This is a genomic window from Streptococcus sp. Marseille-P6264 (assembly GCF_902460355.1).
In the GTDB taxonomy this organism is placed as follows: Bacteria; Bacillota; Bacilli; order Lactobacillales; family Streptococcaceae; genus Streptococcus.
The window spans coordinates 113,196-154,859 of sequence record NZ_CABPTO010000007.1; the positions used below are offsets into that span (position 1 = coordinate 113,196).

The following is a 41,664-nucleotide window of genomic DNA, read 5'->3' on the forward strand; positions in this document are numbered from 1 at the left end:
AATTGTGTGTCATTTCTTTTTCCTTCATTTTTTCACCAAAAAAGGCCAAGTCTCTAGAAGTGCAGGACAAAAAAGCCTGCAACATCCATGAGCTTTGACCATCATAGGTATTGCTTATCTTATTGTAGCAAATTGAGCGAAATTGTCAATCTAAATGTACTGCAAGACTTGACCATTCTTATAAGCTCTGTCAATCAATCCTCCACCTAAACACTCTTCTCCATCATAAAAGACGACAGCTTGACCTGGAGTAACAGCCCTTTGTGGTTGATCGAAGTTGACAACTGCCTTGTCCCCCTTCACAGTAACTGTCACTTTGGAATCTGGCTGACGATAACGGAACTTAGCTGTACATTCCATAGTAAATTCCTCTGGCATTTCTTTTGTGAAATGAACCTGACTAGCGTCAAGGCTAGTTGACATCAAATTATCATGATAAAATCCTTGACCGACATAAAGAATATTTTGGCTAAGGTCTTTTCCGACTACAAACCAAGGCTCGTTGTCACCGCCCTGCTGACCACCAATTCCAAGACCACCCCGCTGTCCAATGGTATAATACATGAGTCCAGCATGCTGGCCCATATCTCGGCCATCCATTGTCATCATGCGACCAGGCTGGGCTGGTAAGTATTGACTCAGAAATTCTTTAAAATTCTTCTCACCAATGAAGCAAATGCCTGTTGAGTCTTTCTTCTTAGCAGTCGCAAGGCCTGCTTCTTCTGCTAGTCTGCGAACTTCAGGTTTTTCCAAATGTCCCAAGGGGAACATGGTTTTTTGCAGTTGTTCTTGCGAAAGTTGGCTGAGGAAATAGGTCTGGTCTTTGCCATTGTCCACACCACGAAGCATATGAACAATGCCATCCTCATCACGCGCCACACGGGCATAGTGCCCAGTCGCCACATAGTCTGCCCCCAAGGTCATGGCATAGTCCAAAAAGGCCTTGAACTTGATTTCCTTGTTACACATGACATCTGGATTTGGAGTCCTACCAGCTCTGTATTCTGCCAAGAAGTATTCAAAAACGCGATCCCAATACTCTTTTTCAAAGTTGACAGAGTAGTAAGGAATGCCAATCTGATCTGCAACAGCAGCTACATCCTTGTAGTCTTCCGTAGCTGTGCAGACACCAAATTCATCTGTATCGTCCCAGTTTTTCATGAAGATGCCAATTACATCATAACCTTGCTCTTTCAAGAGTAAAGCAGTTACTGATGAATCGACCCCTCCGCTCATACCAACGACGACACGAGTCTTAGAGTTATCACTCATTGTGTTCTCCCATCTTTTCGTTATTTCACGATTGAAGGTCGTGCTGTGCTTTCAACGATTGAAGGTCGCTTGAGCAAGGTCTATTATAGCATGATTTAGCAAGGAGAACAACGAATAACCTTTGCCCAATCTGATGAGTATTTCAAGTTGTCAAGTAAGTTTACAGCATTGTAAATATCTTGATACAAAAACATCATATTCCAACCAAGAATTTACTAATAATTATAAAAAAGGAACTAGAATGCAAATTCCAGTCCCCATAAACATATTTCTAAATAAAGTTTTAATACCAGCCATTTGCTAACCAGAAATTTTTAGCAGCCGACCATGAGCCATAGCGACCTGCTACATAAGCATCCGCTGTTTTCTCTTGATTTTCTGGTGACAAATCTCCATTTAGATAGGTGATAGTCAACTGATAGCGACCATAGTATTGCCCATTTTGCGCTGTATAACTGCCGCTGGATTCTTTTTGAGCAATCCACTCTTTGGATTCTGCATCCTCAGCACTCAAGCCAGAACTTGGGTTTACAGTAGATTGCTCAGCCTTATCTGATTTTTCAACAGTCACCTGCTCAGACACATCATCGTCCAGCTCTAAAACCTGTCCAACACTAATCAGATTGATATTGCTGATCTTGTTTTTTTGCGCAATCTTGTCAACATTCGTCTGATGAGAAGAAGCAATCGCTGACAAGGTGTCACCTGACTTGACAGTATAACTTTCTGCATTGGCTACAATAGGAAGCAAAACAGCAGCTCCTGACATCAAACTGAGCAAGCCTACTTTCATCATTCTATTTTTAAAATACAAATTCATGTTTAGAATTCTCCTTTTCTGTGATATATCTATCCTAAAGTAAAAGTATTACAGAATCTTATTACTTTGATGAATTATATTACAGACTATTGAAGAACTTGTAAAAACAGACATATATTCTAAAGTTTTTGATGATGTAAAGGCTATGCTGAACTATCTCTATGTTTTTTGCTCCATTTAAATCGAACTCTATCATAGAAGAAAAATAAAACTATTCCTAAAATGAAAGCTGCAGTTCCTTCCTTTAATCCCCTTGGAACAAATGATAGGGTAACTCTGCCTGCTCCTCTGTTCACATCAAGTTTCATAAAACCATTTTGCGCACGTTTTAACGGAACCTTCTTGCCATCTACACTAGCTGTCCAGCCCTTATCGTAAGGAATGGTGAAAAAGAGAGAACTATCTCTATCTGCATGATAATCAACTGTTACCGTATTGGATTTTGTCGTCACAGAAACCTCTTGTTCTTTCAATTTACTTATGAGTTGCTGATATTTATTCACATCCACAGAGAAAAACTCTGGTTGGTTAAAAGAGACAGTTCGATTCTCTGGGAAAGAAAATTGGATAGAAACCGTCTGTGCTTCCTTAAAGTAACCAATATTCAAAAATGGGAAAACATTATGAGTCGGATAACGATTCGTGATTCCATTTACAGTGATATTGACATCCGTTTGATTATCGTTTGAAAAATCAAGATCTGAAAGGTTGACATAGACTTGACTACCTGCAGCTACCTCAATTGTATAGGTGATGCTAGCATAACTTAATTGACTGTCATTTTTGATGCTTGCAGTTACTTTTCCTTCAGTTTCTTCCTCACTATCAACTATAGAAATCCGCTCATAATATTTATGATTCAAACCCGATAATTGATTTAAAAAGGCTGTTTGATTGTCAAGTGTTAAATTTGTAAACTTGACATCTTTGTAAACATCATTGGTTAAGAAAGCCAAGCCCAAAGCATAATTATTTTCATACAGTGTCATTGACCGCTCAGTCTTCTCTGCAGAAAAACCAAATTTCTGTGGGTCTGTTTCAGACAAGTTATACTTTACAGCAAAGATGCTATCCATCAAAATAGTATTATTTTGATAGCGGAGATTGAGATTAGTTCCTGCCGATTTAAATCCTAATTTATCTAAAGTCGAGCTTGCTTGCGTATTTCTGACTGATGAGAATTGAGAAATTCCATTATAATTAAATTTCATACTGTCATTCCCAGTCTGAGGATCAAGCCTCTCTGTTCGAAAGAAATCTTTGTTTTCTTTCTTACTATACTTGACAAGACTGTCAATTTCGTTCATCTTTTTCGAATAGGATGAACGACTTGCAAAGACCCATTCTTTTGCAATTCCATCAACCTGATAATAAGCGTTTAAAGTAAGCTCAAAAACCACAAAAAACAGTAAAGATAGTGTAAACATCCTTTGCCTAACGTGATAACGAATAAAAGCAAAACTGATTAAGAGATAGGCAAAGAAAAACTCTAAAGTAAAAATGTAATTTTCGGGACCAAGAAAATCATAGTGCTTTCTATAATGCAAAGTGGCTAGAAAACCAAAAGAAATGAGTAGAAAGCTAAGGAATACTTGTCGCCATTTTACTTCCTCCAAACGATTGAGCGTTTCTGCAGCCATCAAAATGATAAGAAGAGAAAAGAGCCAAGAATAGCGATGTAAAAACATATTTGGAGCATGCATTCCTTGCCAAAGCAAATCCAAATGCTGCAGTCGAAAGCTCACTATAAAAATGCCAATCAACAAAATGTAGGTCAGTTTCACGCGAAGCTTAATACTTTTTATCGTGAAAAATAAGATACTTAAAATAAGAGGAAATAGACCAACATAAATCATAGGAATGGATCCATACTTAGTCGTATCAAAACTTCCTACAAAATTTTTAGCAAAAATATCTAGATACCAACTTTTCTCAGTAAACAAGTCTTCAACCTTTGTCAAGGTCTCACCATGTGAACTCAGATCTAGATAAGTCGGCAAAATCATAGTTAAACTAGTAAGGCCTGCTAATATTGACACGATAGCAAAATCAGGGAGAGAGCGAATCCTAGCCTTAAAGTTCCAAGAAAGCTGAACGAGATACCAAAGGACTAAAAACAAGGACATCATGTAACCAAAATAATAATTTTGGATAAAGAGGATTGACAAGCTTGTAAAGTATAAAACTCTCCCTTGTCCATTCATCAACTTGTGTAAACCAAAGATGATAAGGGGGACTACTATAAATACATCTAACCAAGTTTTTATTTCAAGTTGACTAACTGAGAAACTCATCAGGGCAAAGGAAGTCGACAGAATCAAGATTAGTGTTTCTGAAATTTTTTTAAAGATCCCTTTAATGCTAATACAAGTTGTCAAGCCAATCAAGCCAAATTTAATAAGAGTAAACAAGTAAACCGCATCTGGCATTGATTTTAAATCGAAAAAGTAGACGAAGGGGGAAAGGAAACTTCCTAGATAATAGCTGGAGAGGGCATAAAAATTTTGCCCTAAGCCACTTGAAAATGTGTAAAAAAGACTATCTGTTCCATGAAGGATATTCCTCAAGGTCGTATCAAATACGACATACTGATGGAAGCCGTCTCCAAGTAACGGCGAAGTATCACTTCCCCAGTAAATACCTTGACTCAGATAAACGAAACACATAATGAGAAAAGGTAAGATGAAGGAAGCCAAATAAAGCCAATTTTTCTTAAAAAAATATCTGATTTTTTCCATGTTTCTTATAGAGAAAGAGGCCGAAACGTTGTTTCATGCCTCTGTAAACCTCTGTCAACTCATGTTGACAACTTATTAATCTTTCCAAAGTTCTTTGACTTTTGCCTGAACTTCTTGATTTTCCAAAAATTCATCATAAGTTTCGTCAATGCGGTCAATCACACCATTTTTTGAGAGAACGATGATATGGTTGGCCAAGGTTTGAATAAACTCATGGTCATGGCTGGCAAAAATGATCGATTCTTTAAAGTTCTTCAAACCATCATTAAGACTAGAAATAGATTCCAGATCCAAGTGATTAGTAGGATCGTCCAAGACCAAAACATTTGACTTGAGAAGCATCAGTTTAGACAGCATAACCCGAACTTTTTCTCCACCTGACAAGACGTTGACAGACTTGTTAACTTCATCGCCAGAGAAGAGCATCCGACCCAAGAAACCACGAAGGAAGGTGTTATCATCCTCTTCCTTGCTCGCAAATTGACGGAGCCAATCAAGAATAGATTCACCACCAGCAAAGTCGCGAGAATTATCTTTTGGTAAATAAGAACGACTGGTTGTAACACCCCACTTGATAGTTCCTTCATAGTCAATATCTCCCATCAAGGCACGAATCAAGGCAGTTGTTTGAATATCATTTTGTCCAATCAAAGCTGTCTTATCGCCAGGACGAAGGATAAAGCTGATATTGTCAAGAATGGTTTCGCCGTCAATCTTGACAGAAAGATTTTCTACTGTCAAGAGATCGTTCCCGATTTCCCGTTCCGCTTTAAAGCTGATAAATGGATATTTTCGACTTGACGGAACAATTTCTTCCAATTCAATCTTATCCAGCATCTTTTTACGAGAGGTTGCCTGTTTAGACTTAGAAGCATTGGCTGAGAAGCGAGCAACAAACTCTTGCAATTGCTTGATTTTTTCTTCCGCCTTAGCATTTCGGTCAGCGAGCAACTTAGCTGCCAATTCACTTGATTCTTTCCAGAAATCATAGTTTCCGACATAAAGTTTGATCTTACCAAAATCAAGGTCAGCCATGTGGGTACAAACTTTATTTAAGAAGTGACGGTCGTGGGATACGACAATAACTGTATTGTCAAAGTCAATCAAGAAATCTTCCAACCAAGTAATGGATTGAATATCCAAACCATTGGTCGGCTCGTCTAGAAGCAAGACATCAGGTTTACCAAAAAGAGCCTTGGCAAGAAGAACTTTGACCTTGTCGCCGTTTGTCAGTTCACTCATATTTTGGTAATGCAAGTCTTCTGGAATATTGAGATTTTGTAGCAATTGAGAAGCTTCACTTTCAGCTTCCCAGCCACCCAACTCAGCAAATTCACCTTCCAGCTCAGCCGCTCGAACCCCATCCTCGTCAGAAAAGTCAGGCTTCATATAGATGGCATCTTTTTCCTTCATGATATTGTAAAGGTGCTCATTCCCCATGATAACAACATCAATGGCCCGCTCATCCTCATAGTCAAAGTGATTTTGACGCAAAACAGAAAGTCGCTCATCTGGCCCCAAAGAAACATGGCCTGTCGTCGGCTCAATATCTCCAGCTAAAATTTTCAAGAAGGTGGACTTACCCGCACCATTCGCCCCAATCAGGCCATAAGTGTTTCCTTCTGTAAATTTAATATTTACTTCATCAAATAATTTTCGATCACTGAAACGCAGTGACACATCAGATACTGTAAGCAATGATTTTCTCCTATATATGTGATCTCCTCCATTTTACTAGAAAATTCTTCTTTTTTCAAATTATTATGGAATTAAAAAATATTTGAAGAGATAAAAATACTGTCAACCTTGTAAACATACTGTAAATATATTGTCAAGTTATTTCTTTTGAACTATGATTATTCTTTTTTCTTCTAGATTCTTCCGCATTTTCTTTGAAAATGATATAATGAGAGCAATACTAATTGAGGAGCAAGCAATGACAAAACCCATTATTTTAACCGGAGACCGTCCGACTGGAAAATTACATATTGGTCATTATGTCGGAAGTCTACGTAACCGTGTCCTTTTACAAAATCAAGACAAGTATGAGATGTTTGTTTTTCTGGCGGATCAACAAGCTCTGACAGATCATGCAAAAGATCCACAAACAATTGTAGAATCCATTGGCAATGTAGCCTTAGACTATCTGGCAGCTGGACTGGATCCAAAAAAAGCAACTATTTTCATCCAGAGTCAAATTCCAGAGTTGGCAGAACTGTCAATGTACTACATGAATTTGGTGTCTTTAGCTCGTTTAGAGCGCAATCCGACTGTCAAGACAGAAATTGCTCAGAAAGGTTTTGGAGAAAGTATCCCAACTGGATTTTTGGTTTATCCTATCTCTCAAGCCGCAGACATCACAGCCTTTAAGGCCAATTATGTACCTGTGGGAAATGACCAAAAACCAATGATTGAGCAGACACGAGAAATTGTTCGTTCCTTCAATCATGCTTATGACTGTGAAGTTTTGGTAGAGCCAGAAGGCATCTATCCAGAAAATGAAGCGGCTGGTCGCCTGCCAGGGCTTGATGGCAATGCTAAAATGTCCAAATCATTGAACAATGGGATTTATCTAGCGGATGATATGGACACACTCAAGAAAAAGGTCATGAGCATGTATACCGATCCTGACCACATCAAAGTTGAAGATCCAGGAAAAATCGAAGGTAATATGGTTTTCCATTATCTGGATGTTTTTGGTCGACCAGAAGATGCTGCTGAAATTGCGGCTATGAAAGAACACTACCAACGTGGTGGTCTGGGTGATGTCAAAACTAAACGCTATCTCTTAGAGATTTTAGAGCGGGAATTAGGACCAATCAGAGAGCGTCGACTTGAGTTTGCAAAAGACATGGGACAAGTCTATGACATGCTGAAAGAAGGCAGTGATCGTGCTCGACAAGTTGCTGGACAAACCCTGTCAGAAGTCAAAAATGCAATGGGAATTAATTACTTTAAATAACGAACGATAAGATCTAATTGCGACAAAAACCATCGTCTTTTACCTAAAAAAGAGATGGTTTTTAATTTTTACATAATAATCATTGACAAATGCCTATAGAATGGTATGATAATAACAATAAAAAGACGAGCCCTGCTCAATATATAAGAAAAGAGGAAACTGTGGATGTCTAACTGGGACACTAAATTTCTGAAAAAAGGTTTTACCTTTGATGACGTATTGCTTATTCCAGCTGAAAGTCATGTGTTGCCAAATGATGCTGATTTAAGTACAAAACTTGCTGAGAATTTAAAATTAAATATCCCAATTATTACTGCGGCTATGGACACAGTTACCGAAAGTCAAATGGCGATTGCTATTGCCCGGGCCGGCGGTTTAGGTGTCATCCACAAAAATATGTCTATTGCACAGCAGGCTGATGAGGTTCGTAAGGTAAAACGTTCTGAAAATGGTGTCATTATTGATCCATTCTTCCTGACTCCTAATCATACAATTGCTGAAGCGGATGAATTGATGGGACGCTACCGCATCAGTGGGGTGCCAGTGGTTGAAACGATGGAAAATCGTAAATTGGTTGGTATTTTGACTAATCGCGATTTGCGCTTTATTTCAGATTACAATCAACCAATTTCTAATCACATGACTAGTGAAAATCTTGTTACAGCCCCAGTCGGAACTGATCTAACAACAGCTGAAAGAATCTTGCAAGAACACCGAATTGAAAAACTACCTTTAGTAGATGAAAACGGTCGCCTCTCTGGTCTTATCACCATTAAAGATATTGAAAAAGTCATTGAATTTCCAAATGCAGCTAAAGATGAGTTTGGTCGTCTACTAGTTGCGGGGGCTGTTGGTGTAACTTCAGATACTTTTGAGCGTGCAGAAGCCCTCTTCGAAGCGGGAGCAGATGCCATTGTTATTGATACAGCACACGGTCATTCTGCTGGCGTTCTACGTAAAATTGCTGAAATTCGTACACACTTCCCAGACCGCACCTTGATTGCGGGTAATATCGCAACTGCTGAAGGAGCACGCGCTCTTTATGAAGCAGGTGTTGACGTGGTTAAGGTCGGAATCGGACCAGGTTCTATCTGTACAACTCGTGTCATTGCCGGTGTCGGTGTACCACAAGTCACAGCAATCTACGATGCAGCTGCAGTTGCGCGTGAGTATGGAAAAACCATTATTGCCGATGGAGGAATCAAGTATTCAGGTGATATCGTCAAGGCTCTTGCTGCAGGTGGAAATGCAGTTATGCTTGGATCCATGTTTGCTGGAACAGACGAAGCGCCAGGTGAAACTGAAATCTTCCAAGGACGTAAATTTAAAACTTACCGTGGAATGGGCTCTATCGCAGCTATGAAGAAAGGTTCCAGCGATCGCTACTTCCAAGGTTCTGTCAATGAAGCTAATAAGCTAGTTCCAGAAGGAATTGAAGGGCGTGTAGCTTATAAAGGAGCGGCTGCAGATATCGTCTTCCAAATGTTGGGCGGGATCCGTTCTGGTATGGGATATGTCGGTGCAGCTAACCTGCAAGAACTTCATGAAAATGCTCAATTTATTGAGATGAGTGGTGCTGGTTTGAAAGAAAGTCACCCTCACGATGTACAAATCACAAATGAAGCTCCAAACTACTCTGTCCAATAAAATTATAAATAAAAACAACCTTGTCAACTCCTTGACAAGGTTGTTTTTATTAGTTTACAAAGTTGTAAATTAAATTTACAACCGTTTTACTTATTTGTAAAACAAAGGTTCTCTTCTTTCTTAATTACGCCTTGACTTATCTGAAAAATATTAATATCGTCTGGTAGATTTTGCAAGTGATCAAGGCTAGTTGTTGTAATGAATGTCTGAATGTTTTGAGAGATAGTTTCTAGTAATTTAAGTTGACGCATGTTGTCAAGTTCACTCATTACATCGTCAAGTAATAATATTGGAGTATCTTTTGTAAGATTCTCGATGAGTTTAATTTCAGCTAACTTGAGAGATAGGACAAGGCTACGATGTTGGCCTTGGCTACCAAATCCAGCTTCCATATCATTGATAAAAAAGTTAATATCGTCTCGGTGAGGTCCGACACCTGTATTTTTTTTGAAAAGATCGCGTCTACGGCTTTCTGATAAGGCTGCTCGAAAAGAAGCTTCCAAGTCTTCAAGACACGAAAACGGAACAGAGGATAAATACTTGATTGTCAATTTCTCTTTCCCTTGAGAAATATCTCTATGACTTTCCTGAGCAAAACCTTCTAGCTTTTCAATAAAGTCTAAGCGATGTTGCATGACACGACAACCAAAATCAATCAGTTGCTCATCTAGAACAGAGAGAAAGGTTTCATCTACCTTGTCATTGGCCTTAAGATAGGCATTTCTTTGCTTGAGCACATGATTATAACTAGATAAGTCAGCAAGGTAGATGGGCTTGATTTGCCCAAGCTCAATATCAATAAATTTTCGGCGCAAAGCAGGGGCACCTTTAATGAGCTGTAAATCTTCTGGAGCAAACAAGACAACGTTGACAACCCCTATATAATCTGATAATTTCCCTTGTTTCAAATGATTTACCTTGGTGATTCTCCCCTTTGGTGTCAACTCGATGTCAAGTGGGATTTTACCCGTTGTTTTTTCAATGATCCCTGAAATTTGAAGATTTTTCTCTTGAAAATGAATCAAATCCTTATCGGTTCGGGTCCTATGACTGCGAGTAAGGGCTAAAAAATAGATGGCTTCTAGAATATTAGTTTTCCCCTGTGCATTTTGCCCCAGAAAGATATTAAGGCCAGGATCAAAATCAACCTCTGCAGACTGGTAATTACGAAAATGTTTAATTTTCAGCGTTTTTAACCACATGGCTTAGGTTCCTGGAAAGCGAACAGGAGCTTTTTTATTTTTCTGCTCGGGCTTTCTTTTCTTCTGTTCTTTTTTTGCTGGTTGAGATTTTTTCAAGTCCTTATTCATGGCTTTAACTAAGTCTGCCACTCTTTTTTTCTCTGCTTGCTCCTCTTGATGTTCAAGAATTTCCTCCCGACTTGCAGCAAGGAGGATGATCTCCAGTTTTTGGTCTGGGAGAGAGACGACATCTCCAATTCTAAGTTTTTTTCCTCGTCTATTTTCCAGTTCACCGTTAAAAAAGACCTGATTATCCGCTAAAAAGGACTTGATTGCTCCGCCACTTTGAATGATACCGACTTCTTTTAAGAGAGCCTGTAGAGTAATGTATTCGTCAAATAATTTGTATTCCATATTTCACCTCAATCCTTGTCATTATATCATAATTTAAGCAGAAACTGTTCCGTGGTAGTCTCATTCAAGGACAAGTTTTACTAGAAAAAGAGAAAACGCTTTAATCACTAAAATTGCCGATCCTTACAAAGCATTAAATAGCATTTCGTGTTATAATAGAAGTCTATATTATTCGGTATGAGGAGCGCAATGGAAATCATAAAAGGAGTACATCTTCACTTCATTCAATCAGAAAAATTTAAAACCAATAAAATTAAAGTGCGATTTTCAGCTCCTATGTCTGAAAAAACAATAGCCGGGCGGGTTCTTACGGCCAGTATGCTAGAGACTTCAAATGCTCTTTACCCAACATCGCAAGCCTTTCGAGAAAAATTAGCGAATTTATACGGGGCTAATTACTCGACAAGCCTTTCACGACGGGGATTAGTGCATTATCTAGATATCAATCTTTCTTTCGTGTGGGATCAATTCTTGAGCCGTAAGAATATGTTAGCAGATGAAATGCTAGATTTTTTGAAGGCTAGTCTCTTTTTTCCTCTGTCAAATGGAAAGGCTTTTGATGCTAAAACCTTTGAAATTGAAAAGAGAAATGTTTTAACAGACTTGAAAGCTGAAATTGAGAATCATTTCTACCATGCTCACAGAGAGTTAAATAATTTATTTTACGATTTACCAGAAATGCGGATTCCACGCGTGGCAACAATCGAGCTTGTTGAAAAAGAAACAGCTGAAACTAGTTTCGCTGCTTTTCAGCAAATGCTAAATCAAGATCAAATCGATTTTTTCTTCATCGGTGATTTCAATGAGATTGCTGTCCGTGAGAAAATCCAAGAATTCCATTTTTCTGAACGAGAGCAACCTTTACAGCTTAGCTACCAACAAAACTATTCAAATATAACAAAAGAAAAGCTGGAGCAGCGAGATGTGCATCAGTCCATTGTTGAACTGGCCTACCATTTTTCTAGTCAATATGGAGATAGAGACCATCTGCCCCTAATTGTTTTGAACGGCTTATTGGGAGGATTTGCTCACTCCAAGCTCTTTGTCAATGTTCGGGAAAAAGAGAGCCTAGCCTACACTATTTCTAGTAGTTTTGATATTTTTTCTGGTTTGATGCGAATCTATGCTGGAATTGACCGAGCAAATCGGACAAAGACCATCGCTTTAATCAACCGCCAAATTCTAGATTTGAAGCGGGGACATTTCACAGATGAAGAACTTGAGCAAACCAAGAATATGCTGAAAAATTCAATACTTCTGGCTCAGGATCGACAAAACACCTTGATTGAGCGTGCATACATGTCCTCTGTTCTAGGGAAAAAATTTCTATCACTAGAGGCTTGGCTGAAAGCATTAGAAAATGTCAGCAAAGCTGATCTTATAGAGGCAGCCCAGCAGTTGAAATTACAGGCGATTTACTTTATGGAAGGGAAATAATGCAGAATCCAGGTCTAGAAAGAATCAATTATATAGCCGTGGGAGAAAGCATCTATCGGGCGGTACTAGCAAATGGATTGCAGGTTTACCTACTCCCTAAAAATGATTTTAATGAAACCTACGGCATCATCTCAACACATTTTGGCTCTGTTGATACTAAGGTTGTTTCACGTGAAACAAAGAAAGTTTCTCATTATCCAGCAGGGATTGCGCATTTTTTGGAGCACAAATTATTCGAGCGTGAAAACGGCGAGGATTTGCTGCATGAATTTACCAAGTTTGGCGCAGAAAGTAATGCCTTTACAAGCTTTACACGGACCAGCTATCTGTTTTCTACGACAAACTGTGTAACAGAAAATCTGAAGATGTTGCAGGAACTCGTTTCCCAAGCTAATTTTTCAGAAGCATCTGTTCAGCGTGAGCAAGGAATTATTCAGCAAGAAATCGAAATGTACCAAGACGATCCAGATTATCGGCTCTTCTTTGGTGCTTTGAGCAATCTCTACCCTCAAACTCCACTAGCAGAAGATATCGCCGGAACGACAGAGTCAATTATGGATATTACTGTGGAAGATCTAACAGAAAACTTCGAGCTTTTCTACCGTCCATCCAACATGACTTTATTTGTCATTGGAAATTTCGACTTGGAGTCCACTTTTGGAGACATCATACAAACACAAGAGACCTTATCTCCTAAATTATTAACTGAAACAGTTGAAAAAGAGCCTCTCATCTTACAGCCAGTAATTCCAACTGCTACTAGTCGGATGGAAGTTGCCAGTCCTAAGTTAGCGATTGGTATTCGTGGCAAAGATGCGATACAGGATACGGAGCTTTATCGCTATAAAATTGCCCTGAAATTGCTTTTTGCCATGATGTTTGGTTGGACTTCCAAGCGTTTCCAGACCCTGTATGAAAATGGCAAGATTGACAATTCGCTCACTCTTGAAGTAGAGGTGGAAAAGGATTTCCACTTTGTCATCCTAACTATGGACACGCAGGAACCAGTGGGAATTTCTCATCAATTCCGCTCAGCCATTCGGAAGTTTGCCCAGGATCCAGATGTCACAGAAACACATCTAGACACGATTAAAAGTGAAATGTTTGGAGATCTTCTGCATGGTCTGAATTCTCTTGAGTACATGGCAACCCAGTATGAACCGCATTTAAAAGGTGAAAATCTTTTTGATTTGCCTAAGATTTTACAGGATATCACTTTAAATGACGTCTTAAAAGTCGGACGTCGCTTTATCGACCAGTGTGATATGACAGATTTTACTATTTTTCCAAAATAGTTCCAAGTTTATTTCAAAATTTTGTTAGAATAATGTCTAAGAGAAAAGGACTATCCCTATGAGAAAAAAAACGATAGGAGAGGTACTCAGACTTGCTCGAGTAAATCAAAAACTTACTTTAGAAGATGCAGCCAAAAAAACAGATATAAAAACTGACTACCTAAAGGCTCTTGAAAACAATCAATACGAAAAATTTCCGAATGCCTTTTACGTCCGTAGCCTGCTACGAAAATATGCTTGGGCTCTGGATTTAGACGAGACAATTCTTTTAGAGGCCTACGACACAGATAATACTGTCGTTTATGACGAAATTGAATTAGCTGAAAACGAAGAATTTCGAAGCAGAAAATATAAAAATCGTTCTTTCTCGCTTCCGCTCTTTTACTTCCTAGTAGTTGCCCTGTCTATCATTATTTTTGTCACCTATTATGTTTGGCAATATGCCAATACAACTACTCCACAGTTTAGCAGCTCCGATAGTTACAGCCTCGTCTCTAGCTCAAGTCTCGAAGATCGTTCAACTCCACCTGAGACCTCCACAACAGACTCTAGCTCAATAAAAGAAAAGCTGGAAGTCACTGGAGAAGGAAACTATTTAACTGCAAAATATCGCGGTGAGTCGCAAACTACTCAGTTAACAATCTCAGCGAGCAACACCTCAAGCTGGATTAGTGTGACAAATACGGACTTGGCAGCTGGTACAACCCTTACTCCAACCCAATCAAGCCAAACTGTGACACTCTCTCCTAATACCACTTATACAATTACCTTAGGAGTCGTGAAAGGCGTCACTGTAACTGTCGGCAGTCAGAAAATAGACCTATCTACCTTGACCAGTGACAGTGCTGTAATTACCCTTACAATTGAATCATAAAGGAAGAATGATGAAAAAAGAAAATATCCCCAACGCTTTAACCCTTGCCAGAATTGCCTTAATTCCAATCTTTATTTTGATTCTGACTTTTGGGCATTCGCCAGCCATGCATATCCTAGCTGGAATCATTTTCGCCCTTGCCAGCATCACAGACTACCTGGATGGCTATCTGGCGCGCAAGTGGCAGGTCGTGACCAATTTTGGAAAATTTGCCGATCCCATGGCTGATAAACTGCTGGTTATGTCCGCTTTTATCATGCTGATTGAAATGAAAATGGCTCCTGCTTGGGTAGTAGCTATCATCATTTGCCGAGAGCTGGCCGTCACTGGTTTGAGACTTCTCCTAGTCGAAACTGGCGGAACAGTTCTAGCGGCCGCTATGCCAGGCAAGATCAAGACTTTCACGCAGATGTTTGCCATCCTCTTTCTTCTGCTCCATTGGACGTTACTCGGTCAGATTCTCCTTTACATAGCCCTGATTTTCACTATTTATTCTGGCTATGATTATTTCAAGGGCAGTGCCTATCTCTTTAAAGATACATTTAAATAATATGGAAAATATCATTGAAGTAAAAAATCTTAGTTATCGCTATGACCATAAGTCTGAAGATTATATTTTAAAAGACGTCTCGTTTCACGTGAAACAAGGAGAATGGTTGTCTATCGTCGGTCACAATGGTAGCGGAAAATCGACTACGGTTCGTTTGATTGACGGTCTTTTAGAGGCCGAGAGTGGTGATATCATCATTTCTGGAGATAAATTGACGGCTGATAATGTTTGGGAAAAACGTCGCCAAATCGGCATGGTCTTTCAGAATCCTGATAATCAGTTTGTTGGGGCGACTGTTGAGGATGACGTTGCATTTGGTCTGGAAAATCAAGGCATGGATTATCCGATGATGGTGAAACGGGTCCACGAAGCTCTGGAGCTAGTCGGCATGCAGGATTTTAAAGAGAGAGAACCTGCTCGACTTTCTGGCGGACAGAAGCAAAGAGTCGCTATTGCTGGCGTAGTCGCGCTCCAGCCAGATATTATCATCTTGGATGAAGCAACCAGTATGTTAGACCCAGAAGGACGTCTGGAATTAATTCGGACTGTCAAGGAAATTAAAGATAAGAATCATTTAACAGTCATCTCCATTACTCACGATTTGGACGAGATTTCGCTGAGTGACCGTGTACTTGTTATGAAAAATGGTCAGGTTGAGTCCACTGCTACACCAAGAGAACTCTTTTCTAGACCTGATTTGGAAGACTTGGGCTTGGATCAACCCTTTGTCAACCAGGTCAAGGCTGCCATGATTCAAACTGGGCTGACTCTGCCAGAAACCTATTTAACTGAAAAAGAATTGCAGGAACAATTATGGGAATTACTCTAAATAAAGTCAGTTATACCTATCAGGCTGGAACTCCATTTGAGGGTCCAGCGCTTTTTGAAGTTGATTTGGAAATCAAAGATGGTAGCTATACGGCTTTGATTGGACACACTGGTAGCGGAAAATCAACCATTTTACAGCTCTTGAATGGCTTGCTGACTCCTAGTGAGGGCAGCGTGCAAGTCAACCATGTCACCATCACTTCAAATTCCGTCAACAAGGACATCAAACAAGTTCGTAAACAGGTCGGTTTGGTGTTTCAGTTTGCTGAAAGTCAAGTTTTTGATGAGACTGTTTTGAAAGACGTGGCCTTTGGCCCGCAAAATTTTGGTGTTTCTAAAGAAGAAGCCGAGGCTTTAGCGCGTGAAAAATTAAGCCTTGTCGGCATTTCCGAAGAATTATTTGGCCGCAGTCCTTTTGAACTTTCTGGCGGGCAGATGAGAAGGGTCGCCATTGCCGGAATCCTAGCAATGGAGCCTGATATCTTGGTTTTGGATGAGCCAACAGCTGGACTTGATCCAGCAGGGCGAAAGGAATTGATGGAACTCTTTAAGAAACTGCATCAAGCTGGAATGACCATTGTTCTTGTAACCCATTTAATGGATGATGTAGCGAATTTTGCTGATACAGTTTATGTTTTGGAAAAGGGGCGCGTTGTCAAAAGTGGTCAGCCTGCTCAGGTTTTTCAAGATATTGATTTTATGGAAAAGATTCAGCTAGGAGTGCCTAAAATAACGAAATTTGCTCAAGAATTAGCTGAAAAAGGAATGAAATTTGCTCATTATCCGATTACGATTGAGGAATTTAAGGAGATGATACATGGATAAATTGATTTTAGGACGGTATATCCCAGGAAATTCAGTCATCCATCGATTGGATCCGCGCAGTAAATTGTTGGCCATGTTCTGCTTTATCTTATTAATTTTCTGGGCCAACAATCTCATCACTAATTTGCTGCTATTTGTTTTCGTTTTTACTCTGATTTTTCTCTCAAAAGTTCCTTTGACATTCTTTCTAAAGGGCATTCAATCAATGGTTTTCATTATTGCCTTTACCACCCTCTTCCAACTCTTTCTGACGGGGGGAGGCAAGGTACTTTTTCAGTTTGGTTTTATTAAAATTACGGAATTTGGGCTTTCACAAGCGGGGATTATCTTTAGCCGTTTTGTTTTGATTATTTTCTTTTCAACTCTGTTGACCTTAACCACGACACCGCTCAGCCTTTCAGATGCAGTAGAAGCCCTACTAAAGCCACTCAAAGTCTTTAAAGTTCCTACGCATGAAATTGGCCTCATGCTCTCTATGAGTCTGCGTTTCGTGCCGACTTTAATGGACGATACCACGAGAATTATGAACGCTCAGAGGGCTCGCGGAGTTGATTTTGGTGAAGGAACGATTGTTCAAAAGGTTAAATCAATCATTCCAATCTTAATTCCCTTATTTGCTTCTAGTTTCAAACGGGCAGACGCCTTAGCTATCGCAATGGAAGCGCGTGGCTATAGTGGTGGTGAAGGAAGAAGCCGCTATCGACAACTTTCTTGGAAAATGATTGACAATCTGGCTCTTCTATCTATTTTCCTGATTGGTATATTGCTCTTTATCTTAAAAAAATAAAGAATAGTATAAGTTTGATAGCAATATTTTTGTTAGAGATCTAATGAAATACACTAAAAATCCTTTTAAAATAATATTTTTATGTGTAAATCTCAATATTTTTGTAATATTCGTACTTAAAATGTAATCTTTTAGTAATATTTAATGTGTATGATAGTATTATAACTAAAGGAGAAAACTTTTAAAATGAGTATGAAAGTGAAAAAATTGACTCTAGCAGGAACGATTGCTACAGCAACACTATTTGCATCAACTATTGTTGCTAGTGCTGAATCTTATACAGTAAAAGCTGGAGATACCCTATCAGAAATCGCTGAAAGTAAAAAAACAACTGTTGAACGTTTGGTAGAATTAAACAAAATTTCAAATCCAGATTTTATCATGACTGGACAAGTTTTGGAATTGGGTGATTTGAAAGATATTGCAAAACAAACAACATCAGCACCTGTTGCTTCATCAGCAACACCAGCAGTCCCAGCTCCCGTAACACCAGCTGCCCCAGTAGCTACAGAAACTCCAGTAACGACAGAAACTCCTGCAGTTACTGCAACTTCAGACTACTCTGCCTATTCATCAGACGTCGTACTCGCAAATGGTAATACTCCAGGTGCTGTAGGTTCTTACGCAGCTGCTCGTATGGCTGAAATGACAGGAGTGTCTGCATCTACATGGGAAAATATTATTGCTCGCGAATCTAACGGACAAGTCGATGCCTACAACCCATCAGGAGCAAGTGGTCTTTTCCAAACAATGCCAGGTTGGGGATCTACTGCAACTGTTGAAGATCAAATTCAAGCAGCTTACCGTGCTTACAGTGCACAAGGACTGTCTGCTTGGGCTTACTAAAATAATAAAAAAATGACTAGAATATCTAGTCATTTTTTCTTACTCAAAGATACTATTTATTCTCCAAAAATTTCTTTTGAAAGTCTACGACCTGTAGGTGTTGTAGCAAGACCGCCTTCAGCTGTTTCTCTGAAAGCAGTAGGCAGGCTAGAGCCGACCTGGTACATGACATCAATGACTTCGTCAACAGGGATTTTGGACTCGATTCCGGCCAGAGCCATGTCCGCTGCGATGAAGGCATAGCTGGCCCCCATAGCATTTCTTTTGACACAAGGTATTTCTACCAGACCAGCCACAGGATCGCAAATCAAGCCCAGCATATTTTTGATGACAAAACAGATAGCTTGACTAGCCTGAAAAGCAGAGCCACCAGCAGCCAAAACTAGGGCAGCTGCACTCATCGCAGAAGCGGAGCCCACCTCAGCTTGACAGCCTCCTTCTGCACCGGAAATAGAAGCGTTATTGGCAATAACCAAGCCAAAAGCACCAGCAGCCAGCAAAAAGTCTAATTGCTGTTCCTCTGTCAAATCTAGTTTTTCAATCGCTGATGTAAGGACGGCTGGCAGACAGCCAGCGCTGCCTGCCGTAGGAGTAGCACAAACCAAGCCCATTTTAGCGTTGTGCTCATTAACAGCAATAGCATTTTTTGCAGCAGTCAGCACAGTATAATCTGACAAGGCCTTCCCCGACTGGATATAGTGGTGCAATTTGGCTGCGTCTCCACCAGTCAATCCGCTGCGAGATTTACTCTCATCAAGCCCAAGTAAAACCGAAGCTTTCATGACCTCAAGATTCCGACTCATCAGACGTAAAACTTCGTCTCTTTCCCGACCTGTCAATTCATACTCGGTCGCAATCATTAATTCAGCGACATTGCCATTAAAATCTAAATCAGCCTGCTCAACCAATTCTTTTATTGAATAAAACATCTCTTCTCCTATTTAAAGAAATTGACATTATGGAGATGGGGGATTTTCCGAATCTCTTCGATAACCTCTTCGCAACTACGACTATCCACCTCAATGATCATAATCGCTTTCTCGCCCGCTTTTTCTCTAGTCACCGTCATTTGAGCAATATTGATATTGTAGCGTGATAGAGCCTCCGTGACATGGGCAATCATACCTGGAACATCTTGGTGGACGATGATAATGGTTGGCGTATTCATGCTGAGCGAGACTGAGAAACCATTCAACTCAGTCACCTGAATATTTCCACCGCCAATAGATACACCCGTTACACTGATGCTTTTATAGGCGTTTTTAACCGTGATTTTTGTCGTATTTGGATGGGGAGCATTGCTATCTTTCTGAATAGTCCAGACAATCTTGATACCGCGTTTATGGGCAATTTCAAGGCTGTTAGGGATTTCAGGATCATCTGTATCCATTCCTAAAATACCTGCTACCAGAGCCAAATCTGTTCCATGCCCGCGATAAGTCTTTGCAAAGGAATTAAAAAGCTGGAATTCAACCTCGGTTGGTGTATCATCAAAAATAGAGGATACGATCTTACCGATACGCACAGCCCCTGCAGTATGACTGCTGGAAGGGCCAATCATGACAGGCCCGATAATGTCAAAAACAGATTGAAATTTTAATGATTTCATAAGAAACCTCTTGAACATATTTTCTAAAATTATTATATCAAACTTATCAAGTTTCTGCCTCATATCATACAAAAAAAGAGGACAATTGTCCTCTTTTCATTATTGGTAATTCGCATACCTGAAACTCTTTTACTCCGCCAGTAGGACTCGAACCTACGACATCATGATTAACAGTCATGCGCTACTACCAACTGAGCTATGGCGGATAGTATAGTCCGTACGGGATTCGAACCCGTGTTACCGCCGTGAAAAGGCGGTGTCTTAACCCCTTGACCAACGGACCATATATGTTCTTTTCAGAACATATTCTATTATATCAGGTTTTAAATCTTTGTCAACAGTTTTTTATTTATTTTTTAAAATTTCTTTTAAATGTTTTGTTCTTAGCCTAGAAACAGGGCAACGACGGCCTTCATAAAATATAATTTCCTTTGTTTTCTTATCATAATCGCAGATATTATCGATATTGACTAAGAAAGATTTATGGGAAGCAAAGAAACGTTGGGTTTTCTCATCCTGCTCTTGGACACTGGCAATCGTTCCATAAAATTCTTTTATAAAGTTTTTTCCGACCATCCGTAACTTATGAGAGGAGCTTGAGGTTTCGATATACAAAATATCATTAAATGGCACGCGCACATCATTGCCTCGATAGCTGTATTCAAAGTAATCAACCATGTTAGTGTTTGTAATTAAGGTGTTTTTCGTATAAATGATACAATCTTTTATACGTTTTTTAAACGAATCATCGTTAATATCCTTGTCAATAAAATCAAGAGCTGATACTTTATATTTAAAGGTCATGGTCGCAAACTCTGATTTTGAAGTTACAAAGACAATAATGGCATATGGATTATGATGACGAATAAAACGAGCGACCTCCAATCCTTTGGTCTCTTCCCCTTTAATATCTATATCCAGAAAATAAATCTGATTGACATCTTCATTTTCGACGTAGTCCTTAAATTCCTGAATTTTTCCTGTGATTTTTACCTGAATATCGAGACCCATTTCTTCAGCAATCTCTGCTAAAGTTTTTTCCATACGGAGTTGGTGGGCTAAGGTATCTTCTAATGCTAAGATTCTCATAAACTATTCCTTCTTTTAATTGTTAATACTTGAGTAAAATCATACTTACTTATTTCTGTATCTAGCATGATATATTCATAATTCTCTAAAATTTCTTTCAGATTATTTAAACCTAGGCCTCTTCGATAACCTTTCGTTGAGAACTCTGGTTTATAAATTTCTTCTAAATCTAATTTTCTTTGCTTGCGGGAATTTTTTACAACAAAAATAATCTCCGTATCGAGTTGAACTAAAGTCACATGAATCATTTTTTCATAGCTTTCAATTGCGCCTTCAACAGCATTGTTTAGCAAAATACTGGCCATTCTTACCACATCTAATAGCTTAATTGGTAATGTCTCAACAGGCTCTTTAACCTCAAATGTCAAATCAATCTGGTGTTCACGCGCCTTGAACAAAGTCTCTGTCATAACGCTTCGAAGGGCTGAGTCACCAACATTATTCAAATCAAAATAGGTGTATTTGTCCGAACGTAATTTCAAATTCGCATCGACTAAAACTTCTTGATATATTTTTTCAATTTCCTTGATATCTTGCGTATTGATGGCCGTCTGAAAGCTGGTCAGCATGCCAGCATAATCATGACGAAAGCCACGAATTTCATTATAGAGAGAAACAATTTCATCTGTGTACTGCTGCAGCTGCAACTGTTCCAATTCTCTTTGTCGAATCTCCTCTTCTTTTTCATACTTTTCCCGAATCGCCTTCAAATAGAAAAGAGTCGTCATAAAGATCAAGAAACAAATAGTCGCTAGCATACTACTAAAACTATTAAAATGATCGTCTTCACTTAACCAATGCGAAATATTCAATATGAGGATCGTTAGAAAATAATAAATATTAGTCTTTTGAACTGTCTTTTTAAAGGAAGAGTCTTTAAAATCTCTCAGTTGAAATTCAAAATAATCAATAGATTTTAGCATAAACAAAACAGAGATACTGTTTATCGTGATATAAAAGATAGCCCAATTACTTTTTACAAATTGATCCCCTGTAATGGATGAAATAATAACTGAAAAAAAGGTAGACGAAGCCTGAGTTGCTAAATAAAGGAAAAAAGATAAAAATAAAGAAAGATAATTAGGCAACTTTTCTTTCTTATAAAAATAAGCATAAAAAAGGAAAGGTTGCACCATTAAGATGATGTAATAGAGTAATAAATTAATCAGAGATGCTAAAGGAGCAATAATAACTGTAAAAATACAAAGACAAATAAAGTAAAATCTAGATTTTACTTTACTCTCTACTTTTTTATATATTTTTACAATTGCAAAAATTTCTATTAATTCACATATAAACCATAAAATGAAGTTTAATATCATTTTTATCTCCTAATTACTTCCTTTACTTAAAAATAATTCGAGGAAGGCCTATCTTTCTAAAATCTCCTCCAAGAACTTCTTTAAGTTCTTTTTCATTCAAGGCTGGGAATTGAGCGATTGTTTTAAAGTTTTTCTGAGTATTTTTCATAATAGATTCTCCTAAAAATTTTTTCGTAAGTGTTACCTTACAAGATCTATTATAAATAAAATTTCAAATAATCTGTCATCTTTCCCTGAAATGTCATTTTTTATTCCTGAAATGTCGTTTTCTCAAAAATATAATAAAAAAACACGAAATTTTTCGTGTCTGAATAGTGTATATTATGATCCCAGCAGGATTCGAACCTGCGACCGTTCGCTTAGAAGGCGAATGCTCTATCCAGCTGAGCTATGAGACCGATACCTTTTCATTCTATCAGAAAAATCTAGTATCGTCAAGATTTACTTATGGTAGGGACTCCCCTGTTGAATCATGAAAGCCCGGTAAATCTGCTCTACCAAAACAAGGCGCATCAATTGATGAGGCAGGGTCAATTTTCCAAAACTCATCAGTAGATTGGCTCTTTTTTTGACAGCAGGAGACAGACCCAAGCTACCGCCAATCACAAAAGTAATGTCGGAAAAGCCACGAACTGTGATGTCGTTCAAGATCGAACTAAACTCTTCTGAAGGAAATTGCTTTCCTTCAATAGCTAAAGCAACCATAAATTCTCGTTCAGAGACTTTTGCTAAAATCCGACTTCCTTCTTTTTCGAGGATTTGCTGATTTTCTAGCTCACTGGCCTTATCTGGTGTTTTTTCGTCTGCTAATTCTACAATTTCTAACTTAGAAAATCGACTCAGGCGTTTGGCATATTCAGCAATTCCATCCTTAAGATACTTTTCTTTTAATTTTCCAACGGTTACAAGCTTTATTTTCATATTTCCATTCTATCATATCCACATGGATTTCACACTTTATTCACATCAGTTTTTTATGAAAAACTTGTTGAATCTATATATTTTCTAACCTCCATCAACATTTTTTATAAGTTTTCCACAACTTGTGGAAAACTTGTGAATTTTAAGTTATAATTAAGAATAGATTTATATAATTTCATCAATTGTAATCAAGGAGGAAAATATGAAAAACGCTTCAAATTTCTTAAAAAAATCTTTGTTGCTTTTTATTGTTTTAGTTGTAGGATTTATTGGCGGAAGCCTCGGAAATTTAGCCACTGCATTTCTTAATAATAAAATGGCTAATATTAGTCCTTCTAGCTCAAAGACCACTGTATCAACGTCTTATAAAAACACAACCGACACCACAAAGGCTGTAAAAAAGGTGCAAAACGCAGTTGTATCAGTGATTACTTATACAGGTTCTAATCAAGAAGGAGTGATCAATAATGAATCAACCAGCGATCCTCAAGTAGCTAGTGAGGGATCTGGCGTTATTTATAAGAAGGAAGGAAAATATGCCTACCTTGTCACCAATACTCACGTGCTAAATGGAGCAAAAAATCCTGATATTCTACTAGCAGATGGTAGTAAGGTTCCTGGTGAGGTTGTTGGTTCAGATGTTTATTCTGATATTTCTGTAGTAAGAATTAGCTCTGAAAAGGTGAAAGATGTAGCTGAATTTGGAGATTCCAACTCCCTGACAGTAGGAGAAACTGCTATTGCCATCGGAAGCCCTCTCGGAACAGAATACGCCAACTCTGTTACACAAGGGATCATCTCTAGTTTAGGCAGAAATGTAACTCTCCAATCTGAAGACGGCCAAAATATTTCCACGACTGCCTTGCAAACAGATGCTGCTATCAACCCTGGTAACTCTGGCGGCCCACTCATCAATATCCAAGGACAAGTTATCGGTATTACGTCCAGCAAAATCTCTCACAATGGTCAAACTGCTGTAGAAGGCATGGGCTTTGCAATTCCATCGAACGATGTTGTCAATATTATCAAGCAATTAGAGAAAACTGGAACAGTAACTCGTCCTGCTCTGGGTATCCAAATGCTCGATTTATCTAATATCGCCACTTCTGACTTAGCAAAATTACGTCTGCCTTCATCTGTAAAATCAGGTATCCTTGTCCGCTCTGTGCAAGAAGGAATGCCTGCTGAAAATAAACTTCAAAAATACGATGTCATCACAAAAGTTGACGATAAGGATGTTGAGTCAACCAGTGATTTACAATCTGCTCTCTACAGACACTCTCTGGGAGATGAGTTGAAAGTGACTTACTTTAGGGATGGTAAAGAAGCTACTACAACCATTAAATTGACCAAATCAACCCAGGACTTAAGTGACAACTAATCCTTTACATAATTGTCAACACACCTTTACACGATCGTAAAGGTGTGTTATGCTATATACAAATGGAAAATTATCAATACATATCACTAAAAGACATTCGAACCAATCCTTATCAGCCTAGAAAGAGTTTTTCTAAAGAAAAAATAAATGAATTGGCAGCTTCTATTAAAGAGAATGGAATTATCCAGCCCATTATTTTGAGAAAATCTTCCTTATTTGGTTACGAAATTTTAGCAGGTGAAAGACGATTCCGAGCTGCTAAGATTGCTGGCTTAGAAAACATTCCTGCCCTTATTAAAGACCTATCTGACGATGACATGATGAAGCAAGCCATCATCGAGAATTTGCAGAGAGAAGATCTCAATCCAATCGAAGAAGCGGAATCCTATCAGCATCTGATTGAGAAAGGATTGACCCATGAAGAAATTGCAAAAATTATGGGAAAATCTCGGCCTTACATCAGTAATCTTGTCCGCTTGTTACAGCTACCAGCTTTTATGATGGACGCTGTCAAAGAGGAAATGATTTCGCAAGGGCACGCTCGTCTCCTCATTCCACTAAAAAAGGAAGAACAAGTCTTTTGGCTGGACAAAATCATTCAAGATAATTTATCCGTTCGTGCTCTTGAACTTTCATTACAAAAGACCAAAAAGTCAAAGACTAAGAAGAACAAAGAAATTTTTGCCCATTCAGAAGAAGAAAAACTGAAAAAAATCCTTGGTCTCAATGTCACTATTCAATTGAAGACTCCTTCAAAAGGAAAGATCATTATTCCTTTTGAAAATGAGGAAGAGTACCAAAGAATTATAAACAGCCTGAAATAGGGCTGTTATTTTCTTTTTTCAAACTAACAGACTTTTCCACCTTTAAAAGCGGCCTAAATTGTTGAAAAATAAGGATTTTACTTGTAATCCACAATCTGTGGATAAGTCTTATGAACATTGTTAATTTTTCTCCACAAGTTGTGGAAAACTTGGTCATTTTATGTTAAAATGAGAGTCGATATAGAGAATAATTTTTTGAAAAGGAGGAGGCAATGACCAAAGAGCAAGAATTTTGGCGAAGAATTTTAGAACTTTCAGCTGCTCAACTAAAACAGACGACCTATGATTTTTTTGTTGCAGAAGCAAAATTGATAGCCATTGAAAATAATCAGGCCACTATCTTTCTTGATAGCCCAGTCAAACAGCTGTTTTGGGAGCAAAACTTGGTAGGCGTTATTCTTACAGCTGGCTTTGAAATTTTTAACGATCAAATCACAGCCAAATACGTCTTTGAAGAAGCAGGACATGACCTTGTTTCCAAATATCAGCTGGAGGAACAGGCTGAAAAAACTCCATTTCGACCAACTTTACCTCCCATTGATACTGGATTAAAAGCTAAATATACCTTTGATAATTTTGTACAAGGGGATGGAAATATCTGGGCCAAAGCAGCAGCCTTGGCTGTGTCTGAAAATCTAGCGACTACTTATAATCCCCTATTTATCTATGGTGGTCCAGGTCTAGGAAAAACCCACTTACTAAATGCTATCGGCAATCAAATTTTAGAAAATATTCCTGATGCGCGTGTAAAATATATTCCAGCGGAAACCTTTATCAATGACTTTCTGGAGCATCTAAGGCTCGGTGACATGGATAATTTCAAAAAAATCTATCGGAGCTTGGATTTGCTCTTGATTGATGATATCCAGTCTCTTGGCGGCAAAAAAGTCTCTACCCAGGAAGAATTCTTCAATACGTTTAACGCCCTGCATGGAGATAACAAGCAGATTGTGCTGACTAGCGACCGCAGTCCAGATCATCTTGATAATTTGGAAGAACGCTTGGTCACGCGCTTCAAATGGGGCCTTACTCAAAATATTACACCACCCGATTTTGAAACGCGGATTGCCATCCTCCGAAACAAAATCGAAAATCTGGACTATATTTTCCCTAATGATACATTGGAGTACCTCGCCGGACAATTTGACTCGAATGTCCGTGACCTAGAAGGGGCCCTCAATGATATTACGCTCATTGCAAGAGTCCGCAATCTCAAGGAAATTACGATTGACATTGCTGCTGAAGCTATTCGAGCTCGCAAGCAGGACTCTAGTCAAGTAACAGTCATTCCGATTGAAAAAATCCAGTCTGAAGTCGGCAATTTCTATGGCGTCAGTGTCAAGGAAATGAAGGGAAGTCGTCGCGTCCAAAATATCGTTTTGGCTCGACAAGTGGCCATGTATCTAGCCCGCGAACTAACAGACAATAGCCTACCAAAAATCGGGCGAGAATTTGGCGGCAAAGACCATACAACAGTCATTCACGCGCATGGAAAAATCAAAAATCGACTTGAAACTGACGATAGCCTGCGACTTGAAATCGAAAATATCAAAAACAAGATAAAATAAGGGTGTGAAAAAGATTGAGCTAATCTGAAGTTTTTTCCACAGGTTGTGAACAAGTCTTAAAACTTGATTTTAGATACTTTGCTCCATTTTTCCACAGCTTCCACAAGAACTACTATTACTATTAACTTAATAATCATAAATAATAAAAGGAGTCCCTATGATTCACTTCTCTATTAATAAAAATTTATTTCTACAAGCTTTGAATACAACTAAAAGAGCTATTAGTACAAAAAACGCTATTCCAATTTTATCAACTGTTAAAATTGATGTGACAAAAGAAGGTATTACCTTGATTGGTTCAAATGGTCAAATTTCCATTGAAAACTTCATTTCAGTGCAAAATGAGAATGCCGGGCTCTTGATTACTTCACCAGGTTCTATCCTCCTCGAAGCAAATTTCTTTATCAATGTCATTTCTAGCTTGCCAGATATCGTACTTGATTTTAAAGAGATTGAACAAAAACAAATCGTCCTCACCAGCGGCAAGTCAGAAATTACGCTAAAAGGAAAAGATGCTGATCAATATCCACGTATCCAAGAAGTCTCTACCAGCAATCCTTTGGTTTTAGAAACAAAAGTCCTCAAAAACATCATCAATGAAACAGCTTTTGCTGCCAGCACGCAAGAAAGTCGTCCTATTTTGACGGGGGTTCATTTTGTCTTGACAGATAACCAATACCTCAAAACAGTTGCGACAGACTCTCACCGGATGAGCCAAAAGAAAATTACTTTGGACAAGAAAGGTGACGACTTTGATGTGGTGATTCCTAGCCGTTCTCTGCGTGAATTTACAGCTGTTTTCACAGACGAAATTGAAACAGTAGAGGTTTTCTTTGCCAATAATCAACTTCTCTTTAGAAGTGAAAATATCAGCTTCTATACACGCCTGTTGGAAGGAAACTATCCTGACACAGATCGCTTGATTCCGACAGAATTTTCAAGCGTTGTGACCTTTAATACCAATAATTTACGTCATGCCATGGAACGGTCGCGTCTTCTGTCTAATGCGACCCAAAATGGAACAGTAAAATTGGAAATTGTGAAGGGCATTGTCAGCGCTCATGTCCATTCACCAGAAGTTGGACGCGTGAATGAAGAAATTGATACAGAAAGTGTGTCAGGAGAAGATTTGACCATCAGCTTTAATCCTACCTATCTGATCGAAGCGCTAAAGGCAGTCGACAGCGAGAAGGTGACCATCAGCTTTATTTCGGCTGTTCGGCCTTTCACCTTGGTTCCAAGTGAAGATGCTGAAAACTTTATCCAGCTGATCACGCCAGTCCGTACCAATTAGAAGATAAGATTTAAGACAAGGTTGACTCGTTCCGCCTTGTCTTATTTTTATAATTTGCATGCCAGCTGATTCTAAACTTGTGGTATAATACAGCTAGGGTTGAGAAAAGCGTCAATCTGTATTTTTTAGAGAATAAAAAATAGATTGTCAAAAGGAGAGAAGATGTACGAACTTGGAACTTTTGTAGAAATGAAAAAGCCCCATGCCTGTACCATTAAGTCAACGGGCAAGAAGGCCAATCGTTGGGAAGTCATCCGCATGGGAGCAGATATCAAGATTCGCTGCAGCAACTGCGAACACGTTGTCATGATGAGCAGATATGATTTTGAAAGAAAAATGAAGAAGGTCATTGAATAGTCCATATTTTAGACTTAGCTTGATTTTGAATGATTTACCTTATCAACAAAGAACGAGATTGGGACAGAAATCGGTAATTCGTTAGAATTTGATTTCGTCGTCCCACCTCCGCACAGTTGAGTAGGGCTGTAGAAGCTGATGAAATCAGCCTAGTAGAGCCCACTCAACCACTGCGTCTTGCTCGACAATCCAAAGACAATTGAGAGGCTGGGACTTTTGTCCCAGCCTCGTTTTTCTGCTTTTATTTAAGTTCTTCAAATTTGCCATCTTTGACTTCTTTATAACCAGAAGCTTCAAGAGATTTTACCGTTTCTTTATAACTGATATAATTAGCTTTTTGGTCTCCATCTGTTTGAATAAGCTGCTTGCTTTTCAGTTCTGAGATATCTGCCTTGCTAAAATCCATCGTCATCTTTTGCGTCAAATGATCGTCTTTATACTCGATTTTATTAGTAAGTCCTTTAGTGTTTTCCAGAGTTTTCATGTAGCCCCCAATTTGCTCTTTGGCTGTATCTTTTGTCAATCCGATAGGCTCATAATAGAAAACATTGCTGGTTTCATTTTTCAGCAAGTCATCTCCCTTATACTCAAGAGTGATCCGGCTGTCTTGCTTGGTCTTTTGGTCAATCAACTGAAAATAGGATTTTTTAGGACTGCTACTGCAGGCAGCTAAAAAAAGTAAAGTAAACATGGTCAAGAAAGAAAGAACAAAAGTTTTAATTGTCATTTTTTTCATGGTTAACTCCTTTTATCAAAATATTAACTATATTATATCATTTTTTGAAGAAATATTTTCTATTTCTATCCCGAAAGCAGGAAATTTTTCATTCAAATCCACTGTTTAGGATAAGGATTTATGGTATAATGGTTTGGATTGAAAAGATGAATGGAGAAGATACGAATGGCTTTAACAGCAGGGATTGTTGGCCTGCCTAATGTGGGCAAGTCAACTTTATTTAATGCAATTACAAAAGCAGGGGCAGAAGCTGCCAACTACCCTTTTGCGACCATTGATCCAAATGTCGGTCGGGTAGAGGTGCCAGATGCTCGTTTGGACAAATTAACAGAATTGATTAAACCTCAAAAGAAGGTTCCAACTACATTTGAGTTTACAGATATTGCAGGTATTGTAAAGGGAGCTTCGAAAGGTGAAGGGCTGGGAAATAAATTCTTGGCCAATATCCGCGAAGTGGATGCTATTGTCCATGTAGTCCGTGCCTTTGATGATGAAAATGTCATGCGGGAACAGGGCCGTGAGTCTGACTTCGTCGACCCTATGGCTGATATTGAGACCATCAACCTGGAGCTCATTTTGGCCGATCTGGAAAGCATCAACAAACGCTATGCGCGTGTTGAGAAGATGGCTCGAACTCAGAAGGACAAGGACTCAGTAGCAGAATTTAATGTTCTACAAAAGATCAAGCCAGTTCTGGAAGACGGTCTGTCAGCTCGAACAGTTGAGTTTACAGAAGAAGAGCAAAAAATCGTCAAAGGTCTCTTTCTCTTAACGACTAAGCCAGTGCTTTATGTGGCCAATGTCAGTGAAGATGAGGTGGCTGATCCAGATAATATTGACTATGTGAAGCAGATTCGTGAATTTGCGGCTACAGAAAATGCTGAAGTTGTTGTCATTTCAGCGCGTGCAGAGGAAGAAATTTCTGAACTAGATGATGAAGACAAGGCAGAATTTCTGGAAGCTATCGGCTTGACAGAGTCAGGTGTAGACAAATTGACACGTGCAGCCTATCATCTATTGGGACTTGGAACCTACTTTACTGCTGGTGAAAAGGAAGTCCGGGCTTGGACCTTCAAGCGTGGTATGAAAGCTCCTCAAGCAGCTGGCATCATTCACTCAGACTTTGAGAAAGGTTTCATCCGTGCAGTGACGATGTCTTATGATGATTTGGTAAAATATGGATCTGAAAAGGCTGTAAAAGAAGCTGGACGTTTGCGTGAAGAAGGAAAAGAATATATCGTTCAAGATGGCGATATTATGGAATTCCGCTTTAATGTGTAAATCAAGTGTAAATTTAAAATACCTAGGTTGGAAAGAAATTTCCAGCCCTTTTGGCTTTTATAAAGGAGTAAAATGACAAAATTAATTGTTGGATTGGGGAATCCAGGAGATAAGTATTTCGAAACAAAACATAATGTTGGTTTTATGTTAGTTGACAAGATGTGTAAAGAATTAAATCTAAAGTTTACAGCAGATAAGATTTTTCAAGCGGAAATTGCTTCAACTTTCTTAAATAGAGAAAAAGTATATTTTGTAAAACCGACTACTTTTATGAATGAAAGTGGAAAAGCAGTCCACGCCTTACTCACTTACTACGGCTTGGATATAGATGACCTACTCGTTATCTATGATGATCTAGATATGGAAGTTGGAAAAATTCGTCTTCGTACCAAGGGTTCGGCTGGCGGGCACAATGGTATTAAGTCCATCATTAAACATATTGGAACACAGGAATTCAAGCGAGTGAAAATTGGCATTGGAAGACCTAAAAATAATATGTCAGTTATTCATCATGTTTTAGGCAAATTTGATGAGGAAGACTATATTAGTATTTTAAATACATTAGAGAAAGTTGACAGTGCTGTAAATTATTATTTACAAACTGGGAATTTTGAGCAAACAATGCAACAATACAATGGATAAGACAATGACACTACTTGATCTATTTGGTCGAAACAAACAAATTATAGACTGGAAGAAACAGTTACAAAAGAAGACTCGGCAGTTAGTGATGGGACTTTCAGCTTCAACAAAAGCTTTGGCGATTGCTAGTAGCTTAGAAGAGCAGGAGAAAATCCTAGTTATCACTTCGAGTCAAAACGAAGCAGAGCGTCTAGCTAGTGATTTGATTTCATTATTGGGAGAAGAAGAGGTTTATACTTTCTTGGCAGATGATACACCTTTGGCTGAGTTTGTTTTTTCATCTCAAGAAAAAATCTTTGCCCGGTTAGAGGCCATGAATTTTTTATCAGACAAAGAGAAAAATGGGATTTTGATCATAAACGTCGCAGCCAGTCGCTTATTATTGCCCCAGCCTGATATTTTTAAAAAATCTGAGCTTATCCTTTCTGTTAGTAAAGAATATAACCTTGACAAGCTAGTAAAGTCTTTGTCAAGGAACGGTTATAAAAAAGTTTCGCAAGTTCTCAGCCAAGGAGAATACAGTCTGAGAGGGGATATTCTGGATATTTTTGAACGCTCGGCTCAATATCCTTATCGGATAGAATTTTTTGGTGATGAGATTGATGGCATAAGGATTTTCAATCCTGAAAATCAGCTTTCTCTTGAAAATGTGGAAGAGATTTTGATAGAGCCTGTCACAGACCTTCTATTTACAGAAGAAGATTATGCAAGAGGACAGAAAAATCTAGAAACAGCTCTTTCTACGGTTATCGATCCGTCTTTGAAATCCTATTTAGAAGAAGTATTGAGTTCTGCTAGAGAGCAATTTCATCATGCAGATATCCGCAAATTTCTTTCTTTATTCTATCAGAAAGAATGGACTATTTTAGACTATTTGCCAAGGCATACTCCTATATTTTTTGATGATTTTCAAAAGATAATGGACAAGCATGCCCAGTTTGAATTAGAAGTTGCCAATATCTTGACAGATGATTTACAAAATAGTAAAGCACTGTCAAATCAACAATACTTTGCAAATAATTATCAGGACTATCGTAAATATAAACCTGCTACATTTTTTTCTAATTTCCATAAAGGCTTAGGAAATCTAAAATTTGATGCACTTTATCAATTCAATCAATATCCAATGCAGGAATTTTTTAGCCAGTTTCCTCTCTTAAAAGAAGAAATCAATCGCTTTAGGAAATCGGATTATACGGTCGTCTTGCAGGCAAATTCAGCCTCGAGTTTACAAAATTTACACAAAAATTTACAGGATTATGAGATTCATTTAGATTACATCAAGGAAAAAGACATCCATGAAAAAGCTGTCCAGCTCATAGAAGGAAATCTAGTTCAAGGATTTAATTTCGTTGATGAAAAAATCGTTTTGATTACTGAACATGAGATGATTCAGAAAAAAATCAAACGTAGGATTCGTCGTCAAAATATTTCTAATGCTGAAAGGTTGAAAGACTATAATGAGCTGGAAAAAGGCGACTATGTGGTTCATAATATCCATGGTATTGGTCGCTATTTAGGAATTGAAACGATTGAAGTTTCAGGAATTCATCGAGATTATTTGACGATTCAGTATCAAAATGCAGACCGTATCTCCATTCCGGTGGATCAAATCAACCTTCTGTCTAAATATGTAGCTAGCGATGGGAAAGCACCTAAAATTAACAAGTTAAATGATGGGCGTTTCCAAAAAACGAAGCAAAAAGTACAACACCAGGTTGAAGACATTGCCGATGACCTTATTAAATTATATGCAGAGCGTAGTCAATTAAAAGGTTTCCAATTTTCTAGTGATGACCAACATCAAGTAGAGTTTGACAATGCCTTTCCGTATGTGGAAACAGATGACCAACTCAGAAGTATCCAGGAAATCAAGAAAGATATGGAGAGTGACCGTCCTATGGACCGACTCTTGGTTGGAGATGTTGGTTTTGGGAAGACCGAGGTGGCTATGCGGGCTGCTTTTAAGGCTGTCAACAATCATAAACAGGTTGCTATCTTGGTTCCGACCACTGTTTTAGCTCAGCAACACTACACAAACTTTAAAGAACGTTTCAACGATTTTGCCGTGAATGTCGATGTTCTCAGTCGTTTTAGAAGTAAAGGGGAGCAAAAAGAGACTCTGGAAAAATTGGAAAAAGGGCAGATTGATATTATTATCGGTACCCATCGTCTTCTATCAGCAGATGTGACATTTTCCGATTTGGGACTACTGGTGATAGATGAAGAGCAACGCTTCGGTGTCAAGCATAAGGAAAAGTTAAAGGAACTAAAAAAGAAGGTTGATGTTCTGACCTTGACGGCCACCCCTATTCCACGAACCCTTCATATGTCAATGCTGGGAATTCGAGATTTATCGGTCATTGAAACACCACCGACAAATCGTTATCCAGTCCAAACTTATGTTTTAGAGAATAATAGGACGGTTATTCGGGATGCGGTCTTACGTGAAATAGACCGAGGCGGACAGGTTTACTACCTTTACAACAAAGTTGACACCATTGAGCAAAAAGTTTCTGAATTAAAAGAGTTGATTCCAGAGGCTTCAATTGGTTACGTGCATGGACAGATGACTGAGGTTCGTTTAGAAAATACCTTATTAGACTTTGTTAATGGCGAATACGATATTTTAGTTACAACAACGATTATTGAAACAGGTGTCGATATTCCAAATGCAAATACTCTCTTTATCGAAAATGCTGACCACATGGGGCTGTCAACCTTGTATCAACTTCGTGGTCGGGTTGGCCGCAGCAATCGAATTGCCTATGCCTATCTTATGTATCGTCCAGATAAGACTCTAACTGAAGTTTCAGAAAAAAGACTAGAAGCTATTAAAGGATTTACCGAGTTGGGATCTGGATTTAAGATTGCCATGAGGGATTTGTCTATCCGAGGAGCGGGAAACATTTTAGGAAGTTCACAGTCTGGTTTCATTGATTCTGTAGGATTTGAAATGTATTCTCAACTTTTGGAAGAAGCTATTGCTAAGAAGCAAGGTAAGGAAACCAAGCGTCAAAAAAGCAATGCTGAAATCAATCTTCAGATTGATGCCTATCTTCCGAGTGATTATATTTCTGATGAACGTCAGAAAATCGAAGTTTACAAGAGAATTCGTGAAATTGACAACCGTGTAAACTATGAACATCTGCAAGATGAATTGATTGATCGCTTTGGAGAATATCCGGATGTAGTGGCTTACCTACTAGAGATTGGTTTAGTCAAATCCTATCTTGATCAAGCCTTTGTGGCACTTGTTGAGCGGAAGCAAGAATCTGTCATCATTCGTTTTGAAAAAATGTCTCAGCAAATCTATCTGACCCAAGATTATTTTGAAGCTTTGTCAGCGACAAATCTAAAGGCTCGAATTGGAGAGCAGAAAGGCTTGATTGAAGTCGTTTTTGATGTTCGGAAGAAAAAAGATTTCGAGATTTTGGAAAACTTGCTGAACTTTGGTGAAAAACTGGTAGAAATCAAGAATCGAAAAGCTGAATAAACATTACAATTCGGTAAAATTTCAGCTTTTTGGCTTTGTTTCTTTCAAAAGAATGATAGAATATTAAGAGAAAATCGAGGAAAAGACTATGAGATTAGACAAATATTTAAAGGTATCACGCATTATCAAGCGGCGTCCAGTAGCTAAAGAGGTAGCAGATAAAGGTCGTATCAAGGTAAATGGAATCCTGGCAAAAAGTTCGACAGATTTGAAAATCAATGATCAAATTGAAGTTCGTTTTGGCAATAAGCTGTTAACAGTGCGGGTGCTAGAAATGAAAGACAGCACTAAAAAAGAAGATGCTGCTAAAATGTATGAAATTATCAGTGAGACAAGGATTGAAGAAAATGTCTAGAAATATTGTTCAAATAAATAATCGCTTTATCCAAGATGAAAATCAGCGTCGTAGATACCTCGATGAGGAGCGTCGGAAACGAAATCGTTTTATGGGATGGGTTCTAATTTTAGTCATGCTACTTTTTATTCTTCCAGCCTATAATTTATATCAAAGTTACGAAACTTTACTTAATCGCCGTGCTCAATATGCACAACTACAAAAAAAATATGAAAAATTAGGTGAAGAAAAGAGTTATCAGTCTGATATTGCAACCAAGTTGAAAGATGACAGCTATGCTGCTAAATATGCTCGTGCTAAGTATTCTTTTTCAAAAGAAGGAGAATACATTTACACAACACCAGATTTATTACCACAATAATCATGGAAAATTTACTTCAAAATATAGAGAAATTTTTATCTTTTTCGGATGAAAAACTAGCAGAATTATCCGAAAAGAATCAAGCTTTAAAACTTCAAGAAACGAAAAAGGAAAGGGGAGGTCATGCGTAAGTTACTTTTGCTGATATTTTTACTGCCAGCCTTATGGAGCAGTCAAACAGCAATCAGTACTGAAAAGGAACTTGTTTTAGACGAAGAAGAAAAGTATCAGCTTACAGGTACAGCTTATGGCCGTTATCATACGAGTATCCCTACAAATCCTAATGTTTATGAAGAAACGCCTACTTTTACAGATGCTACTTTGACTAAGGTAGCTGGGAAACTTTTGCCAGATCAGCCACTAGAGCTGACAGAGTTGCACGTGAATGCAGCTGGGATTCCTATCTTTAAATTAAAGAATGGCCAGTTTGTAATTGCAGATAAGAATAGCATTTATGAGGATACGGTTCAGTCTATCACAGATGTTAAACAGGAAAGATGGCTGGCCCCTAACTATGTGCTCTATGATACTATCCCGATCAATTCTTCTAAAAAGCTTGCAGCTAAACTACCTGCTTATAGCAAAGTAAAGGTGGTACAAATTGCTCAAACAGCTAAGGGAGAATATGCTAAAATTGAAGGTCAAGGTTGGGTTTCTGTTGATTTTCTTTCCCAAGAAGATAATCGAATGGAAAAGGTTCAGGAGCTTTTAAATTCTAAGTACAAAAAAGCTGACTTTTCTATTTATGTAAAACAGCTAGATACGGGCAAAGAAGCAGGTATCAATCCAGATCAACAAATGTACTCAGCTAGTGTGACGAAAATTCCTTATCTTTACTATGCCCAGGAGCAACTAAATAATCATAGCCTTTCCTTGGATAAAAAGTTAAAATATACAGCGGCTGTCAATGATTTTGCAGGTGCCTATGACCCTGAGGGAAGCGGTAGTATTTCCAAATCAGCAAATGATAAGGAATATTCTGTGCAGGACTTAATCAATGGTGTAGCAAAAGAGTCGGATAATGTGGCCCACAATATCCTCGCCTATTATACAAGCAATCAATCTGATAGCCAATTTCAAAATACTATTGAAAAAATTGCGGGTAAAAGGTGGGATGTGGAAAGCAGACAAGCTTCAGCTCGAATGGCAGGAAATGTTATGGAAGCCATTTATAAGCAAAATGGCATGATTATCGATGCTTTATCTCAGACAAATTATGATAATCAGCGAATTTCTAAAAACATCAATGTAAAAGTTGCTCATAAAATTGGTGATGCTTACGACTTCAAGCATGATGTCGCTATTGTGTATGCGGATTCGCCATTTATCATTGCTATTCTTACGAATAATTCGGATTACGATACAATTTCTAAAATTGCGGATGATGTGTACGGAGTTCTGAAATGATCGATCAGAAGTTTCGCAAACAAATGCAGGAAAAGCGGTATTTTCAAAATCATCGAAAAGTGCTGGTAGCAGTTTCTGGTGGCTTGGATTCGATGACCTTGTTCCATCTTTTGTACCAGAACAGGGAAGAACTAGAGATTGAGCTGGGCATAGCGCATGTCAACCACAAGCAACGACCAGAGTCAAATATGGAAGAAAAAGAGCTGTCAAATTTTGCCCAGCAACTTGGTGTGAAATTTTTCAGCTCAAATTTTTCAGGTGATTTTTCCGAGGAAAAAGCTCGGCGATTTCGCTATCGTTTTTTTGAAGAAATCATGTTGACAGAAGGCTACACGGCCTTGGTAACGGCTCATCATGCTGATGATCAGGCCGAGACGGTGTTTATGAGACTATTACGAGGAGCAAGGCTGCGCCACTTGTCTGGAATGACCGAGGTTCAATCCTTTGCAAACGGGGAATTAATCCGACCTTTGCTTCATTTTCATAAGCAAGATTTCCCTGATATTTTGCATTTTGAAGATAAGAGCAATCTTCAAAATGACTATCTCAGAAATCGTATTCGTAATCTTTATCTTCCAAGTCTTGAAAAGGAAAATCCACGCTTTAAGGATTCTCTGATTTCTTTAGGGAAAGAAGTTGAGAACTTACAGACAGCCCTGTCTAATATGACGCAAGATTTGGACATTACAAAACTTGAAGTGTTTGAGCAACAAATTCCAGAAGTTCAAAATTTCCTTCTGCAGGAGTATTTGAAGAAATTTCCTTCTTTAAATTTAAATAAAAAGCAATTTGTAGAAATCTTAGGCATCTTACGAACCAAGGCTAATTACATCCACCCTTTAAAGGATGAATATGAGTTGGTGAAAGATTATAAGCATTTTGAAATCAGAAAAATCAGTCGTAGGTCTGATTTGAAAGTGGAGTCAATTCTGTTAAAATGTGGTAATCTACTTCAATTTGGAGAGTATCAATTCTCATTTGGCTCTCCTTTGGAGGGTGAAAATGTTCAAGCGATTGCAGTTTCACGTGAAACACCAATTCTTTTACGTCACAGAAAAACAGGTGATTTTCTTCGTCTGAAGGGTCATCACAAAAAACTTCGTCGGCTATTCATTGATCAAAAAATTCCATTTGAAGAACGCGAAAAAGCGATTATTGTAGAGCAAAATCAGCAGATTTTAGCAATTGTAAATATCGCTATCAGTGATTTGAGTAAGGAATTAAAAAGTGATATAATGAGTACTGTACTTTATATTCAGAAATTAGATAGGTAAAATTATGCTAGAACAAGATATTAAAAAGATATTGGTTTCTCACGAGGAAATCGTAGTAGCGGCAAAAAAATTGGGCCAACAGCTGACAGTGGATTATCAAGGTAAAAAGCCTATTTTTGTAGGAATTTTGAAAGGTTCAGTCCCTTTTATGGCCGAACTAATCAAGCATGTGGATACAGATATCGAATTGGACTTCATGCTGGTCTCTAGCTATCATGGTGGTACAACTAGCAGTGGCGTGATTAATATCGTTAAGGATATTGATCAGGATATTGCTGGCCGTGATATTCTGTTTGTTGAAGATATTATCGATACTGGCCAAACTTTGAAGAATTTGTGTAATTTGTTCAAAGAAAGAAATGCAGCATCTGTAAAAATTGCTACGTTGTTGGATAAGCCTGAAGGACGCATTGTTGATATTGAGGCAGACTATACTTGCTTTACAATTCCAAACGAATTTGTGGTAGGTTATGGACTGGATTATGATGAGTACTACCGTAATCTTCCTTATGTAGGTGTCTTGAAAGAAGAAGTTTATACAAAATAAAGGTTTACTAGATATAAATGAAAAATAAACAAAATAATGGTTTTATAAAAAATCCTTTTCTCTATATCCTAATTATTGTAGTCCTTGTTACAGGTTTTCAGTATTTCTTTACGGGAAATGCGACAGGTCGTAGCCAGCAAATCAACTACAGTCAATTAGTGAAAGAAATCCAAAATAATAATGTTACAGAGATGAGCTACCAGCCAAATGGTAGTATTATCGAGGTATCGGGTACTTACAAAAAACCTAAAGAATCAAAAGATACGACAGGAATTCTGTTTTTCAGTCCAGAAATCTCAAAAGTTAGCAGATTTACTAGTGTTGTTTTGCCATCAGATACAACAGTTTCTGATTTGCAAAAGCTGGCTGCTGAGCATGAGACAGAAGTAACTATTAAACGCGAAAGCTCCAGTGGAATGTGGATTAATCTTTTGATTTCCTTGGTTCCATTTATCATCATTGCTTTCATCTTTATGTCTATGATGAATCAAGGCGGCGGTGGCGGTGCCCGTGGTGCTATGAATTTTGGACGCAACAAAGCTCGTGCTGCCAATAAAGAAGATATCAAAGTACGTTTCTCTGACGTTGCTGGTGCAGAAGAGGAAAAACAAGAACTTGTTGAAGTTGTTGAGTTTCTAAAAGATCCAAAACGTTATACTAAGCTGGGTGCTCGAATTCCGGCAGGTGTTCTTTTGGAAGGCCCTCCAGGAACTGGTAAGACCTTGCTTGCTAAGGCGGTTGCTGGTGAAGCAGGAGTTCCTTTCTTTAGTATTTCAGGTTCTGACTTTGTTGAAATGTTCGTTGGTGTCGGAGCAAGCCGTGTTCGTTCTTTATTTGAAGATGCGAAAAAAGCAGCGCCTGCAATTATCTTCATCGATGAAATTGATGCCGTCGGTCGTCAGCGTGGTGTTGGCCTCGGCGGCGGTAATGATGAACGGGAACAAACCCTTAATCAGCTCTTGATTGAAATGGATGGTTTTGAGGGCAATGAAGGAATTATCGTAATTGCTGCGACAAACCGTTCAGATGTTCTTGATCCAGCTCTTCTACGTCCAGGTCGTTTTGACAGAAAAGTCTTGGTCGGTCGCCCTGATGTCAAAGGTCGGGAAGCTATTCTTCGCGTTCATGCTAAGAATAAACCGCTGGCTAAAAACGTTGATTTGAAATTAGTTGCCCAACAGACACCTGGCTTTGTTGGTGCTGATTTGGAAAACGTCTTGAATGAAGCTGCTTTGGTTGCTGCCCGTCGCAACAAATCAATCATCGATGCTTCAGATATTGATGAGGCAGAGGACAGAGTGATTGCTGGACCATCTAAGAAAGATAAAACAGTATCACAAAGAGAACGCGAATTGGTTGCCTATCACGAGGCTGGACATACCATTGTTGGTTTAGTCTTGTCAAATGCTCGTGTTGTGCATAAAGTAACCATCGTACCACGTGGACGTGCAGGCGGATACATGATTGCCCTTCCTAAAGAAGACCAAATGCTTCTTTCTAAAGAAGATATGAAAGAGCAATTAGCAGGTTTGATGGGTGGTCGTGTAGCTGAAGAGATTATCTTTAATGTCCAAACTACAGGAGCTTCCAATGACTTTGAACAAGCTACACAGATGGCGCGTGCAATGGTCACTGAGTACGGTATGAGTGAAAAACTAGGCCCAGTCCAATACGAAGGTAACCATGCTATGTTTGGTGCACAAAGTTCTCAAAAATCAATTTCAGAACAAACAGCCTATGAGATTGATGAGGAAGTACGTTCATTATTAAATGAAGCACGAAACAAAGCAGCTGAGATCATTCAAGCAAATCGTGAAACTCACAAATTGATTGCTGAAGCGCTCCTTAAATATGAAACACTTGATAGCACTCAAATTAAATCTCTCTATGAAACGGGCCAGATGCCGGAAGAGTCTGAAAAAGACTTAGAACGAGAGGCACATGCCCTTTCTTATGATGAAATTAAGTCCAAAATGGAAGAAAAATAAGAGATGCTTTTCTAATTGAATAGCTTGATTACTAATTGTGTAATCAAGCTATTTTTTTTATTCTTTAAAGCATAACATGTCATAAAATGTCCCTGAGATGTCGAAAAATTTTGCGTTAGGAACCAGTTGGGGCATAAAATAGACAGGATGGAGGAATGATGCCTGAAGGAGAAGATTTTCTTGTAGAATCATATTATCAAAGGAAAAGGAGATAAGATGAAGTTCAAGGAACGCTATGAGAAAGTGCAGTGGATCGTCCGGCGCTGTGCACGGGATTATTATGTACATTTATGGGAGAGTAGTGACTGGGAACAAGAAGGCATGTTGATCTATCACCAGCTAGAAGAAAGTCATCCAGATATCAGTCAAGACGAAAGTCGCCTCTATCGCTACTTCAAAACAAAATTTAGGAATCATATTCATGACATTCTTCGCAAGCAAGAGAGCCAAAAACGCCGCTTCGATCGTCAGTCTTATGAAGAAGTTGGAACCATTAGTCATAGACTGAGTAAGCGCGAACTAGCATTAGATGATTTAGTTGCTCTTCGAAGTTCGTTAGCAGCCTACACTTCCAAGTTAGACAAAGAACAACTGGAGTTATACTACCGCTTACTAGGCGACGAACGTTTTAAGGGACGTAAAAGACTGTTGCGCGACTTGGAGGCATACTTATCAGATTTTTCTGAGATAATTATCTAAGAACAGAGTAAAAGGGAGAGTTAATCTTTCCCTTTTA

Annotated in this window: 40 protein-coding genes and 3 tRNA genes (1 of these 43 cut by a window edge); 26 read left to right on the forward strand and 17 right to left on the reverse strand. The window is 38.5% G+C overall.

Annotation, left to right across the window (positions count from 1 at the left end):
- The 5 genes from mnmG to FZ941_RS09460 all read right to left on the reverse strand — a co-directional run.
- Positions 1–13, reverse strand: partial view of a tRNA uridine-5-carboxymethylaminomethyl(34) synthesis enzyme MnmG gene (mnmG, locus tag FZ941_RS09440; RefSeq protein ID WP_148887690.1) — the 5' portion only. It extends 1,898 nt beyond the left edge of the window; the window shows 13 of its 1,911 coding nt (coding positions 1–13); its start codon is at positions 11–13; the stop codon falls past the left edge of the window.
- A 137-nt stretch (positions 14–150) separates the two neighbouring features.
- Complete coding sequence (gene mnmA / locus FZ941_RS09445) at positions 151–1,296, reverse strand: tRNA 2-thiouridine(34) synthase MnmA (RefSeq protein ID WP_262366296.1); 1,146 nt, start codon at positions 1,294–1,296, stop codon at positions 151–153.
- 259 nt (positions 1,297–1,555) lie between these two features.
- Positions 1,556–2,092: a LysM domain-containing protein gene (locus FZ941_RS09450; RefSeq protein ID WP_148887692.1), complete on the reverse strand. Its 537-nt coding sequence runs from the start codon at positions 2,090–2,092 to the stop codon at positions 1,556–1,558.
- 143 nt (positions 2,093–2,235) lie between these two features.
- Positions 2,236–4,830, reverse strand: coding sequence for a YfhO family protein (locus tag FZ941_RS09455; protein ID WP_148887693.1), 2,595 nt, complete (start codon positions 4,828–4,830; stop codon positions 2,236–2,238).
- Between the two features lie 75 nt (positions 4,831–4,905).
- Positions 4,906–6,528 (reverse strand): ATP-binding cassette domain-containing protein, encoded by a 1,623-nt coding sequence (locus tag FZ941_RS09460; protein ID WP_148887694.1) that lies wholly within the window; start codon positions 6,526–6,528, stop codon positions 4,906–4,908.
- A 238-nt stretch (positions 6,529–6,766) separates the two neighbouring features.
- Here FZ941_RS09460 and trpS point away from each other — a divergent pair, with 238 nt between their 5' ends.
- Positions 6,767–7,792 carry a tryptophan--tRNA ligase gene (trpS, locus tag FZ941_RS09465; RefSeq protein ID WP_148887695.1) on the forward strand — a complete coding sequence of 342 codons (1,026 nt, stop codon included), beginning with the start codon at positions 6,767–6,769 and terminating at the stop codon, positions 7,790–7,792.
- A gap of 165 nt (positions 7,793–7,957) precedes the next feature.
- Positions 7,958–9,439: an IMP dehydrogenase gene (gene guaB, locus FZ941_RS09470; RefSeq protein WP_148887696.1), complete on the forward strand. Its 1,482-nt coding sequence runs from the start codon at positions 7,958–7,960 to the stop codon at positions 9,437–9,439.
- 86 nt (positions 9,440–9,525) lie between these two features.
- Here the strand turns inward: guaB and recF are convergent, their stop codons facing one another.
- The gene (gene recF, locus FZ941_RS09475; protein ID WP_148887697.1) at positions 9,526–10,641 is read right to left on the reverse strand and encodes a DNA replication/repair protein RecF; all 1,116 of its coding nucleotides are present in this window, start codon (positions 10,639–10,641) and stop codon (positions 9,526–9,528) included.
- Between the two features lie 3 nt (positions 10,642–10,644).
- Positions 10,645–11,034 carry a S4 domain-containing protein YaaA gene (gene yaaA / locus FZ941_RS09480; RefSeq protein ID WP_148887698.1) on the reverse strand — a complete coding sequence of 130 codons (390 nt, stop codon included), beginning with the start codon at positions 11,032–11,034 and terminating at the stop codon, positions 10,645–10,647.
- A 189-nt stretch (positions 11,035–11,223) separates the two neighbouring features.
- Between yaaA and yfmF the strand changes: the two genes are divergently transcribed.
- The 8 genes from yfmF (at position 11,224) to FZ941_RS10830 (ending at position 18,476) form a co-directional block, all read left to right on the forward strand.
- Positions 11,224–12,471 carry an EF-P 5-aminopentanol modification-associated protein YfmF gene (gene yfmF / locus FZ941_RS09485; RefSeq protein WP_316246086.1) on the forward strand — a complete coding sequence of 416 codons (1,248 nt, stop codon included), beginning with the start codon at positions 11,224–11,226 and terminating at the stop codon, positions 12,469–12,471.
- Complete coding sequence (gene yfmH, locus FZ941_RS09490; protein WP_148887700.1) at positions 12,471–13,766, forward strand: EF-P 5-aminopentanol modification-associated protein YfmH; 1,296 nt, start codon at positions 12,471–12,473, stop codon at positions 13,764–13,766. Before yfmF ends, yfmH begins: the two co-directional genes overlap by 1 nt.
- 58 nt (positions 13,767–13,824) lie before the next feature.
- Positions 13,825–14,640 (forward strand): cytoskeleton protein RodZ, encoded by an 816-nt coding sequence (gene rodZ, locus FZ941_RS09495; protein WP_148887701.1) that lies wholly within the window; start codon positions 13,825–13,827, stop codon positions 14,638–14,640.
- A gap of 10 nt (positions 14,641–14,650) precedes the next feature.
- Entirely contained in the window at positions 14,651–15,190 is a 540-nt protein-coding gene (pgsA, locus tag FZ941_RS09500) for a CDP-diacylglycerol--glycerol-3-phosphate 3-phosphatidyltransferase (RefSeq protein WP_005592114.1), read from the forward strand.
- A gap of 1 nt (position 15,191) precedes the next feature.
- Positions 15,192–16,019 (forward strand): energy-coupling factor ABC transporter ATP-binding protein, encoded by an 828-nt coding sequence (locus tag FZ941_RS09505; protein WP_187418417.1) that lies wholly within the window; start codon positions 15,192–15,194, stop codon positions 16,017–16,019.
- Complete coding sequence (locus tag FZ941_RS09510) at positions 16,004–16,843, forward strand: energy-coupling factor ABC transporter ATP-binding protein (RefSeq protein WP_148887703.1); 840 nt, start codon at positions 16,004–16,006, stop codon at positions 16,841–16,843. Before FZ941_RS09505 ends, FZ941_RS09510 begins: the two co-directional genes overlap by 16 nt.
- Positions 16,836–17,630 (forward strand): energy-coupling factor transporter transmembrane protein EcfT, encoded by a 795-nt coding sequence (locus FZ941_RS09515; RefSeq protein WP_148887704.1) that lies wholly within the window; start codon positions 16,836–16,838, stop codon positions 17,628–17,630. The genes FZ941_RS09510 and FZ941_RS09515 overlap by 8 nt, the downstream gene beginning before the upstream one ends.
- Before the next feature lie 186 nt (positions 17,631–17,816).
- Entirely contained in the window at positions 17,817–18,476 is a 660-nt protein-coding gene (locus FZ941_RS10830; RefSeq protein WP_148887705.1) for a LysM peptidoglycan-binding domain-containing protein, read from the forward strand.
- A gap of 56 nt (positions 18,477–18,532) precedes the next feature.
- On the opposite strand, the gene sdaAA is transcribed toward FZ941_RS10830, so the two are convergent.
- The 9 genes from sdaAA to rlmH all read right to left on the reverse strand — a co-directional run bounded on the left by sdaAA (position 18,533) and on the right by rlmH (position 23,417).
- The gene (sdaAA, locus tag FZ941_RS09525) at positions 18,533–19,405 is read right to left on the reverse strand and encodes an L-serine ammonia-lyase, iron-sulfur-dependent, subunit alpha (RefSeq protein ID WP_148887706.1); all 873 of its coding nucleotides are present in this window, start codon (positions 19,403–19,405) and stop codon (positions 18,533–18,535) included.
- 8 nt (positions 19,406–19,413) lie between these two features.
- Positions 19,414–20,085: an L-serine ammonia-lyase, iron-sulfur-dependent subunit beta gene (sdaAB, locus tag FZ941_RS09530; RefSeq protein WP_148887707.1), complete on the reverse strand. Its 672-nt coding sequence runs from the start codon at positions 20,083–20,085 to the stop codon at positions 19,414–19,416.
- Between the two features lie 132 nt (positions 20,086–20,217).
- A tRNA-Asn gene (locus FZ941_RS09535) sits at positions 20,218–20,291 on the reverse strand.
- 5 nt (positions 20,292–20,296) lie between these two features.
- Positions 20,297–20,368, reverse strand: a tRNA-Glu gene (locus FZ941_RS09540).
- Between the two features lie 62 nt (positions 20,369–20,430).
- Entirely contained in the window at positions 20,431–21,174 is a 744-nt protein-coding gene (comE, locus tag FZ941_RS09545) for a competence system response regulator transcription factor ComE (RefSeq protein WP_061909940.1), read from the reverse strand.
- Positions 21,171–22,496: a GHKL domain-containing protein gene (locus FZ941_RS09550; RefSeq protein WP_222861811.1), complete on the reverse strand. Its 1,326-nt coding sequence runs from the start codon at positions 22,494–22,496 to the stop codon at positions 21,171–21,173. Before FZ941_RS09550 ends, comE begins: the two co-directional genes overlap by 4 nt.
- Before the next feature lie 22 nt (positions 22,497–22,518).
- Positions 22,519–22,644: a ComC/BlpC family leader-containing pheromone/bacteriocin gene (locus tag FZ941_RS09555; protein ID WP_045499896.1), complete on the reverse strand. Its 126-nt coding sequence runs from the start codon at positions 22,642–22,644 to the stop codon at positions 22,519–22,521.
- 176 nt (positions 22,645–22,820) lie between these two features.
- Positions 22,821–22,894: transfer RNA gene (locus FZ941_RS09560), tRNA-Arg, on the reverse strand.
- Between the two features lie 43 nt (positions 22,895–22,937).
- On the reverse strand, positions 22,938–23,417 hold the full coding sequence (gene rlmH / locus FZ941_RS09565) for a 23S rRNA (pseudouridine(1915)-N(3))-methyltransferase RlmH (protein WP_148887708.1): 480 nt from the start codon (positions 23,415–23,417) through the stop codon (positions 22,938–22,940).
- Between the two features lie 202 nt (positions 23,418–23,619).
- On the opposite strand from rlmH, the gene FZ941_RS09570 reads away from it, so the two are divergent.
- From FZ941_RS09570 to FZ941_RS09590, 5 genes are all read left to right on the forward strand, one after another.
- Positions 23,620–24,798 carry a S1C family serine protease gene (locus tag FZ941_RS09570; protein ID WP_148887709.1) on the forward strand — a complete coding sequence of 393 codons (1,179 nt, stop codon included), beginning with the start codon at positions 23,620–23,622 and terminating at the stop codon, positions 24,796–24,798.
- Between the two features lie 62 nt (positions 24,799–24,860).
- Positions 24,861–25,622: a ParB/RepB/Spo0J family partition protein gene (locus FZ941_RS09575; RefSeq protein ID WP_148887710.1), complete on the forward strand. Its 762-nt coding sequence runs from the start codon at positions 24,861–24,863 to the stop codon at positions 25,620–25,622.
- Positions 25,623–25,834: 212 nt separating this feature from the next.
- Positions 25,835–27,190, forward strand: a complete 1,356-nt coding sequence (dnaA, locus tag FZ941_RS09580) for a chromosomal replication initiator protein DnaA (RefSeq protein ID WP_125390027.1) — start codon at positions 25,835–25,837, stop codon at positions 27,188–27,190.
- 157 nt (positions 27,191–27,347) lie between these two features.
- The gene (gene dnaN / locus FZ941_RS09585) at positions 27,348–28,484 is read left to right on the forward strand and encodes a DNA polymerase III subunit beta (protein WP_148887711.1); all 1,137 of its coding nucleotides are present in this window, start codon (positions 27,348–27,350) and stop codon (positions 28,482–28,484) included.
- A gap of 162 nt (positions 28,485–28,646) precedes the next feature.
- Positions 28,647–28,841, forward strand: a complete 195-nt coding sequence (locus tag FZ941_RS09590) for a DUF951 domain-containing protein (protein ID WP_015604158.1) — start codon at positions 28,647–28,649, stop codon at positions 28,839–28,841.
- A 241-nt stretch (positions 28,842–29,082) separates the two neighbouring features.
- Here FZ941_RS09590 and FZ941_RS09600 read toward each other — a convergent pair whose 3' ends face one another.
- Positions 29,083–29,577 (reverse strand): DUF1307 domain-containing protein, encoded by a 495-nt coding sequence (locus FZ941_RS09600; RefSeq protein WP_148887712.1) that lies wholly within the window; start codon positions 29,575–29,577, stop codon positions 29,083–29,085.
- A 165-nt stretch (positions 29,578–29,742) separates the two neighbouring features.
- Between FZ941_RS09600 and ychF the strand changes: the two genes are divergently transcribed.
- The 11 genes from ychF to FZ941_RS09655 all read left to right on the forward strand — a co-directional run bounded on the left by ychF (position 29,743) and on the right by FZ941_RS09655 (position 41,627).
- Positions 29,743–30,858, forward strand: a complete 1,116-nt coding sequence (gene ychF, locus FZ941_RS09605) for a redox-regulated ATPase YchF (RefSeq protein WP_005592133.1) — start codon at positions 29,743–29,745, stop codon at positions 30,856–30,858.
- A gap of 72 nt (positions 30,859–30,930) precedes the next feature.
- Complete coding sequence (gene pth, locus FZ941_RS09610) at positions 30,931–31,500, forward strand: aminoacyl-tRNA hydrolase (protein WP_148887713.1); 570 nt, start codon at positions 30,931–30,933, stop codon at positions 31,498–31,500.
- The gene (gene mfd, locus FZ941_RS09615) at positions 31,493–34,996 is read left to right on the forward strand and encodes a transcription-repair coupling factor (protein ID WP_148887714.1); all 3,504 of its coding nucleotides are present in this window, start codon (positions 31,493–31,495) and stop codon (positions 34,994–34,996) included. The genes pth and mfd overlap by 8 nt, the downstream gene beginning before the upstream one ends.
- A gap of 88 nt (positions 34,997–35,084) precedes the next feature.
- Positions 35,085–35,351, forward strand: coding sequence for an RNA-binding S4 domain-containing protein (locus FZ941_RS09620; protein ID WP_005591371.1), 267 nt, complete (start codon positions 35,085–35,087; stop codon positions 35,349–35,351).
- Positions 35,344–35,712, forward strand: coding sequence for a septum formation initiator family protein (locus FZ941_RS09625; RefSeq protein WP_045499867.1), 369 nt, complete (start codon positions 35,344–35,346; stop codon positions 35,710–35,712). Before FZ941_RS09620 ends, FZ941_RS09625 begins: the two co-directional genes overlap by 8 nt.
- Before the next feature lie 2 nt (positions 35,713–35,714).
- Positions 35,715–35,843 carry an SP_0009 family protein gene (locus tag FZ941_RS10835; RefSeq protein ID WP_125372373.1) on the forward strand — a complete coding sequence of 43 codons (129 nt, stop codon included), beginning with the start codon at positions 35,715–35,717 and terminating at the stop codon, positions 35,841–35,843.
- Entirely contained in the window at positions 35,836–37,119 is a 1,284-nt protein-coding gene (locus tag FZ941_RS09635; protein WP_148887715.1) for a serine hydrolase, read from the forward strand. The genes FZ941_RS10835 and FZ941_RS09635 overlap by 8 nt, the downstream gene beginning before the upstream one ends.
- Entirely contained in the window at positions 37,116–38,393 is a 1,278-nt protein-coding gene (tilS, locus tag FZ941_RS09640) for a tRNA lysidine(34) synthetase TilS (RefSeq protein WP_148887716.1), read from the forward strand. The genes FZ941_RS09635 and tilS overlap by 4 nt, the downstream gene beginning before the upstream one ends.
- 4 nt (positions 38,394–38,397) lie before the next feature.
- The gene (hpt, locus tag FZ941_RS09645) at positions 38,398–38,940 is read left to right on the forward strand and encodes a hypoxanthine phosphoribosyltransferase (protein WP_148887717.1); all 543 of its coding nucleotides are present in this window, start codon (positions 38,398–38,400) and stop codon (positions 38,938–38,940) included.
- Between the two features lie 17 nt (positions 38,941–38,957).
- A complete protein-coding gene (ftsH, locus tag FZ941_RS09650; RefSeq protein ID WP_148887718.1) occupies positions 38,958–40,928 on the forward strand; it encodes an ATP-dependent zinc metalloprotease FtsH in 1,971 nt (656 codons plus the stop codon).
- Between the two features lie 216 nt (positions 40,929–41,144).
- Positions 41,145–41,627 (forward strand): sigma-70 family RNA polymerase sigma factor, encoded by a 483-nt coding sequence (locus FZ941_RS09655; protein WP_148887719.1) that lies wholly within the window; start codon positions 41,145–41,147, stop codon positions 41,625–41,627.
- Positions 41,628–41,664: the final 37 nt, after the last annotated feature.

Excerpts from the sequence above, each read along its gene's own strand:
- FZ941_RS09450 (WP_148887692.1), bottom strand. The coding sequence starts at position 2,092 with ATGAATTTGTATTTTAAAAATAGAATGATGAAAGTAGGCTTGCTCAGT.
- FZ941_RS09455 (WP_148887693.1), bottom strand. The coding sequence starts at position 4,830 with ATGGAAAAAATCAGATATTTTTTTAAGAAAAATTGGCTTTATTTGGCT.
- trpS (WP_148887695.1), top strand. The coding sequence starts at position 6,767 with ATGACAAAACCCATTATTTTAACCGGAGACCGTCCGACTGGAAAATTA.
- guaB (WP_148887696.1), top strand. The coding sequence starts at position 7,958 with ATGTCTAACTGGGACACTAAATTTCTGAAAAAAGGTTTTACCTTTGAT.
- recF (WP_148887697.1), bottom strand. The coding sequence starts at position 10,641 with ATGTGGTTAAAAACGCTGAAAATTAAACATTTTCGTAATTACCAGTCT.
- yaaA (WP_148887698.1), bottom strand. The coding sequence starts at position 11,034 with ATGGAATACAAATTATTTGACGAATACATTACTCTACAGGCTCTCTTA.
- yfmF (WP_316246086.1), top strand. The coding sequence starts at position 11,224 with ATGGAAATCATAAAAGGAGTACATCTTCACTTCATTCAATCAGAAAAA.
- yfmH (WP_148887700.1), top strand. The coding sequence starts at position 12,471 with ATGCAGAATCCAGGTCTAGAAAGAATCAATTATATAGCCGTGGGAGAA.
- rodZ (WP_148887701.1), top strand. The coding sequence starts at position 13,825 with ATGAGAAAAAAAACGATAGGAGAGGTACTCAGACTTGCTCGAGTAAAT.
- pgsA (WP_005592114.1), top strand. The coding sequence starts at position 14,651 with ATGAAAAAAGAAAATATCCCCAACGCTTTAACCCTTGCCAGAATTGCC.
- FZ941_RS09505 (WP_187418417.1), top strand. The coding sequence starts at position 15,192 with ATGGAAAATATCATTGAAGTAAAAAATCTTAGTTATCGCTATGACCAT.
- FZ941_RS09510 (WP_148887703.1), top strand. The coding sequence starts at position 16,004 with ATGGGAATTACTCTAAATAAAGTCAGTTATACCTATCAGGCTGGAACT.
- FZ941_RS09515 (WP_148887704.1), top strand. The coding sequence starts at position 16,836 with ATGGATAAATTGATTTTAGGACGGTATATCCCAGGAAATTCAGTCATC.
- FZ941_RS10830 (WP_148887705.1), top strand. The coding sequence starts at position 17,817 with ATGAGTATGAAAGTGAAAAAATTGACTCTAGCAGGAACGATTGCTACA.
- sdaAA (WP_148887706.1), bottom strand. The coding sequence starts at position 19,405 with ATGTTTTATTCAATAAAAGAATTGGTTGAGCAGGCTGATTTAGATTTT.
- sdaAB (WP_148887707.1), bottom strand. The coding sequence starts at position 20,085 with ATGAAATCATTAAAATTTCAATCTGTTTTTGACATTATCGGGCCTGTC.
- comE (WP_061909940.1), bottom strand. The coding sequence starts at position 21,174 with ATGAGAATCTTAGCATTAGAAGATACCTTAGCCCACCAACTCCGTATG.
- FZ941_RS09550 (WP_222861811.1), bottom strand. The coding sequence starts at position 22,496 with ATGATATTAAACTTCATTTTATGGTTTATATGTGAATTAATAGAAATT.
- FZ941_RS09555 (WP_045499896.1), bottom strand. The coding sequence starts at position 22,644 with ATGAAAAATACTCAGAAAAACTTTAAAACAATCGCTCAATTCCCAGCC.
- rlmH (WP_148887708.1), bottom strand. The coding sequence starts at position 23,417 with ATGAAAATAAAGCTTGTAACCGTTGGAAAATTAAAAGAAAAGTATCTT.
- FZ941_RS09570 (WP_148887709.1), top strand. The coding sequence starts at position 23,620 with ATGAAAAACGCTTCAAATTTCTTAAAAAAATCTTTGTTGCTTTTTATT.
- FZ941_RS09575 (WP_148887710.1), top strand. The coding sequence starts at position 24,861 with ATGGAAAATTATCAATACATATCACTAAAAGACATTCGAACCAATCCT.
- dnaA (WP_125390027.1), top strand. The coding sequence starts at position 25,835 with ATGACCAAAGAGCAAGAATTTTGGCGAAGAATTTTAGAACTTTCAGCT.
- dnaN (WP_148887711.1), top strand. The coding sequence starts at position 27,348 with ATGATTCACTTCTCTATTAATAAAAATTTATTTCTACAAGCTTTGAAT.
- FZ941_RS09590 (WP_015604158.1), top strand. The coding sequence starts at position 28,647 with ATGTACGAACTTGGAACTTTTGTAGAAATGAAAAAGCCCCATGCCTGT.
- FZ941_RS09600 (WP_148887712.1), bottom strand. The coding sequence starts at position 29,577 with ATGAAAAAAATGACAATTAAAACTTTTGTTCTTTCTTTCTTGACCATG.
- ychF (WP_005592133.1), top strand. The coding sequence starts at position 29,743 with ATGGCTTTAACAGCAGGGATTGTTGGCCTGCCTAATGTGGGCAAGTCA.
- pth (WP_148887713.1), top strand. The coding sequence starts at position 30,931 with ATGACAAAATTAATTGTTGGATTGGGGAATCCAGGAGATAAGTATTTC.
- mfd (WP_148887714.1), top strand. The coding sequence starts at position 31,493 with ATGGATAAGACAATGACACTACTTGATCTATTTGGTCGAAACAAACAA.
- FZ941_RS09620 (WP_005591371.1), top strand. The coding sequence starts at position 35,085 with ATGAGATTAGACAAATATTTAAAGGTATCACGCATTATCAAGCGGCGT.
- FZ941_RS09625 (WP_045499867.1), top strand. The coding sequence starts at position 35,344 with ATGTCTAGAAATATTGTTCAAATAAATAATCGCTTTATCCAAGATGAA.
- FZ941_RS10835 (WP_125372373.1), top strand. The coding sequence starts at position 35,715 with ATGGAAAATTTACTTCAAAATATAGAGAAATTTTTATCTTTTTCGGAT.
- FZ941_RS09635 (WP_148887715.1), top strand. The coding sequence starts at position 35,836 with ATGCGTAAGTTACTTTTGCTGATATTTTTACTGCCAGCCTTATGGAGC.
- tilS (WP_148887716.1), top strand. The coding sequence starts at position 37,116 with ATGATCGATCAGAAGTTTCGCAAACAAATGCAGGAAAAGCGGTATTTT.
- hpt (WP_148887717.1), top strand. The coding sequence starts at position 38,398 with ATGCTAGAACAAGATATTAAAAAGATATTGGTTTCTCACGAGGAAATC.
- ftsH (WP_148887718.1), top strand. The coding sequence starts at position 38,958 with ATGAAAAATAAACAAAATAATGGTTTTATAAAAAATCCTTTTCTCTAT.
- FZ941_RS09655 (WP_148887719.1), top strand. The coding sequence starts at position 41,145 with ATGAAGTTCAAGGAACGCTATGAGAAAGTGCAGTGGATCGTCCGGCGC.